Origin of the sequence: Kitasatospora sp. NPDC051164 (assembly GCF_044455625.1) — a bacterium.
In the GTDB taxonomy this organism is placed as follows: Bacteria; Actinomycetota; Actinomycetes; order Streptomycetales; family Streptomycetaceae; genus Kitasatospora.
Map to the genome: position 1 here is coordinate 143107 of NZ_JBITFB010000019.1, position 54870 is coordinate 197976.

Annotated in this window: 54 protein-coding genes and 2 pseudogenes (1 of these 56 only partly in view); 23 read left to right on the forward strand and 33 right to left on the reverse strand. The window is 73.1% G+C overall.

Features of this window, described 5'->3' with window-relative positions; all coding sequences use genetic code 11:
- The first annotated feature begins 210 nt into the window (after positions 1–210).
- A complete protein-coding gene (locus tag ACIBEC_RS27460) occupies positions 211–435 on the forward strand; it encodes a hypothetical protein (protein ID WP_360500259.1) in 225 nt (74 codons plus the stop codon).
- Between the two features lie 95 nt (positions 436–530).
- Positions 531–1190, forward strand: a complete 660-nt coding sequence (locus tag ACIBEC_RS27465) for a zinc ribbon domain-containing protein (RefSeq protein ID WP_360500261.1) — start codon at positions 531–533, stop codon at positions 1188–1190.
- Positions 1191–1290: 100 nt separating this feature from the next.
- Here the strand turns inward: ACIBEC_RS27465 and ACIBEC_RS27470 are convergent, their stop codons facing one another.
- Positions 1291–2934 (reverse strand): LCP family protein, encoded by a 1644-nt coding sequence (locus ACIBEC_RS27470; RefSeq protein WP_360500264.1) that lies wholly within the window; start codon positions 2932–2934, stop codon positions 1291–1293.
- Between the two features lie 222 nt (positions 2935–3156).
- Between ACIBEC_RS27470 and ACIBEC_RS27475 the strand changes: the two genes are divergently transcribed.
- On the forward strand, positions 3157–3537 hold the full coding sequence (locus ACIBEC_RS27475; protein WP_360500267.1) for a hypothetical protein: 381 nt from the start codon (positions 3157–3159) through the stop codon (positions 3535–3537).
- A 109-nt stretch (positions 3538–3646) separates the two neighbouring features.
- Here the strand turns inward: ACIBEC_RS27475 and ACIBEC_RS27480 are convergent, their stop codons facing one another.
- The 12 genes from ACIBEC_RS27480 to ACIBEC_RS27535 form a co-directional block, all read right to left on the reverse strand.
- On the reverse strand, positions 3647–3832 hold the full coding sequence (locus ACIBEC_RS27480; RefSeq protein ID WP_360500270.1) for a CsbD family protein: 186 nt from the start codon (positions 3830–3832) through the stop codon (positions 3647–3649).
- A gap of 152 nt (positions 3833–3984) precedes the next feature.
- Complete coding sequence (locus ACIBEC_RS27485) at positions 3985–4287, reverse strand: gas vesicle protein K (RefSeq protein WP_360500273.1); 303 nt, start codon at positions 4285–4287, stop codon at positions 3985–3987.
- A complete protein-coding gene (locus ACIBEC_RS27490) occupies positions 4284–4514 on the reverse strand; it encodes a gas vesicle protein (protein ID WP_360500275.1) in 231 nt (76 codons plus the stop codon). Before ACIBEC_RS27490 ends, ACIBEC_RS27485 begins: the two co-directional genes overlap by 4 nt.
- Positions 4511–5317 carry a GvpL/GvpF family gas vesicle protein gene (locus ACIBEC_RS27495; RefSeq protein ID WP_360500278.1) on the reverse strand — a complete coding sequence of 269 codons (807 nt, stop codon included), beginning with the start codon at positions 5315–5317 and terminating at the stop codon, positions 4511–4513. The genes ACIBEC_RS27490 and ACIBEC_RS27495 overlap by 4 nt, the downstream gene beginning before the upstream one ends.
- Positions 5314–5781 (reverse strand): gas vesicle protein, encoded by a 468-nt coding sequence (locus ACIBEC_RS27500; protein WP_396289084.1) that lies wholly within the window; start codon positions 5779–5781, stop codon positions 5314–5316. The genes ACIBEC_RS27495 and ACIBEC_RS27500 overlap by 4 nt, the downstream gene beginning before the upstream one ends.
- Positions 5778–6017, reverse strand: coding sequence for a gas vesicle protein GvpO (gene gvpO / locus ACIBEC_RS27505; RefSeq protein WP_396289086.1), 240 nt, complete (start codon positions 6015–6017; stop codon positions 5778–5780). The genes ACIBEC_RS27500 and gvpO overlap by 4 nt, the downstream gene beginning before the upstream one ends.
- Before the next feature lie 405 nt (positions 6018–6422).
- Positions 6423–6674 carry a gas vesicle protein GvpG gene (locus tag ACIBEC_RS27510; protein WP_360500283.1) on the reverse strand — a complete coding sequence of 84 codons (252 nt, stop codon included), beginning with the start codon at positions 6672–6674 and terminating at the stop codon, positions 6423–6425.
- Between the two features lie 2 nt (positions 6675–6676).
- On the reverse strand, positions 6677–7474 hold the full coding sequence (locus ACIBEC_RS27515) for a GvpL/GvpF family gas vesicle protein (protein WP_360500286.1): 798 nt from the start codon (positions 7472–7474) through the stop codon (positions 6677–6679).
- Complete coding sequence (gene gvpJ, locus ACIBEC_RS27520) at positions 7474–7899, reverse strand: gas vesicle protein GvpJ (RefSeq protein WP_360500288.1); 426 nt, start codon at positions 7897–7899, stop codon at positions 7474–7476. Before gvpJ ends, ACIBEC_RS27515 begins: the two co-directional genes overlap by 1 nt.
- A gap of 6 nt (positions 7900–7905) precedes the next feature.
- On the reverse strand, positions 7906–9207 hold the full coding sequence (locus ACIBEC_RS27525) for an SRPBCC family protein (protein ID WP_360500291.1): 1302 nt from the start codon (positions 9205–9207) through the stop codon (positions 7906–7908).
- Positions 9208–9212: 5 nt separating this feature from the next.
- Positions 9213–10121 carry a hypothetical protein gene (locus ACIBEC_RS27530; protein ID WP_360500294.1) on the reverse strand — a complete coding sequence of 303 codons (909 nt, stop codon included), beginning with the start codon at positions 10119–10121 and terminating at the stop codon, positions 9213–9215.
- Between the two features lie 303 nt (positions 10122–10424).
- Positions 10425–10718: a helix-turn-helix domain-containing protein gene (locus ACIBEC_RS27535; protein WP_360500297.1), complete on the reverse strand. Its 294-nt coding sequence runs from the start codon at positions 10716–10718 to the stop codon at positions 10425–10427.
- A gap of 217 nt (positions 10719–10935) precedes the next feature.
- Here ACIBEC_RS27535 and ACIBEC_RS27540 point away from each other — a divergent pair, with 217 nt between their 5' ends.
- Positions 10936–11313, forward strand: coding sequence for an STAS domain-containing protein (locus ACIBEC_RS27540; RefSeq protein WP_360500299.1), 378 nt, complete (start codon positions 10936–10938; stop codon positions 11311–11313).
- 111 nt (positions 11314–11424) lie between these two features.
- Here the strand turns inward: ACIBEC_RS27540 and ACIBEC_RS27545 are convergent, their stop codons facing one another.
- Positions 11425–12639 carry an MFS transporter gene (locus tag ACIBEC_RS27545; protein ID WP_360500302.1) on the reverse strand — a complete coding sequence of 405 codons (1215 nt, stop codon included), beginning with the start codon at positions 12637–12639 and terminating at the stop codon, positions 11425–11427.
- 61 nt (positions 12640–12700) lie between these two features.
- Here ACIBEC_RS27545 and ACIBEC_RS27550 point away from each other — a divergent pair, with 61 nt between their 5' ends.
- Positions 12701–13750 carry a winged helix-turn-helix domain-containing protein gene (locus ACIBEC_RS27550; RefSeq protein WP_360500304.1) on the forward strand — a complete coding sequence of 350 codons (1050 nt, stop codon included), beginning with the start codon at positions 12701–12703 and terminating at the stop codon, positions 13748–13750.
- A 99-nt stretch (positions 13751–13849) separates the two neighbouring features.
- On the opposite strand, the gene ACIBEC_RS27555 is transcribed toward ACIBEC_RS27550, so the two are convergent.
- On the reverse strand, positions 13850–15391 hold the full coding sequence (locus ACIBEC_RS27555; protein WP_360500306.1) for a hypothetical protein: 1542 nt from the start codon (positions 15389–15391) through the stop codon (positions 13850–13852).
- Positions 15392–15692: 301 nt separating this feature from the next.
- Here ACIBEC_RS27555 and ACIBEC_RS27560 point away from each other — a divergent pair, with 301 nt between their 5' ends.
- On the forward strand, positions 15693–16316 hold the full coding sequence (locus ACIBEC_RS27560) for a TetR/AcrR family transcriptional regulator C-terminal domain-containing protein (RefSeq protein WP_360500308.1): 624 nt from the start codon (positions 15693–15695) through the stop codon (positions 16314–16316).
- Positions 16317–16451: 135 nt separating this feature from the next.
- Here the strand turns inward: ACIBEC_RS27560 and ACIBEC_RS27565 are convergent, their stop codons facing one another.
- Positions 16452–18230: a SpoIIE family protein phosphatase gene (locus ACIBEC_RS27565; protein WP_360500311.1), complete on the reverse strand. Its 1779-nt coding sequence runs from the start codon at positions 18228–18230 to the stop codon at positions 16452–16454.
- Positions 18231–18660: 430 nt separating this feature from the next.
- On the opposite strand from ACIBEC_RS27565, the gene ACIBEC_RS27570 reads away from it, so the two are divergent.
- Positions 18661–19884 carry an ROK family transcriptional regulator gene (locus tag ACIBEC_RS27570; protein ID WP_360500438.1) on the forward strand — a complete coding sequence of 408 codons (1224 nt, stop codon included), beginning with the start codon at positions 18661–18663 and terminating at the stop codon, positions 19882–19884.
- Positions 19885–20069: 185 nt separating this feature from the next.
- Here ACIBEC_RS27570 and ACIBEC_RS27575 read toward each other — a convergent pair whose 3' ends face one another.
- Together ACIBEC_RS27575 and ACIBEC_RS27580 are read right to left on the reverse strand one after the other, a co-directional pair.
- Positions 20070–20765: an alpha/beta hydrolase gene (locus ACIBEC_RS27575; protein WP_360500314.1), complete on the reverse strand. Its 696-nt coding sequence runs from the start codon at positions 20763–20765 to the stop codon at positions 20070–20072.
- 305 nt (positions 20766–21070) lie between these two features.
- Positions 21071–21847 carry an alpha/beta hydrolase gene (locus tag ACIBEC_RS27580; RefSeq protein WP_360500317.1) on the reverse strand — a complete coding sequence of 259 codons (777 nt, stop codon included), beginning with the start codon at positions 21845–21847 and terminating at the stop codon, positions 21071–21073.
- 61 nt (positions 21848–21908) lie between these two features.
- On the opposite strand from ACIBEC_RS27580, the gene ACIBEC_RS27585 reads away from it, so the two are divergent.
- On the forward strand, positions 21909–22328 hold the full coding sequence (locus ACIBEC_RS27585) for a MarR family winged helix-turn-helix transcriptional regulator (RefSeq protein WP_360500319.1): 420 nt from the start codon (positions 21909–21911) through the stop codon (positions 22326–22328).
- A 598-nt stretch (positions 22329–22926) separates the two neighbouring features.
- Here ACIBEC_RS27585 and ACIBEC_RS27590 read toward each other — a convergent pair.
- Both ACIBEC_RS27590 and ACIBEC_RS27595 read right to left on the reverse strand, forming a co-directional pair.
- Positions 22927–23463 carry a hypothetical protein gene (locus tag ACIBEC_RS27590; protein ID WP_360500322.1) on the reverse strand — a complete coding sequence of 179 codons (537 nt, stop codon included), beginning with the start codon at positions 23461–23463 and terminating at the stop codon, positions 22927–22929.
- A 639-nt stretch (positions 23464–24102) separates the two neighbouring features.
- A complete protein-coding gene (locus ACIBEC_RS27595; protein WP_360500325.1) occupies positions 24103–25035 on the reverse strand; it encodes a LysR family transcriptional regulator in 933 nt (310 codons plus the stop codon).
- A gap of 108 nt (positions 25036–25143) precedes the next feature.
- Between ACIBEC_RS27595 and ACIBEC_RS27600 the strand changes: the two genes are divergently transcribed.
- Entirely contained in the window at positions 25144–25722 is a 579-nt protein-coding gene (locus ACIBEC_RS27600) for an alpha/beta fold hydrolase (protein WP_360500328.1), read from the forward strand.
- A 282-nt stretch (positions 25723–26004) separates the two neighbouring features.
- Positions 26005–26217, forward strand: coding sequence for a hypothetical protein (locus ACIBEC_RS27605; RefSeq protein WP_360500330.1), 213 nt, complete (start codon positions 26005–26007; stop codon positions 26215–26217).
- Positions 26218–26482: 265 nt separating this feature from the next.
- Here ACIBEC_RS27605 and ACIBEC_RS27610 read toward each other — a convergent pair whose 3' ends face one another.
- The 7 genes and pseudogenes from ACIBEC_RS27610 to ACIBEC_RS27640 all read right to left on the reverse strand — a co-directional run bounded on the left by ACIBEC_RS27610 (position 26483) and on the right by ACIBEC_RS27640 (position 31819).
- A complete protein-coding gene (locus ACIBEC_RS27610; protein WP_360500333.1) occupies positions 26483–26881 on the reverse strand; it encodes a hypothetical protein in 399 nt (132 codons plus the stop codon).
- 107 nt (positions 26882–26988) lie between these two features.
- Positions 26989–27579: a DUF6817 domain-containing protein gene (locus ACIBEC_RS27615; protein ID WP_396289109.1), complete on the reverse strand. Its 591-nt coding sequence runs from the start codon at positions 27577–27579 to the stop codon at positions 26989–26991.
- A gap of 81 nt (positions 27580–27660) precedes the next feature.
- Positions 27661–28557 (reverse strand): annotated as a pseudogene (locus tag ACIBEC_RS27620) (ketopantoate reductase family protein); the annotation flags it as partial.
- Between the two features lie 37 nt (positions 28558–28594).
- Positions 28595–29374 (reverse strand): hypothetical protein, encoded by a 780-nt coding sequence (locus ACIBEC_RS27625; RefSeq protein ID WP_360500338.1) that lies wholly within the window; start codon positions 29372–29374, stop codon positions 28595–28597.
- The gene (locus ACIBEC_RS27630; protein WP_360500340.1) at positions 29371–29886 is read right to left on the reverse strand and encodes a hypothetical protein; all 516 of its coding nucleotides are present in this window, start codon (positions 29884–29886) and stop codon (positions 29371–29373) included. Before ACIBEC_RS27630 ends, ACIBEC_RS27625 begins: the two co-directional genes overlap by 4 nt.
- Before the next feature lie 25 nt (positions 29887–29911).
- Positions 29912–30460, reverse strand: coding sequence for a CbrC family protein (locus ACIBEC_RS27635; RefSeq protein ID WP_360500342.1), 549 nt, complete (start codon positions 30458–30460; stop codon positions 29912–29914).
- A 177-nt stretch (positions 30461–30637) separates the two neighbouring features.
- Positions 30638–31819, reverse strand: coding sequence for a hypothetical protein (locus tag ACIBEC_RS27640; RefSeq protein WP_360500345.1), 1182 nt, complete (start codon positions 31817–31819; stop codon positions 30638–30640).
- 563 nt (positions 31820–32382) lie between these two features.
- On the opposite strand from ACIBEC_RS27640, the gene ACIBEC_RS27645 reads away from it, so the two are divergent.
- From ACIBEC_RS27645 to ACIBEC_RS27655, 3 genes are all read left to right on the forward strand, one after another.
- A complete protein-coding gene (locus ACIBEC_RS27645) occupies positions 32383–33147 on the forward strand; it encodes an ABC transporter ATP-binding protein (protein ID WP_360500348.1) in 765 nt (254 codons plus the stop codon).
- A 5-nt stretch (positions 33148–33152) separates the two neighbouring features.
- A complete protein-coding gene (locus ACIBEC_RS27650; RefSeq protein ID WP_360500351.1) occupies positions 33153–34544 on the forward strand; it encodes an FtsX-like permease family protein in 1392 nt (463 codons plus the stop codon).
- Positions 34545–34797: 253 nt separating this feature from the next.
- The gene (locus ACIBEC_RS27655) at positions 34798–36033 is read left to right on the forward strand and encodes a sensor domain-containing protein (protein WP_360500354.1); all 1236 of its coding nucleotides are present in this window, start codon (positions 34798–34800) and stop codon (positions 36031–36033) included.
- 228 nt (positions 36034–36261) lie between these two features.
- Here the strand turns inward: ACIBEC_RS27655 and ACIBEC_RS27660 are convergent, their stop codons facing one another.
- Entirely contained in the window at positions 36262–36930 is a 669-nt protein-coding gene (locus ACIBEC_RS27660) for a response regulator transcription factor (protein ID WP_360500357.1), read from the reverse strand.
- Positions 36931–37137: 207 nt separating this feature from the next.
- Here ACIBEC_RS27660 and ACIBEC_RS27665 point away from each other — a divergent pair, with 207 nt between their 5' ends.
- Complete coding sequence (locus ACIBEC_RS27665) at positions 37138–37548, forward strand: MarR family transcriptional regulator (RefSeq protein WP_360500441.1); 411 nt, start codon at positions 37138–37140, stop codon at positions 37546–37548.
- On the forward strand, positions 37545–39047 hold the full coding sequence (locus ACIBEC_RS27670) for an MFS transporter (protein ID WP_360500359.1): 1503 nt from the start codon (positions 37545–37547) through the stop codon (positions 39045–39047). Before ACIBEC_RS27665 ends, ACIBEC_RS27670 begins: the two co-directional genes overlap by 4 nt.
- A gap of 13 nt (positions 39048–39060) precedes the next feature.
- Here the strand turns inward: ACIBEC_RS27670 and ACIBEC_RS27675 are convergent, their stop codons facing one another.
- On the reverse strand, positions 39061–39591 hold the full coding sequence (locus ACIBEC_RS27675; protein WP_360500362.1) for a DUF5959 family protein: 531 nt from the start codon (positions 39589–39591) through the stop codon (positions 39061–39063).
- A 303-nt stretch (positions 39592–39894) separates the two neighbouring features.
- A complete protein-coding gene (locus ACIBEC_RS27680) occupies positions 39895–40893 on the reverse strand; it encodes a ScbA/BarX family gamma-butyrolactone biosynthesis protein (RefSeq protein WP_360500365.1) in 999 nt (332 codons plus the stop codon).
- Positions 40894–41352: 459 nt separating this feature from the next.
- Here ACIBEC_RS27680 and ACIBEC_RS27685 point away from each other — a divergent pair, with 459 nt between their 5' ends.
- Together ACIBEC_RS27685 and ACIBEC_RS27690 are read left to right on the forward strand one after the other, a co-directional pair.
- A complete protein-coding gene (locus tag ACIBEC_RS27685; RefSeq protein WP_360500367.1) occupies positions 41353–42072 on the forward strand; it encodes a ScbR family autoregulator-binding transcription factor in 720 nt (239 codons plus the stop codon).
- Positions 42073–42421: 349 nt separating this feature from the next.
- Positions 42422–43276, forward strand: coding sequence for an AfsR/SARP family transcriptional regulator (locus ACIBEC_RS27690; protein WP_360500444.1), 855 nt, complete (start codon positions 42422–42424; stop codon positions 43274–43276).
- 113 nt (positions 43277–43389) lie between these two features.
- Here the strand turns inward: ACIBEC_RS27690 and ACIBEC_RS27695 are convergent, their stop codons facing one another.
- On the reverse strand, positions 43390–43869 hold the full coding sequence (locus tag ACIBEC_RS27695; protein ID WP_360500369.1) for an SgcJ/EcaC family oxidoreductase: 480 nt from the start codon (positions 43867–43869) through the stop codon (positions 43390–43392).
- Between the two features lie 5 nt (positions 43870–43874).
- Positions 43875–44654 (reverse strand): TioE family transcriptional regulator, encoded by a 780-nt coding sequence (locus tag ACIBEC_RS27700; RefSeq protein ID WP_360500371.1) that lies wholly within the window; start codon positions 44652–44654, stop codon positions 43875–43877.
- Positions 44655–44765: 111 nt separating this feature from the next.
- Here ACIBEC_RS27700 and ACIBEC_RS27705 point away from each other — a divergent pair, with 111 nt between their 5' ends.
- Positions 44766–46019, forward strand: a complete 1254-nt coding sequence (locus ACIBEC_RS27705; RefSeq protein ID WP_360500373.1) for an erythromycin esterase family protein — start codon at positions 44766–44768, stop codon at positions 46017–46019.
- Between the two features lie 32 nt (positions 46020–46051).
- Here ACIBEC_RS27705 and ACIBEC_RS27710 read toward each other — a convergent pair.
- Positions 46052–47071: pseudogene (locus tag ACIBEC_RS27710) on the reverse strand (LysR family transcriptional regulator); the annotation flags it as partial.
- Between the two features lie 71 nt (positions 47072–47142).
- On the opposite strand from ACIBEC_RS27710, the gene ACIBEC_RS27715 reads away from it, so the two are divergent.
- From ACIBEC_RS27715 to ACIBEC_RS27735, 5 genes are all read left to right on the forward strand, one after another.
- Positions 47143–47805, forward strand: coding sequence for a maleylpyruvate isomerase family mycothiol-dependent enzyme (locus ACIBEC_RS27715; RefSeq protein ID WP_360500375.1), 663 nt, complete (start codon positions 47143–47145; stop codon positions 47803–47805).
- A 123-nt stretch (positions 47806–47928) separates the two neighbouring features.
- A complete protein-coding gene (locus ACIBEC_RS27720; protein ID WP_360500378.1) occupies positions 47929–49059 on the forward strand; it encodes a PP2C family protein-serine/threonine phosphatase in 1131 nt (376 codons plus the stop codon).
- Positions 49060–49525: 466 nt separating this feature from the next.
- Positions 49526–50899, forward strand: coding sequence for an MFS transporter (locus ACIBEC_RS27725; protein ID WP_360500381.1), 1374 nt, complete (start codon positions 49526–49528; stop codon positions 50897–50899).
- 49 nt (positions 50900–50948) lie between these two features.
- On the forward strand, positions 50949–52256 hold the full coding sequence (locus ACIBEC_RS27730; protein WP_360500383.1) for a non-ribosomal peptide synthetase: 1308 nt from the start codon (positions 50949–50951) through the stop codon (positions 52254–52256).
- A gap of 352 nt (positions 52257–52608) precedes the next feature.
- Positions 52609–54870: the 5' portion of an amino acid adenylation domain-containing protein gene (locus ACIBEC_RS27735; RefSeq protein ID WP_360500386.1), read on the forward strand. Its footprint extends 873 nt past the window's final position; only the first 2262 of its 3135 coding nucleotides appear in the window; it begins with the start codon at positions 52609–52611; its stop codon lies off the right edge, out of view.

The window sequence follows — 54870 nt, forward strand, 5'->3', positions numbered from 1 at the left end:
GGGTTTGGGGTCCCCGGGCTCCCACCCCCCCCCCCCGCTTTACTAACCCCGCTTTTTGGGGCGGGGGGTGGGGTGGCCTCCCCCCCGGCCCGCGCGCCCCCCCCCCCCGGGGCGCCCCCCGCGCCCGAGGCCGGGTCGGGAGGCGGAGCCGTGATGGAGAGTCAGTGCGGTCCCCGGGGAGCCGAAGAGCCGGCAGACCGGGAGAATCGGGTGGACCGGGTCGACCCGGCGGACCGCGACGTCCAGTGGGTCTACCAGCCGGTCGAGGTGGACCTCGGCGACGGCGTCTGGGCGCTCGGCCGGATCAGCGGCTGGTGGCAGGACACGGCCGGCGGGCGCTGGTGCCGGCTGCGGGTCGGTCGCAGCGGTCGGCCCGCGCGCTGGGAGAGGTTCGACCCGGCGCGGGTGCTGTTGTTACCGGTCGCGGGGCTCTGAACAGCCCGGCCGCAACTCCTTGGCGGAACCGTCGGGCGGCCCCTGTCGTCCCTGGGAGCGACCGCCGACATGCCACTTCAGCGACCGGGGACGACGTGACTTCGGAGATCTACTTCAGCAGCAACTACCGCGACCTGTGCGAGCAGCACGGCACCGGCGCGGGCTTCCAGTTCGAGTTCTCCTGCTACCGCTGCTCGGACACCTGGCGTTCGCCGTTCGAGGCGTTCCGGACCGGCCAGATGGCCGGGTGGATCGGCAAGGGCGTCAGCGCGGCCTGGAACCTCATCGGCGGCAACGCCAACACCATCAGCAACGCCGCCGACGGCCTGGCAGGTCAGACCTGGGGCGGCTCGCGGGACGCCGCCTTCCAACGGGCGATAGCCAACGCCCAGACGCACTTCAACCGGTGCGCCCGGTGCACCCACTACGTCTGCGGCCGCTGCTTCAACCCCGCCCAGGGCCTCTGCTTCAGCTGCGCCCCGGACACCGCGGCCGAGGCGATGGCGGCGCAACACCGCGGCCTCAACGACGCGGTCAGCGACCGCGCGTACAAGGCGGGGCAGCAGTCGGGCGCCGCGTTCGACGTCGACGCGCCGCGCCAGCTGGTCTGCCCGCAGTGCCACACCGAGACGCACGGCACGCCGTTCTGCCCAGGGTGCGGCTTCCGGCTGGCGCAGGCCGTCCAGTGCGCGAGCTGCCACCAGGACGTTCCGGACGGTGCCGCCTTCTGCCCGTCCTGCGGGACGAGACGCTGACACGGCGTCGGCGCGGAGGGCGAGACGGCGGGGCGACCCCGGGACGGCGGTCCGGGGCCGCCCCGCCGCCGTGTGCGGGGGAGCGGCCGCGGGCCGCCGCTCAGCCGTACGAGACGTTGGCGCAGGGGTCGTCGTCCGCCGAGCGGGCGGTGCCGCTGACGCTGGTGGGCAGCGGGGCCGGGGTGGTGGCGCCGGGGGCCGAGGTGGCGGCGGTCGCCGGGTTGGCGGCCGCGAAGTCGTGGCCGAGGACGACGTTGACGCCCCGGCCGCCAGGCTGGACGGTCGCGCCCGGGAACAGCTTGGCGACCGCCTCGGCGGAGCCGCGCTCGCCCGCGCCGTACTCGACGACCGTGGTGCTGCGGGCCTTCCCGGTCGCGTTGCCGACGGTGGTGACGGTGTATCCGGCGCCCTTGACGGCCTCCGCGGCCTTGCCGCCGAGCCCGGCCTGGCCGGTGCTGTTGAGCACGGAGACCTTGACGTCGGCGGCCTTGGCGGCATCCGCGGTCGGGGTCTCGGACGGGGTGGGTGTCGCCTCGGCGGCGGATCCGGAGCCGGCGGGCGCGCTCGCGTCCTGGCCGTCGATGGTGCGGTCGGCCTTGAGGGCGGCCCAGAGCTGGTCGACGTCCGGGTGGACCAGGGCGACCCGCGGTCCCTCGTAACGCCAGGGCGTGGTCAGGAACTTGACGTCGTGCAGGTCCACGTTCTTGAGGGACATGGCGAAGTCGAGCAGTTTGGCGGCCGAGCCGAGGTCGGGGTCGACGGTCAGCGACTTGGTGGCCGCGTCGGCGAGCGGCAGCAGGGTGGTCGGGTCCATGCCGCGGGACTTGATCTCCTTGATGAGGGAGGAGAGGAAGGCCTGCTGGCGCTTGGTGCGGCCGATGTCGGAGCCGTCGCCGATGCCGTGGCGGACCCGGACGTAGTCGAGCGCGGTCTGGCCTTCGACCTTCTGCTTGCCCTTGGCGAAGATCAGCTTGCCCTTGCGGCCCAGATTGGGGTTGAGGTCCCCCTCGTGGATGTCGTTCGGGAGGCAGACCTCGACGCCGCCGACCGCCTTGGTCATCGAGGCGAAGCCGTTGAAGTCCACGACGATGGTGTGGTCGACGCGCAGGTTGGTCAGCTTCTCGACGGCGTTCTGGGTGCAGGCCGGGTTGCCCTGCTCGGTGTTGCCCACGGAGAAGGCGCTGTTGAACATCACATTGGTCTGCTCCTTGGTCCACTTGCCGCCGGGCAGCTTGCACGGCGGGAGGTTGACCAGGGAGTCGCGCGGGATGGAGATGCCGACGGCGTGCTTGTGGTCGGCGTAGACGTGCAGCAGGATCGCGGTGTCCGAGCGGGCGCCGCCGTCCCCGCCGCCGCCCAGGTCGCTGTTGCCGTTGCCACGGCTGTCCGAGCCGATCAGCAGGACGTTCACCGGGGTGCGGCCCTGGGCGTCCGGGGCCGCGGCCTCCGGGCGGTCCTTGCTGACGGCGTCGCGGTCGAAGGTGGAGATGTTGCTGTCCAGGCGGTAGTAGAGGGCGCCACCGGCGAGGAGCACGAGCGCGGTGCAGCCGGCGGTCGTCCAGAGCACCTTCTCCTTGGTGCTGCGCTTGGGCTTCTTCTTCGCCCGGCTCGCCGGACGGCCGTCCGCGGTGTCCGCTGTGTCCTTTTCGCCCCGATCCGGAGTGGCCTTTCGGCTCGCCGCCCGGCGTCCGCCCGCCCGGTTCGGCGAAATCTCGGCGTCGGGGGAACCCTTGCGGCCAGACACGTCGTCATCCTCCACAGTTGCCACGGAGCCCCCGTCGGAGCGGTGGGCTTGCGTGGCCCGGGGCCGGAGCCGATCCGGGCGAGGGCCCGTCGCCAAACTTTTACACCGCTGTAGAACTTCAGTGGAGCATACTAGGCGCAGATGAGAAAACCAGCTGGTCAGACCATGAGAATTGGCTGGCCGGGCTCATCCACACCACCCCGAACCCGCACGAGGAGCACGATGACTCACCGGATCGCACGTTCGATAGCCGGCGCCCTGGTGGCACTGCTGGCCGCCGCAGGCCTCACCGCCGCGGCGTCGAGCGCGACGGCCGTGGCCGCACCCCGAACCGTCGCCGCTGCCGCGTCCGGCCCGAGCGCACCGGCCTACGCGGGCCGGGCCGCCGCCGCACCGGCCGCCTCGTCGATCGCCTCGTCCGTCGCCCCGTCGAGCAGCGATGCCTCGCACCTCGCGGCCAAGGACACCAAGAAGAAGAAGGGCTTCCTCGCCAAGCTGGGCAAGTTCTTCCTGGTCGTGATCATCCTGATCATCCTCTTCTTCGTGCTGCTGATCGTCGGGATCATCTACGCTGCGAAGCGGATCTTCAGCCGCCGCAAGTAGGCATAGTTCGCCGACACTCTCGTCCGGGCCGGCTCGACACCGGCTCACCGACGTTGATGCGGAGCCGCCCCCGAGGGCGGCTCCGCGCACGACCTGCCCAGCCGTACAGCTAGTGTCCGGTCACGTCCTTCATGGCGTCCTTGGCCTTGCGGCCGGCCTGGGCGATGTCGCCCTTGACCTGGTCGCCTTTTCCTTTGGCGATGAGTCGTTCATTGCCGACCGTCTTGCCGGTGGCTTCCTCGACCTTGCCCTTGGCCGTGGTCGCGGTGTGCTTGGCCTTCTTGCCGACACTCATGGTGTCCTCATTCCTCGAGGAGACGGGATCCATTGACGCGTATGCCCCGGGTCGGCGATTTCAGACCCGTGGCCTGCGGAAATGTGAAGCCCGAGCCGGTCCGCGAGCCGGCGGCGCCGCAGCCGGTCGGGGTCGGTCGCGGCCGGTCGGGGTCAGTCGGGGGCGAGAAGGGGGCCGAGCGGGCCGAGGTCGATGTTGAGGTCGTCCGGGGTGAGACCGAAGTGCTCGCGCAGCTCGTCGACGCGTTGTTCCAGGGCCATCAGTGTCAGGCCCAGGGACTCGACCTGGTCGTCGTCGAGGTCTCCCTGGTCGATGCGACGCAGGGCCTGGCGCTCCATGAGTTGGTGGACCAGCTCGACCAAGGCCAGGACCAGGCAGGTGAGGTCGCGGGCGACGGTCTCGGGTTCCAGCGGGACGCGGCGGGCGGCCTGGGGTTGTGTGTCGGGCGCGCTCACGTCGGCTCCTGGTCGGTGGCTTGGGTCGCGGCGCGGACGGAGGCGATCATGGCGCGCAGGCTGATCCGCACGAGGTCCACATCGGCGATGGACAGGGTGATCTCGCCCGCGATGACGACCCCGCCGGCGAGCAGACGGTCCAGCAGGTCGACCAGGGCCACGTTCCGCTCGGGCACGGTGGGCGGCAGCCCGGGCCGGGCGGTGGGGGGTCGGGAGCCGGTGGTCATCGCTGCTCATCGCCGGGTTGGACGGCCGCGGTGAAGGAGTAGGGCGGCCAGGGGCCGGTCGTCTCCAGGCGCAGGCCGGGAAAGCGGGCGGACAGCGCGTCGACGGCCGCGTGGAAGGCGGCCGTGCGGGCCTGCTCGACGAGGTAGGCGCCGTTGAGGACCATGGGCTCGGTACGGCCGACCGTTTCGGGCCGCTGCAGGGGGTGGCGGGTTGCCTCGGCGGCGGCCTGCGCGAGCACGGTGTGGACGTCCTGGGCGTCGTCCGCGGCCTGCTGCTGGTCCTGCTCCCGGCGGTGGTGCTGGGCCTGGCGGCGCAGGAGGTAGGCCGTGCCGGGGCGCGCCGCCGGATCCTGCCGGGTATCGCCGCTCTCGGCGGCGGCGTCGGGCGTCGGGCCGGCGAGCCCGGCGTAGGCCTTGACACCCCACTCGACGCGCCCGGTGACGTGCCCGAGTGAGGCGAGCAGTTCGTCGTGGTGCCGCTCGAGCATGGCGGCCGCCCGCCGGTCGTCCCGGTAGAGGGTGGCGAAGCGCAGGGGCAGCATCGGGGCCGTACGGGCGAGGGTGTCGACCACGCGGTGGTGCGCGCGGACGGCGTGCTCCAGCCAGGCGGCGTCCGCGAGGTGCGCGCGGAGCGGCTCCTCGTCGAAGTCTCCCCGGGGCACACTGCCGGCCAGCGCGGTCAGGTCCGGCGCGGCGATGGCGCGCAGCGTTTCGCCGGCCACACCGGTGAGACCGGGCGGGGGTGTGCATCCGGCGTCGGCGATGGCGTAGAGCCAGGTGTTGGTCGGCGGCTGGGTGCTCATGAGGGGTCGATCCGGGGCGTGCGCCGGGTGCGGGTGGTCTTGCGGGTGGGGCGGGGGGCGGCCACCTGCTCGGTAGCGGCGTCGGTGGCACTGGAGTCGTCGGTGGCATTGGAGGCGTCGGTGGCGGCGGACAGGCTGTGGGAGGCCTCGAGTTGGCCGAGGCGCTCGCGGAGGAGCCGGTTCTCGGTGGCGAGGTCGCGCCGGCCGGAGGAGAGACTCGGGTCGTGCTCCCACCAGTCGATGCCCATCTCGCGGGCCCGGTCGACCGAGGCGATGAGCAGGCGGATCTTGATCGTGAGGAGCTCGATGTCCAGCAGGTTGATCCGGATGTCCCCGGCGATGACGATGCCCTTGTCGAGCACCCGCTCGAGCAGGTCGGCCAGATTCGCGGACTGCGGAGCCGCGGAGGTCCTCGGCAGGTGCGACAGCGGGCCGGCGCCGCCGTAGCCGCTCAACTCACTCATGACAGCTCCTCGTTCGCCCGGCCCCGGTGATAGCGGCGTTCCCTGCGGTAGGAGACGAGCTCGCCCTCGGGATCCAGCACGACCTGGTAGACGGCCAGGATGTCCGTCGAATCGGGAATGCGGTGTGCCTCCAGCACCTCCACCCCCACCTGCCAACCGTCCTGGGTGCGGTCGAGCGAGGCGACGCCCTCCGGGCTGCGCCCGGTGAGGTCCTGGACGCAGATGGCCGCACGCACGGCGGCGCCTCGCGCGTCGAGCCGGTCGGCGGAAGGGGCACGGCGCCGGGGTGGTGCGGCGGGGTGCTCGGTCTCCTCCTGCGGCTCGGGGGAGCGGCGGCGGGGTGCGTGCCGCGTCGGATCGGACGTGGCGCGGCGCCGAGGGGCCGGGGCCTCGTCCTTCCGATCGGGCGCGGACGTGGGGCGGCGCGGAGGGGCAGGCGGTTCGTCCTCCCGATCGGGCTTGGACGTGGGGCGGCGCCGAGGGGCCGGTGGTTCGTCCTCCCGATCGGGCGCGGACGCGGCCCGCCGCCGTGGCCGGGTGGGCTCGGAGTCCGCGGCGGGGCGGCGGCGCCGTGGAGGCTCCTCCGTGTCCCGGGGCGGGGCGGAAGGGCGACGGGGGCGTGGCTCGCGTTCGGGCATGGTCTATACCTCCAGGCCTCCGGCGGCGCCTTTGGCCTGCCACAGGCGCTGTACGAGTTCCTCCTCCTGCGCGGCGGCGTCCTCCTCACCGATCGTGCCGTTGGCGCGGGCTTCCTCCAGTTCGGCGAGCTGGGCGCGGATGGCCGTGGGGTCGGTCAGCTCCCGGCGGGCTTGCTCGTAGAGCTGTTCCGCCACCCAGACGACGCCGCGGACAGGGGCCAGGGGAAGGGTGAGCAGTCCGGTGATCAGACCCATGGCTAGGGCGCCTCCTCCGCGGGTGCGGCCTCGGCCACGGCGTCGGTGGCGAAGTCGTAGGGGGCGAGCGGGCCGAGCAGGCGTGTGGTGATGTACCCCGCCCAGTCGCGGGCGAGGTCTTCCGCGGCTGCTTCGAACGCGTCCCAGTCGGTCTTGGCGACGAGGAAGGACGCGCTGACCGCCTGGTCGCCGGACCCGTCGGCGGCGGGCGAGGCGTTGACGGCCGCCGCGAGCGGCGCGAGGCGTTCCAGTGCGATCGCGGTGTCGGCCTCCCGGTGGGCGGCGATCTCGTTCGCGATCATCTCGCCGAGACGCACCCGGTCGTAGTAGGCGGCCTCCTCCGGGAGGGCGGTGACCTCCTCCCGTAGCCGGGCGATGTCCTCTCGGTCGGTGAGTACCGTTCGCAGGATGCGGTCCTGCTGGTAGATCGCGCGCAGGGTGAACTGGGCGGTGTCGCGCAGGCCTTCCAGTGCGCGCAGGAATTCCTCCTCGTGGGGGGCGAGCAGGTCGTCGGCCACGGCCGACACGTCGCGGACCACCGCACCGAAGCGCAGCGGTAGCACCGCCGCGTGGGCGGCCACGGTGTCCAGGACGCGCGCGTGGCCCCGCAGGTCGGCCGCGGTGCCCAGCGGTCGGTCGGTCACCACATCGCTGACCAGCGCCGCGATGCCCCGGTGTCGCACCAGGGTGACCGGCACGGGCGGGTCACCGATCCCCTCCAGTCCTGAGGGGTCGGCGCCCGCCGGCACGATGCCGTAGACGTAACAGGCCCGTTCGTCGGCGGGTGCACGGCCGTTCATCACTCGCGCTCCCTACGCTGGGTGCGCGAGCGGGTCCGGGGCCGTTCCTTGGGCTCGGGCTCCTCCTCGTCGTTCCCCGTGACCCGGTCGATCACTTCGCCGACCGTTTCCTTGACGCCTTCGAGCGCGCCTTTCGTCTTGCTCCGGGCCCCGCCCTGGCGCATGTTCTGCATCAGTTCGGGCAGCCCCTCGCTCTTGTCCTCCTTCAGGTCGAGGCGGTTGACCGCCTCGGCGAACCGCAGGTACGTGTCGACGCTGGCGACGACGATGCGCGCGTCGATGGTCAGCAGCTCGATCCCGACCAGGGAGACACGGATGTAGATGTCGATGACCAGTCCCTTGTCGAGGATCAGGTCGATGACGTCGACCAGACCGCTGGACGAGGGCCGGTCCAGGTAGTGGCTGGGACGGGGGGCGACGGTCATGACGGCTCACCTCACCCGTGCCGGCGCGCGCCTGCGGGCCCGTGGGGCCGGTCGTTCGTCGGTGTCCGCCTGCGGGGGCTCCTCGTCCTCGTCCTCGGCGTCTTCGTCGTACTCGTCCTCGGCGTACTCCTCCGCCGGTTCCTCCTCGTCGTCGTACTGCTCGTCTTCGCTCTCGCGCTCCTGCTCCTCGTCCTCGCCATCCGGTTCGTCTTCCCATTCCTCCTCTGCGGCGTAGTCGTCCTCGGGCTCTTCCTGATCCTCGTCCTCCTGGTCCTCCGCGTCGTACTCCCCGGGCTCCTCGTCGTACTCGTCCTCGCCTTCCTCGGCCGGTTCCTCCTCCTCGTCGTACTCGCCGGATCGCGGCTCCCGCTCGTCCTCGGAGTCGTCCTCGGCGTCGTATTCGGCCTCGTCCTCGTCCTCGGGTTCGTCCGCGGTTTCGTCGAAGCCGCCCTCGGCCTCTTCCTCTTCGAGGGCGTCCTCGTGGGAGCGCACGACCTCGCTGTCGCGGATCTCCCCGCGCCAGCCCTCGACCCCGTCCGGGTCGAGAATGGTGCGGGTCATCACGTGCCGGCGGAAGTGCTTGAGTTCGAGGCGTGTCCGCCGACCCTGGGCCCGCCACAGGTTGCCCGTGCGCTCGAACAGGCCCTTCGGGTGGTACTCGAGGACCAGGAGGATCTTGGTGAGGTTCGGCGTCAGCTCGTGGAAGGTGACGGTGCCGTCGGTGGAACCCTTCTCGCCCTGCGACCGCCAGACGATCAGCTCGTCCGGCACCTGCTCGATGATCGTCGACTCCCAGGTGCGGTGGGAGAGGAAGATCCCGGCCTTCCACTTGAGCTTCTCGTCGGACTCCTGAGACACGCTCTCCAGCCGTTTGGTGAAGCGGGGAAAGTCCTGGAACTGGGTCCACTGGTTGTAGGCGACCCGCACGGGGACACCGACCTCGATCTCCTCGACGATGTTGGTGACCTTGAGCTTGGCGCCCTTGCCTCCGCCTCCTCCCCCGCCGGTGAGCTTGTTGCCGACCATCTGCTTCACGCCGGCGGCTCCCGCACTCAGCAGAACCCGCATCGCGGACGTCCCGCCGCCCCCGCCCTGTTCACCGTGATCGTCGGAGGGACGACCACCGCGCTCCACGTAGTCGGCGAGCCGGCCGGTGGTCTCCGCCACCTTGTCGCTCGCCACCGCGACGGCCCGTTCCCCCGCCGCGGTCGCCAACTCGCGCGCCTGTTGCAGCAGCCGGTCGGTGGGCAGTGCCTCCAGCACCTCGCCCAGCCCGCCCAGGCCTCGGTCCTTGGTCTGCTCGGCCATCACCTTCACCCCCGCTTGCGCGCCGACGAGGCGCGCGTGCTCGTGGTCTTGCGCGCGGCGGTGGCGCTGCTCTTCTTCGCCGGCGCAGCCGCGCTCTTACGGCCGGTGGAGGAGGAGGCCGCGCTCTTACGGCCGGTGGCCGAGGAGGCGGCGGTCTTACGGGTCGAAGCCGACGCCGTCTTCTTCGCGGCCGCGGCCTTGCGTGGGGCGGCCGCCTTCTTCGCCGGAGCCTTTCTCTCCGGGGCCTTCGAGGCCGGAGCCTTCGACTCGCTCGACTTGCTCGCCGGTCGACCGGACGATGCCGCACTCTTGCGTGTCGTGCCGCTGCTACCGGTCGTACGGGAGCGCGAAGAGGCCGCCTTCGTCGCGGAGGCGGAAGCCCGCTTCGACGCGGCCGGCGACGCGCGGCGCGGGGCTGACGACGTCGAGCGAGAGGTGGCAGCCCGGGAACGCGGCGCCCGTTGCTTCTTCGCGGTGCCGCTGTCGTGGGCCTGGTCCTCCTCGGGCTCTTCGTCCGGCTCTTCGTCCGGCTCCTCCCGCTCCTCGTCGGGCTCTTCGTCCGGCTCCTCCCGCTCCTCGTCCGGCTCCTCGTCCGGCTCCTCGTCGCGTCCGGCGGTGCCCTCCCGCAGGTCCTCGGTGCGCCGCTGCAACTGGTCGGTCAGGGCGCTGACCCGGTTGGTGGCCGCCGCGATGGCCGCTTTCTTCCCCGCCTGGGCCAGTTCGCCGCGCACGTCGCCGGCCAGCTGACGAAGCTGGGGCGACGATTCCAGCACCTCCCCGAGCAGTACCCCGGGGTTGGCACTCAGACGTTTTCCGGCCGCCATTCCGGCGAGGGCCAGCGCCCATCGGGCCTTGTGGAAGCGCCCGAGGAGGTAGCCCGCGCCCAGCGCGACGGCAAGCTTGGCGTTATTCATGATCGATGTCCCTGGAAGAGTCCCTGGAGCGGCCCCGGCCCTCTCCAGTGGGAAAGCCGCTCCACGGCCCGCCCGTTTACCCGGGCCCGGCCCCGACAAACAACCTCGGGTCACTGTGTCCGGCGCACCCGACTCGGCTGAGTGCCGAATCGGTCGACCGAATCGTTCGGGGCCGCGCCACTTGACTGGGTTTCAGATGTGCCTCTCAGTGCCGGATGTCTCTCAGCGCACCACGCGGTGACAGCACGTGACCTCCGCTCTGCCCCCGCTACCCCCTGCTCGATGACCGCGGCCAGGGGCGGGTCAGCGCAGCAGGGTGGAGAGGAGTTCGGCGATGGTGGGGCCGGCGTCGGCGGGGTGCCGCAGCTGTTTGCTGTCGATGACGCTGTAGTGGTTGGTGCGGCCGCGGCGCTCGTGGGTGAGGTACCCGGCCTGTTCGAGGTCGACGATGATGCGTTGGACGGCGCGTTCGGTGAGCAGGCAGCGGGTCGCGATGTCGCGCACGCGCATGCCAGGATCGCGGGCGATCTGGACCAGGACGCGGGCGTGGTTGGTCAGGAAGGTCCAGTGCCGCTCGGTCCTGGTGCCGTTCTCCATGTCTCCACCATAAGACTTCCGCTTCACGACTGCCGAAACACGACAGCAGATTCGTGCAATGGTTGACATGCCCGGAGAACGGGCGAAGAGTGGGTGAACCGCACTTCGCGTCGCGTCCGCAGTGGATTCGCACGGCGGCCTGTCGTTTGGAGATGGTTTGTGTGAACCCGATCAACAGGAAGGCACCGGAAGAGCTCAGGGTGAAGGGCGCGGAGAAGTGCTTGCTTGCCTGAAGTCGGAGACCGTCCGGGTCGGCGATGCCCTCGTGTGCTCCTTTACCGGGGACATGATCATGGACAGTGGGCCCATCGCCGCCCAGGCCCTGGACGCCGCGCTCGACCGGCGCCCGGCTCTGCTCGCAGTCGATCTGGCCGGCGTCACGCTGTTCACCTCCACTGGCCTCAACCTGCTTCTCCGCACCCGCCGACGCGCGCTGGAGGCCGGCATCCCGCTCGTGCTGATCGCCCCGTCGCCGCGGACCCTGCGGGTCCTGGACATCACCGAGACCGCCACGCTGTTCCCCGTCCACGCCACCGCCGAAGACGCCGTCCGGAGGAGTCGGCCGCGTGGCCCGGGCCCGGTACCTCTCAACTGACCCGGTGCGAGGGACCGGCGCTGGGGGTGCGGGTTCGCTGTCGCGGGACCGGGACCGGGACCGGGACCTACCGGGATGGGGACCGGGACCGGGATCTACCGGGACACTGACCTATTGCCGTGCGGGGAGGGTCTCCTCCTCCGGGGCCGCCGCCGCCCCGCCCGCCGCAGGGCCTGCGCGCAGCCCGGGCGCGAGCAGCAGGGTGGTGGCCAGTGAGACCGCCGCCGTGACCGCCATGCCGGTGGCCGGCGACGTCAGCTCGGCCACCGAACCGGCCACGGCCGCGCCGACCCCCTGCATGGTCAGCATTCCGGAGCTGTGCAAGCCCAGCGCGTGCCCGCTCAGTTCGTCCGGTGTCAACGCCATCAACCGCTCCTGCAGCAGCAGCCCCGCCGAGTACCCGAAGGCGGCGACCGTGACCAGCACCAGGGCTGTCGGCCTCCCCGGGTGGACCGCGAAGACCAGGTACGGGGCGGCGAGCAGGACGCAGAGCGGGACGGCCAACCGGTCCCGCCGGCGGGCGGGCAGGAAACGGCCCGCGACGGTGTCCCCGACCAGCATGCCCATCGCCCCGAGGGCGAACATCAGGCCGGCGTCGGCGGGCGAGTACGGGACGTAGAGCGACTCCACGCCGACGATCAGGCCGTTCGGTACCCACAGCGCGAGACAGACGTACCGTCGCGGCACCGAGGACCAGAGGCGCGCATTGGTGCGCCAGGTCTCGGCGACCGACGTCCGCCCCGCGCCCCGGGCCGGACGGCTGCTCAGCCCGCACCGTGCCACCACGGCGGCCGGCAGGTACAGGCCGGCGGACAGCAGCAGCGTGCCGCGCGCCGAGAGGACCGTCACCAGCGCGCCGCCGACCGCGAAGCCGCAGATCTGGATGACGCCGACCGACATGTTGAGGACGGACCGCCCCAGCAGGTACCCGTCCCGGGTCAGGACCTCGTTGAGCAGCCCGTACCGCACCCCGCCGCCGACGGAGCCGACGACGCCGAGCCCCAGCAGCACCGCGAACACGGCCCAGACCGGCAGCCCGGGGATCGCCTGCAGGGCCGTGCCCACGCCGAGGAGCAGGCTGAGGCCGGTCATCGCCGCGCGGGGCGGCAGCCGGTCCGCGCCGGACAGGACGGTGGCCGCACCGACCAGCTGGGCCAGCGCGGGGCCGAACATGGCCAGGGAGGAGAGCAGTGCCGAGCCCGTCCGCTGGAACACCAGAATGCCCAGGGCCAGCCCGCCCACCGTCTGGGCCGCGGTCTGCCCGGCCGAGGCGAGGAGGAGCGGGGTGAACTCCCTGGTACCGAAGAGCTCCCGATACGTACGCATGTGGGGAGTCTCTCCGGCATGATCGACGCGTCGGCAGACTTTCGCGGGGAGGCGAAACCACATGGGCTGGTGGCGGGTCGACGCGGACACCCTCGCCGGGGGCCGGTTCGTGACGTCACCGCTGGCGGAGGCGCTGGCCGGCCTGAAGACCCTGCACCGCGGCAGCGCGAGTCACGTCGGCGAGCACCGATGGCTCGCCGCCCACCTCGCCGACTACCGGGACCGCCTGGCCGGCGACCCGGTCACGGCGGCCCTGGTCGGGGCCGCGTTGGGGCGCCGGTGGAACGCCACCTTCCTCACCCCCACCCCCCTCGGCGACGGCGAACCCACCTTCGCCGAGGAGCTGGAGCAGGTACGCGGCACCCCGGCCGCCGTCGTCCGCGCCGACCTGGCGGAGTCACTCGACCGCTCGCTGCCGGACCTGCTGCGGCGCGACGACCTGGCCCCACGAGCCGCTGACCTGCTGGAATGGGTGTGGACGGAGACAGTCCAGGACACCTGGCCGCGCCGCCGGCGGATCATCGAGGCCGACATCCTCGCCCGCACCGCCCGGCTCGGCCTGCACGGCTGGGCCACCACCCTCGACGACATGCGCCCCGGGATGCGCTGGCTCGGGGAGGACCGCCTGCAGATCACCGGCTTCGACAGCCCGCCGCTGGAACTCTCCGGCGTCCAGCTGATGTTCGTCCCGGTCACTCTGAACCAGAGCTGGGTCTGCTGGGACGCCCCGCCCGTCGACGCCCGGAGCATGCTCCCCGCCCGGCGCATGCTCGCCGCCCGGCGCATGCTCGCCGCCCGGCGTTTCGCGGTCGTCTACCCGTGCTCGGGAGTCCTGGTCGACGACGACCGCCGCCCGGTGCCGAAGGCCCTGGCCGCCCTGCTCGGCCCCGCCCGCGCCGAAATCCTCGCCCTGCTCGACACCCCGAAGACCACCACCCAGCTGGTGGCCCTCACCGGCCTCCCGCTGGGCTCGGTGGGCCGGCACCTGCGGATCCTGCGCGAGGCCCGGCTGACCCAACGCCGGCGAGCGGGCCGCTCCGTCCTCTACTGCCGGACCACGACGGGCCGGACCCTGGTGGACGCACAGCTGTCCGAACCCGGAGCGCACTGACAACGGCGCGGCACGACGGTCTCCGGGGATTCGAGCCGGGTCCGGCCCCGTCGGGATCCGGCGGGCTCGCCGGATCCCGACGGGGCAGTCGGCCCGGTGTCAGCTCTTCGGCGCGGCGGCTTCGCCCGCGGCCGGGCTCGCGGCCGGGCCGGCGTTGCTGTACGCGCCCGTCACGATCGGCCACTCGTGCTGGTAGATCTTGAAGGGCAGGTCCTTCTCGAACAACGGGGTACCGAAGACGGCGATGCGGCCGAGCACGGCGCCGTCGATCTCGACCCCGCCGGAGAGGGCGGCCTTGCCCTGGACGACCGGCTTGCCGGCGCTGCTGTCGATGGTGACCGCGCCGTCCACCGCGGCCTTGAGGTACGGCTCGACGGTGGCCTTCACGCCCACGGAGTCGTACAGGGCGACCGAGCCGTCCGCGACCAGCCCGCTGCGCACGTTGGCCTTGCCGTCGAGCGAGGCCTTCACCGGGGAGATGGTGGTCTTGATCGGCTCGCTGGTGCCGGTCCAGCCGCCGGCCTTGGTGTAGTCGGCGTGGACGGCCCAGTCGCCGTCGGCGGCCTGGGCGACGTCGACGGTGACCGTGCCGTCGGCGGAGACCTCGGCGTAGACGGTGACGTTGACCGTGATCACGACCGGCACCTCGCCGACCATCACCGTGTAGGGGGAGGTGAGCGTGGCGATCGGTATCTTGACCTGGCTGATCGACTTGCTCAGGCCCGCGGTGACGCGCCAGTTCGCGTGCGCGCCGAGGTCGAAGCCGACCTTCGCCTGGTCGAGGCTGAGGAGGCCGCCGCCCTGGTAGGAGAAGGTGACGCTCGGGTCGAGTTCGATCGAGCCGGTGAGCTGGGCCTTCGCCCCGCCGGGCAGGTCGATGGTGTCGTCGGCGTCCAGCTTCAGCGCGGCGGAGGCGGAGCCGGCGGCGCCGTCGGCGCGGGGGACGTAGGAGACCTTGACGTCCTTGAGCTGCGGGGTGACCTTGATCTTGTGCGGGTCGAGCGCGGTCTTGACGTTCGCCCAGGCCTGGCCGAGCAGTTCGGAGATGGTGGCCGGGCGGGTGCTGACCTCGACCTTTCCGGCGGCGGCCGGCTTGACGGCGGTGACCGCGAGCAGGGCACCGTTCGGCGCGGCGGCCGAGGGCGGGCTGTCGATCACCTGGCCCGGCTTGACGGCGGCGGCGACCGCGGCCGTGGCGGCCGGACTCGGGGTGCCCTTGCCGCTGTCGACGACGGCGAGCACGGCCTTGCCGGACTTCTGGTCGTAGGCGGCGAGCTTGAGGTCGGGCGTGCCGGTCACGACGGCGGGCGTGCCGGACGGGGCGGGGGCGGGTGCGGCGGCAGCCGCCTTGGACGGGGAGGACGGCGAGGACGAGGCCGGGGCGGGCGCGGGCACTGGTGCGGCGGCCGGTGCGGCGGCCGGGGTGCGGTCGGCGACGGGGGACAGCAGGGTCACCTTCGCGTCGCCGGCCGGAGCCGGGCCCTGGGCCTGGGCGGTGGACACGGAGCCGGGGGCGCCGGCGACCGTGTCCGGGGCGGCGGCATCGGTGGACTGGACGGCCGGCGTCGTCGGGTCGCAGGCGCTGAGCGTGAGCACAACGGACACGGCGAGCGCGGGCAGCACGAGGGTGCGCATGTTCATGCGGAGGGTCACCTTCAGTGAATGTGGGACAGGAGAGGAGCAGCGCACCGGCCGCCATCCACCACGAGAGTGTCAGGGGCATGCCAGGCGTCGCGTCGGCAAGGTCCACCGCGGGAGGAACGACAGGATTCCGGGGCGAAAAGCGCCTCGGATCGAAGCCCGGGGTGCAGGTGCGGCACCGGGCGCGATCCACCGGCGCCCTAAAACTAGAGCCAGTAGTTTTACCTGGTCGAGAACGTACACTAGTCCGTGATCACAGCACGCATCGGGGGTGGCGCAGCCGAAGGAAAGAGGAGAGACGATGGGCAGACCGCCGCGGTCGCTGCTGACCAGAGAGGGGATCATGCGTGCGGCCCTGGAGCTGGTCGACGAGGAAGGCGCCGACGCGCTGTCGACCACGCGCGTCGCGGCCCGGCTGGGCGTCAAGGGCCCGTCCCTCTACAACTACGTGGCGGGGCGCGACGAGATCATCCAGGGAATGTTCGAACTCATCGTCGCCGAGATGGACCTCGACCCGGCAGTCCGGCCGTGGACGACCGCGCTGGCCACCTGGGCGCGCGCCTACCGCGCCACGTTCACCGCCCACCCCAACGCCATGCCGCTGCTGGCTGCCCGTCCGGCCCAGTCGGTGGCGGCACTCCAGGTCTATGCCAACGCCTTCGCGATGCTGCGTGAGGCCGGCTTCCCGGAGGATCGCCTGCTGACCGTGACCATGGCCCTCAAGCAGTTCGTCATGGGCTCGACCCTCGCCCTCGAAGGACACCCACTGGGCACCGCACCGGCGGATGACCTTCCGCCGGGACTCGAACCGTTCCTGAACCCCGCGCCCGACTTTCGCGAACAGGTCTTCGAAACCGGGCTGGCCCTTCTGATCCGGGGATTCCGGGACGAACTGGACGACCTCCGGGCCCAGCAGCCGAGCTGACGCGCCCGAAGTGCCGCGCCGGAGCCCTGACGACCCGCCGCCGCACCGGGCGTCGCGGCCCGTCGCCCGGCGCGGGCGCGTTCGACCTGCTCCGGGACGACGTCCACCTCGGTGACCGCCGCGAAGCGGAACCCGTCAGCGCGGCCTGGCCCGGGCGGCGAGGAGGGCGATGTCGTCCTCGGCGGCGGGCGACGGGGGCGGGACGAGGGAGTGGAGGACGGCGTCGAGGAGGTCGTCGAGGTCGCCGGTGGCGGGCAGACGCAGCGCGGCGAGGCGCTCCAGGGAGGCGTCGATGTCCTCGCCGCGCCGTTCGACCAGTCCGTCCGTGTAGAGCAGCAGGGTCCGGCCGGGGTCGAGGGGGTGGGAGGTCTGCTCGTAGCCGCCGAGGCCGGTGCCGAGGGGCGGGCCGGTGGGGACGGGAAGCAGTTCGGTGGGCTGGTCGGGGGTGATCAGGGCGGGCGGCAGGTGGCCCGCGCTGGAGAGGGTCCAGCGGCCGCGGCCCGGGTCGGCGAGGGCGAGTAGGCAGGTCGCGGGGCGGGCGGAGTCGTCGGCCGAGATGACCGTGTCGAGCTGGCGCAGGATCCGGTGCGGAGGCAGGTCCATCCCGGCGATGTCGCGCAGGGCGGAACGGTAGTGGCTCATGTCGACGGCGGCCTCGACGCCGTGCCCCATGACGTCGCCCATCGCGAGCAGGGTGCGGCCGAACGGCAGCCGGACCGTCTCGTACCAGTCGCCGCCGACCACCGAGCTGGTGCCGGACGGCAGGTAGCGGGAGGCGAGGGCGAGGTTCTGGTGCGGGTTGCCGGGTTCGCTGAGCAGGGCCCGCTGAAGCTCGAGGGCGATGCCCTGGGAACGGGCGTAGCGACGGGCGTTGTCGATACCGGTGGCGGCCCGGGCGGCGAGGTCGCCGAGCAGGACGGCCTCGTCGGCGGTGAAGGGCGGGGTGGCGGCGGTACGGCCGAGGGTGAGCAGCCCGACGAGGCGGCCGCGGGCGGCGAGCGGCAGGACGAGCAGGGAGGCGGTCCCGGCGGGGCAGGCGTCCTCCGGGCCGGGCTCGGCGAGCACGGCGATGGCGCCGGCGAGGCTGCGAGCGGCGGCCGATCCCTCCCGGTGCCGGATCGATTCGCCCGGGCGGGTCAGGTCGGCGAGCGCGTCGGTCAGGGCCGGGACGGCCCGCACGGCGGCGCGGTGCAGCCGCTGGGATGCGCCGCGGCCGGCCCGGGCGGGTTCGGCCTCGGCCGGCAGGACGTCGACGACGGCGAGGTCGGCGAGGCCGGGCACCGCGAATGCGGCGAGTTCGGCACAGGTGGTGCCGATGTCGAGGGTGGTGCCGATCCGCTCGGCGGCGGCGTCGAGCAGCGCGAGACGGGCGCGGGCCTGTTCGAGCTCGCGGAGCTGCTCGCGGGCCGGGTCGGGGTCGTCCAGGACGACGACGATCACGCCGGTGGTCCGTCCGGCGTGTCGCAGCGGCCGGTAGCGCACTCGCAGGCCCGGCGGGACGGGGTGGCCCGCGCCCGCGCCGCCGGTGGCCTGTTCGCGATCGAGGCCGTCGGCGAGGACGCGGCGCAGCACGGCGGCGGCACCGGCGAAGGCGGTGGCCTCAGTGGTGCGGCCGAGCAGGTCGGCCCGGCGCAGGCCGGTGGCGGTGGTGAAGGCGGGGTTGAGGTACTGCCAGCGCAACCGCTCGTCGAGCACGGCGACGCCGACCGGGGCGGCGTCGAGGACCGCGCGGAGCAGGTCGGGATCGTCGCCGCCGGGGTCGTTGCCGTGGCTGCTGCCCGGGGCACCGCCGTGGTCACCACCGGTGATCGCGCCGATCCTCGCGGCGAGGGCCGCCGCCGTCGCCGCCAGCGACCGGGTGCCCGGTGTCGCGGGCGGGGAGCCCTCTGCTTGGTTGTCGCGCCGGAAGTGCATACGCCCATGATCACGCGCCGGAGCGCGGCACGCCCACGACTGGACGAAACCTTGACCGGCCGGGGACGGTGTTGTAGCCGCAGCGGTGCCGCAGGAGCGAGGAACCGGGAGGGAGGAGCCGCACGACCTGGAGCGGCGCCCGGGTGGCGTGCCGGAGAGCGGCCTGCGTCCGGCGGGCGAACGCCGGATGATCACCGGTCATACTGGGGCGTCGGCGCCCGACACCGGACGCCGCAGACCGTGCCAGACCACCCGCAGACCAGCGTCAGACCCGTGCGAGACCCGTGCGAAACCGTGCGCGACCGTTCGAAACCGTGCGCGACCCGTGCCAGACCGCGTGACACTCATGCGCGACACTCATGCGCGACGCGTGCCGGACCGCGCGAGGCCCGTGCCGGAGACGTCCGTGAGCACCAGACCGGAGGAACCGATGAGCCCCCACCAGCCGACCAGTCGCCCGGCGGCCGGGGCCCCCGCGGTGCCCTGGAACCGGCGGCGGCTGCGCAGCAACAACGAGTGGCTGCTGCTGGAGCTGCTGCGCACCGGCGGTGGCTCCTCGCGTGCCCAACTGGCCCGGGACACCGGCCTGTCCAAGCCGACCGTCTCGGCCGCGCTGGCCGCCCTGGAACCGGCCGGGCTGGTCCGCGAGGCCGGGCGACTGGCCCCCGAACGCGGCCGCACCGCCGTGCTGTACGAGGTCGACCCGACGGCCGGGCACGTACTCGGCGTCGACATCGGCCGGGCCCGGCTGCGGGTGGCCGTCGCTGACCTCGCCGGGACGGTCGTCGCCCGCCGGGACGTGGCCAACCGCGGCCGTTCGGCGAACGCCGTCGCGGACGCCGTGGTCGCCGCCGCGCACGAGGCGATCGCCGAAGCGGGCCTGGCCGCCGACGACATCGTGCACGCCGTGATCGGCACCCCGGGCGTGTGGGACGAGGAGCGGCGCGGGGTGCGCTACGCCTCCAGCCTGCCCGGCTGGGGCCGGCCCGGGCTGTTCGACCGGATCGGGGAGGGGCTGGGGACGGCCGTGTCGGTGGCCAACGACGCCAACCTGGCCGCGCTCGGCGAGTACACCCTGGGCGCCGGGCGCGGCAGCCGGATGTTCGCCTACCTGCTGGTCGGCACCGGCCTCGGGCTGGGCGTGGTCAAGGACGGCGAGCTGCTGCTCGGCGCGCACGGCGCGCTGGGCGAGATCGGACTGGTGCCGCTGCCCGCCCGCCCCGACGAGCCGGTGGCGACCATCGAGCAGGAGGCCGCCGCGGACGCTGTGGTGCGCACCGCCCGGGACTTCGGGCTGGGCGGGGACGGCGCCGCGCGGCAGCCGACAGCGAAGCAGGTCTTCGAACGGGCCCGGGCCGGGGAGGCCGCGGCGCTCCGGGCCGTGGAGCGGGAGGCCGAGCAACTCGCCTACGCCGTCGCCGTGTTGTCCGCCGTACTGGACCCGGACCTGGTGGTGCTCGGCGGCGGGATCGGCAGCAGTGCCGACCTGCTCCTGGAACCGCTGGAGCAGGCCCTGCACCGGCTCGCCCCGATGCGTCCGACACTCGCGCCGAGCCTCCTGGGGGAGGAGGCGGTGCTCCTCGGCGCGGTCTCCACGGCGCTGGAGTCCGCCCGCCCCGAGGTGTTCGAGCGCCGGACGGCGGGGCTGCGCTGACGGCAGGACGGTGCTGACGGCAGGACGGTGCTGACGGTGGGTGCTGCGCTGACGGCAGGACGGCGCTGAGGGTGGGACGGCGCTGAGGGTGGGTGCTGCGCCGACGACGGGGCTGCGCGGGCGGATGCGGTAGGGGTGTCAGCCGGTGGCCGGGGTACTCCGGCCGGGCTCGCCCGCGGCTGCCGTCACAGGCTCAGCAGCAGGTCCCGGACCGCTGCGGGCCGGGACAGGAACGGGTGGTGGCCGGTGTCGAGCTCGACGACGCGGCCGGCCCGGCGGGCAAACTCGCGCTGCAGCCGCGGCGGGGTGCCCCGGTCCTGGGCGCAGACGAGGTACGTCGAGGGCACCTGCTGCCAGGCGGCCGCCCCGACCGGCTGCCCGGTCACCCGCACGCTCTGCCGGGCGAGGTGGTCGGCGGCCTGCGCCTGGACCTCTGGGTCGCAGTCCTGGAGGAACGTCTCCACGAGCAGCTCGGGGCGGACGCCGAAGGTGCCGGCGGCCGCGTCGACGTCGATGAACGGGGCGGGGCCGCCGTCCCCGAACTCCGACAGGCTCTGCCCGACCTCGGGCAGGTAGCTGGTGACCAGCAGCAGGTGCCGCACCGCCCCGATGCCCGCGGCGGCTTCCGCGGTGACGATGCCGCCGTAGCTGTGGGCGACCACGACGGTCGGCTCCTCACCGGCCTGCAGCACCTGCCGTACCGCGGCGACGTCCTCGGGCAGCCCCGGACCGTCGGCGCCGCCGGGCGGGCCCGTCTCACCGCAGCTCGGCAGCGCCGGGGCCACGCTCGCCACCCCCCGCTCGCGCAGTAGCTCGGCGGTGCGGTGCCACCACCACGACCCGTCCCGCACGCACGCCCCGTGCACGAACACGACCCTCATCGCCACCTCCGCGTCGGCCACTCCCGGGAAGAACAGGCCTGCGATCACAGGTTCCCACGGGCGTCGATTCCCCTGCGGGCGGCGGAGGTCGGGCGTGGCGCGGCGCGGCGGTGCCGGTCGGAGTTCGGTGTGGTTCCAGTCGCCGGTGCAGCTGACCTGGCCGGCGACGCCGATCAGCAGCAGCGCTCCGAGAGCGTCCGCCGGCGGCGGCTGCCCGCCGGGCGCCTGTGCGGCGGGCGACGCGCGAGCCCGTCACCCGTCCGACAGTCGCCCGGCGGACAGCGGCTCTCGGCCCCGCTCGTGGGTCACCCGGCGGTCACGGGACGGGTGGTGGTCCGGTGCAGGTGGGCTTCGATCAGCGCGGACGTGGCCTCCGGCTGTTCGAGCTGCGGGAGGTGTCCTGCCCGGGGGACGAGTTCGAGGCGGGCGTCGCCGAAGGCGGCGGCGTAGGCCGCGCCGTAGGCGGGGGTGACGATGCGGTCGCTCTCGCCCCAGAGCAGGAGGGTCGGGACCCGGACGCGGCCGAGCCGGCGCAACAGCTTGGGGTCGTGCATGTAGGGGTCGCCTGCGAGCGTTCGCATGGTGGCCAGGTTGGCCTGCCTGCGGGCGAGTTCGCCGGGTGGCACGTCGGCGGGCTCGACGTGGTAGCGGTCCGGGTCGTGCCAGGAGAGCTCGGCGAGCCCGCGGGCGTCGAGGGCGAAGACGTCGGTGATCGGCTCCGCCTCGACGTCGACGCCGACGGCGTCGATCAGGACGAGGCCGGTGATGACTCCCGCGCTGTCGCGGACGGCCATCTCGGCGGCGATCCAGCCGCCGAGCGAGGAGCCGACGACGAGGACGTCCTCGAGGTGGTGGTCGTGGAGGTGATGCAGGTAGGCGAGGGCGAGGTCGTCGATGCCGGTGAGCCAGGCGGGGCGCTGTGTGCCGTCCCAGCCGGGGTGGACGGGGGTGATGGTGTGCGCGCTCCTGGAGAGGTGCTCGGCGAGGCCGGCGACCGTGGCGGGGCCTCCGCCGCCGTGGAGAAGGAGGACGGGCCGGCCGGCGCCCGTCTCGGACAGGGTGAGGGACAGGTCGGGGTGCATGGCTCCACAGTAACTAAATATCTTTATATAAGCTAGCTTGGTTGTGTCGTAGGATCACTCCATGCATGGTGAGCTGCAGGAACTCGGCAGGGCGGTCAAGCAGACCCAGTACCGACAGCATCGGGCGCTCGACAGTGCCCTCGCGGCCGTCGGCACGACGCTGGCGCAGTGGGACGCCCTGCGCGCGATCAGCCGTTCACCCGGGGCCTCGGCACGTGCGCTGGCCGTCGCGACCTTCCAGAGCGAACAGGCCTTCGGGGCGCTCGTCGGCCGCCTGGCCGCCCAGGGCCTCGTGGAGCGCCGCCCCGGGCACGGCCGCCGCATCGAGCACCACCTCACGCCCGCCGGTGAGCAGGTTCTGACGGCCGGCCATGCGGTCGCCGACGAGGTGCTCGCCGACTGCTTCGCCCCCCTGACCGAGGCGGACCGAGCCGCCCTGCTCGACCTGCTGAGGCGGCTCGCCGCCGGAGCGGGCGGATAAAAGCGGGTGGTGACGTTTGGTAGTTGGCGGATCTCGGCCTGCCAACGAGTGGGGAAACGGTGCGCAGGCCGCGTGGGAGGCGTGCTGGAATCGTACGACCGCCGACTCGGAGATCCTGACGCGGAGGGGGCTGACGGGGACGGCAAGCCGGGGGATCGGCAGGGCGGCACGTGTGCGTCGAAGCCGGGTCGGCTCGAGCCGACCCCGGTCCAGCGCGGCGTACATCGCGCCGTGCCCGCGCCGGTGCTCGGCCGCGACAGGTCCACAAGCGTCTTGACCGGCCCCTCCGTGCACAACAGCGCGTCGGTGAGCTCGAAGAGCACATCCGCTCGCTTGTACAGACTCTCGGAGAACTCGACCCGAAAGCGGCACAGAATGCCCAACGCGTCCCCTACGGGCGCGTCGGCGGGAAGACTCATGGGCAGCGGCCGTTCTCTCGCACTTCGTGACTCGACATCTCGAAGCGTGGAGAACGGCCGCCTCCGCTGTCCCGGAAGGAACCGCAGATCAGCAGGTCGGGTGACCAGCGAGGTTCAACGACAAGCTCAGCTCAGACGCCTCGCGTAACCGACGCATCCTCGGAGCTCTGGTTCCGACTTCAGGGGCCGACCCGGTCGTAGCGCAGCGACGTGCGACCGGCGGCGTCGGAGTAGATCTGGGCAACGGACGCTGTCCCGACTGTGTCGCTTCGGATGCCCTGCAGCCGGATCGTGGTCGGCCTGTTCACGTGGATCAGCTCGCTGATCGGTGCGGTCGCGTTACCGCCGGCCTGGGCGTTGCCGGGGTTCAGGTCGATGACCTGGTAGACGAGCCGCTCGCTGTCCGCGACGGCGGTGTTCGATGTGGCATCCCACAGCCGAGCGGTGATGTACGTGTTGACCGGGGGAACGCCTGCGAGACGGCCACGGACGTTCGCGTCGAGCTCGTAGGTCCCGGCCCGGGGCAGGGTGACCTCCAGCGGGGCGTCGGTCCACACACCGGGCGGCAGGTTGACCACCGTGTTGAGGTGGGCGATTCCTCGGACCGCCGTGGGCGCCGCGGGGGCCGCGGTGACGGTGGTCTGGGTTGCGACGGTCGTGGCGCCCACGAGCACGGCGACGGTTACGGCGGTAAGTCCGGTGCGCAGCGATGACATGATGCCTCCGAGACGGATGCCAGCGGAATGTGCCATCGCCAATGTAGGGACGCTCGCAAGGCGGGTGTATCACCCGGCAGGGTGATGCCCGCTTGCAAGTCGACGGTCGCGAGCGGGCGTGCGCCGGGAGCTCCCGGAGCGCTCGGCCATCGCCGTCTCGCGAGGCATCGGGCCCGGTCGAGGTCGCGGGCCCGCGGTCGGCGACGACCTCGGCGGTGGCGCGGGTGGTCAGCTTCCACAGCCGGCGGGCGGGCGCGCCGGGCCGTCCCGCCCGTTCGACGCCGGCGTTGCCGACGGCGGGCCGGTCCAGGACCACGGTGACCGGACAGGTGTCGGCGGTCGCGGTGCGCACCCCCTCGGTATGCCCCACGACGACAGCACCCAACTCCTGGCACTGCTGGACGCGGTCGCACCGATCCGGGGACTTCGCGGACGCCCTCGGTGCAAGCCCCGACGCCTGGATGCCCCGTCAGGTCTGCGCTCGGCCTCTTCGGTGACTGCGGCGAGCGGTGACAGGTACCGGGCCTGCGGGTCGACGCAACGTTCTGAGACTCGCTCGGGTACGCCGTGCGCCTCCCGCCGAAGCAGACCCGTGCCGGAAGGCCGGACACGCCCACGCGAAGGGATGACCGGCCCGAATCAAGTGTGGTGCCGGAGCAGGCCGTTGAGCGCGGCACCGACGTCGGGGCAGTTCTTCCGGATGATGTCGAGGAAGGCGCGCAGCACCGGGGAGTGATCGCGGCCCGCGAAGGACAGGACGAGATCGGGCAGGGGCGTGCGCGGGGTCACTTCACAGAACCGCACTCCCGGACGCGGGACCGCCCTCATACGGGACGGCCCCAGGCCGACGCCCACGCCCGAGGCGGCGAGGCCGATGATCGTGTGCACGTCCCTCGCGACGGTCGCGCCGGCGAGAGCCGATGAGTCCGTGCCCAGCAGGGTGCGCAGTCCGGCGACTACGGCGGGCTCGTCCTCGCCGGCCGACACGATCAGTGGCTGTCGCCGCAACTGGTCGGCCGTTACCGATTGTTGACCCGCATACGGGTGCACCGTACTTACCACAGCGATCACGTGGTCGCGTCCGATCGGGACGGACACGAGATGCTCGGCTCCGGCGCCCCGTGGCGGGCCGAGGGTGAGGGCCACGTCCAGCTCCCCGGCGACGAGACCCGAGCTGCTGCGGCTGGTCGCCATCTCGTGCAGTTCCAGTCTCACGTCGGGCCGTTCACGGCCGAACCGGCTCAGGACGCCCGGCAGCGGGTCGAGCAGTGCCGAGGCGATGAAGCCGAGGCGCAGACGTCCCGTCTCGCCGCGCGCGGCCCGGCCCGCATCGACCGTGGCCGCCGCGATCTCGTCGAGCGCCCGGCGTGCCCGCGCGAGGAACGCCTCACCGGCGGCGGTCGGGAACACCCCCTGACGTGTGCGGTCGAACAGCCGGGCCCCGACCTCGCGCTCCAGGTCGGCGATCTGCTTGGACAGCGGCGGCTGCGCGATGCCCAGCTCGCCGGCCGCCCGGCCGAAGTGTTCGTGCTCGGCGAGAGCAACCGCGTACCGCAGGTGTCGCGCTTCCATGGCTCGCCCTCCATCCCATCGGCTGCCGACAAGACCTCAAAGATATTGCCATGCCACTTACCAGATCTATGACTGGATGCCGCGGTGGTTCCTGTCTGGAATGGAGCCATGAAGAACGTATCTCTGACCGGCACCGTTTTCGTTTTCGTGCACGGCGCCTGGCACAGCTCCGGACAGTGGGCAGCGACGCAGCGCGCGCTGGCCGGACTGGGCGCTGCGAGCGTGGCTGTCGACCTGCCGGGGCACGGCTTCGACGCACCCCTGCCCACCGGTTACCTGCTGCCCGGCCAGCCGGGCCTGCTGACCGAGAAGTCACGGCTCGCCCCCCTGACGATGGACGACTGCGCCGAGGCAGTACTGACCGTCCTGCGCCAGGTGCGTCACCATCGCACTGTCGTGCTCGTCGCGCACAGCGCGGGCGGCGGTCCCGCGTCCCTGGCCGCGGAGTGGGCACCCGAGCTGGTGGACCGGGATCGTCTACCTGTCCGCGTTCGTCCCGGGCGGGCGGCCGCGGTTCTTCGACTACCTGGGCTCACCCGAGAACGCCACCGCGCTGGGCCGGAACCTGAGCCTCGGCGACCCCGAGGCCCTGGGCGCCGTACGGATCAATCCGCTCTCACAGGATCCCGCCTACCTCGACGAACTGCGGGAAACCCACTACCCCGACACCCCGCTGGACCGCTTTGACCGGTGGCGGTCCGCGCTGAGCCCTGATCTGCCCCTGGCGATCCCGACGGCTCCGGTCACCCTGACCGCGGCACGGTGGGGACGAATTCCACGAACTTTCCTGCGCTGCGCCGAGGACCGGGCGCTGGCACCGGCCGCGCAGGACCTGATGATCGCGGAAGCCGACCGGGCCTTCCCCGGTAACCCGTTCACTGTGCATACCCTGCCCGGCAGCCACAGCCCGTTCGCAGCCCGGCCGGGCGAGCTCGCCACGGTCCTCGCCTCGTGAGCCGGCATCCGCCCGTGAAGGGTTCCCCGTTCCTGAGCGCGGGACGGCTCGCGGCCGGTGGCGGCGGGCGGCTCGTACTGCCGGTCGTGCTGTGCGCGACATTCGTGCAGTTGCTCAACGTCACCATCGCCCGGATCGCCGCCCCGGCGATCCGGGCCGACCCGGGTGCCGGCTCAGGTGCCGTGCAGCTGATGCTGGCCGGGTACACCCTGACCTACGCCTGCTGATCGGAACCGACCAGCCGGCCACTGGCAGATGCGGCTATCTCGCCGCACGACATCCCCTGGGCGGCGGCGAAAAGAGCCTGGTAGGCAGTGTGCAGGAACATGCGGGTCAGGGCGGCGCCGAGGCAGAAGTGCGGGCTGGTGGCGTCCGGTGGCGGTGGGTGCTCCGTGGTGCTCCCGGCCCGGTCGGTGCCCGGGCCGGGAGCGGCGGATCCTGGTTGCGAGCCGCGGTGTGGCGGCGGGCGGCGGGCGGTGTGGCGGGGGCTGGTCAGGCTGTGGCGCAGGCCTTGGTCACGTCACCGGCGGCGCTGGTGATCGCGCCGAAGTCGGGCTGCTGGTTGTGGGAGACCTTGTCGAGGGCATCGTCGACAGCCTTGGAGAGCTTGTCGGTGGCGGTGTCGAGCTTGCCCCCACCGTCCTGATGGATCTTCTTGGTATCGTCGACGATCTTCTTCAAAGCGTTGGTGGTGTGCTTGCGGCGCTCCTCGTCGGTGATCTGGCCGACGTTGACCGCTGAGTCCGCGAGGTCCTGGACATCGCCGGTGAGGCTGATCGCACGCTTCCCACAGTCGATGGCCTGGTCGGCGTTCTTGCACGCGGTGAACAACGGGGCCGCGACGAGCACCGCGAGTGCGGTGGCGGCCAGGCGGTACGGCTTTCTTGTCATGTCAGAATCCCTCCCGCCTGCACAACGCCGTTTTGCCGTAAGGCGGTTCCGGCAGTGTGGATGAAGGGTTGGCAAAGCCTTTGCCCGTCACAGAATGTGACAATCAGTCAGTTTACCTGGTCCGGACCGGGCGTTCCCGGTCCGAGGAGGTCGGTGCAGGCCTGCCAGGCGGCGGGCGGCAGGAGGTCGCGGGTGCGGGCGAAGAGCCCGTACAGGGCTGGTCCGTAGCGGGCGGCCAGGTCCGCGTTGTGAGCCAGGACGTCGAGTTCGTTGGCGACCGTGATGGCGAGGAAGGCCCGCAGGTCCTCCTCCGGCGGGGTGTGGTCGGCCCCGGTGAACCGGTCGCGGAACACCACCGGTTCGTCGACCCCCAGGCGCGGGTAGACGGCCGCCCGGTCGCAGCTGGCGTAGAGGTGGACGAGTGCTTCGCCGCGGTGGCCGATGAGGTCGACCAGGGTGTCCCGTCGGTCGAGCCCCAGCAGGGCCTGGTCGAATCCGTCGGTCCCGTACGCGGCGTGGCAGAGCCCGGCGGCCCGGACGGCATGGTCGCAGCCCCAGTCCGCCAACAGACCTTCCACCCGGAGGAGATGGGACAGCAGCGTGCCGCCCGGGTGGGGGATCCGGTCGGTGCCGTGGGCGCGGAGGAAGGTCTCGACGCGGTCCCACGCGGGAGCGCTTCGGTGGTCGGAAGGCGTCACCCCGCGAGTCCTACTCGTTTCCGCCAGATTCTGATCGCTGGGGCCCTGCGCGGGTCCGCGCCCCGGCGGCCGTCCCCGCTCGGCGGCCTCCGACAGCTCGCCGACCAGTCGGGCGAGGGTCGGGACGGCCACCCCGTGCGCGCCGGCGGCCCGCAGGACGGCGCTGCCGATGGCGCCGAGCTCGGTCGGGCGGCCGGCCTCCACGTCGCGCTGCATCGAGGACTTCATCGTCCCGGGGACCCGGTCGACCGCCGCGAGCAGGGCCTGCGCGTCGGCGGGCGCGCCGACCGCCCGGGCGACGGCGGTGATCTCGTCCAGCGCGGCGAGGAGTTCGGGCCGGTGCTCGGTGCGCACGGTGCCGACGTCGCTCGCATGGCGGGTGGTGAGCAGCGCCAACGGGGCGAGGAAGGAGAACTTGCTCCACAGCATCGCCGCCTCGTCCTCGCACAGCGTCACGGCCAGGCCGGAGTGCCGCAGCCGATCGGCGAACTCCCCGACGGGGGAGTTGGGTTCGCTGGGAGCGGCGAGTTCGACGGTGGCGAACGGGCTGGTGTGCTCGATCCGACCGGGCGCGGTGCGGGTGGCCTCGACCCGGATCGTGCCGGCCACGACCCGGGCGGCCGGGTAGCGCCGGCGCAGGACCGCCATGTGGTCCAGGCCGTTGAGCAGCGGCACCACGATCCCGGTGCCGAGCACCTCGGGCGGCAGCCGGTCGAGGGCGGCCGCCAGGGCCGTCTCCTTGACGGTCACGAAGACGGCGTCGACCGGTTCGCGCAGCTCGGTGGCGGCCTCGACCGCGGCGGTGAAGTCGCCGAACTGCCCGCTGTGGACGTGCAGTCCGTCCCGGCCGAGGACGGCGGCGGTCTCCTCGCCCGCCAGGCAGACGACGCGGTGCCCGTCGCGGGCGAGCAGTCCGCCGATCAGTCCGCCGACGCCGCCCGGTCCGAGGATCGCGACGGTCAGGGGAGTGGTGGTCATGCTGACTCCTGTGGGTGAGAAGCGGGTTGGGGGGCGGTTACGGGATGTCCCAGAAGAAGCGGCCCTCCAGACCGTCCGGGCTGAGGAAGCCGAAGCCGTCGCCGTAACCGAAGTCGAGGAAGTACGGATCGCCCTCGTCCGGGGCGTCCGAGAGGGCGAAGAAGTACCGCCAGGGCGCGGGGACCTCGGCCTGGCCGCTCGGAAAGGACGGGAGACCGCCGACGTGGTCGTGCACGTGACCGCCGTCCGGGAACCGGACCTCGGGGCCCTCGCCGCGCAAGTACCGCTGGAAGACGGCTCGTTCGTCCATCGACCGGTCGAGGTCCTCAGGCAGCGGCCGCAGATCGAGGTGGAACTCGACCGGTGTCTCGTCGCCGTCCGGGTCGCGGCGCCACAGCGTACGGCCGCGGGTGTCGGGCGGGCCGATGACGGCGAAGGGCGGGATCCGCCCGCCCGGCTGGACGAACAGCAGGGCGTCGCCCGCCTCCGGGTCGATGCCACCCGTGATCTCCCCCTCCTCCAGGAAGAGGTAGGCGAGTCGCAGCTCCTCGCCGGGGACGGCGAACTGGCCGATGAACAACAGTGGTTCACCGGTCGTCGGCGAGAGCGGCCAGGCGGGTTCGGCCAGCCAGCAGGGCTCGCCGCCGAGCTTGGGGACGGGAGCGGTGATCGGCTGCTCGGGCTCCCGCAGGACGAACTGCAGGCGGGGGAGGAAAGCGGCGTCGTGCGGACCGGTGGCGGTGCCGGTGGGCTGCGGGGTCGGCGATGGCGACGAGGATGCCGGGGTCGGCGAGGGCGACGAGATTCGCGGGGTCATGGGGTGGCCTCGGCGGCTTCGTAGAAGGAGACGACGTCGAAGCTGAACGGCCCTTCGTGGCGCGGCTTCCGCCCCGGTGCGGACGGCCGACCTGGTGCGTGGTGGCGGTAGAGGTGGAGCGGGTCGTGGTGGAGGGTGCCGCGGGTGGGATCGGGCACCGGCAACCCCTCGGCGCGCAGCGCCTCGACCAGTTCGTGGGCCGGCCAGCCGAGCAGGTCGATCCCCCGGTAGCCGACCGGGCAGGCGGGCCGGTCGTCGCTCGGGTTCCGGCCGACGGTCACGCTGCAGAGGCGGTCGCGGTCGTCCGAGCAGAGGGTGACGCCCACCCCGGGCAGCTGGAAGGCCAGCGCCCAACGGCAGCCGCAGACGAAGGTGTTCCGCACGCTGTCGGGCAGCAGCTCGCCGTGCGGGGCCAGCAACGTGCGCACCGCCGCCTCGGTGAGGCCGAAGCGCACCTCGGGCAGCGGCGCGGGCAGGCGGACGCCGTGGCCGGGCAGCAGGTCGATGGTCACCCGATCTTCAACCTCTCGCCCGGGCCTACGTGGCGTCCGCGTATGCAAGGTGGGTGCCGCAGACCCGGCAACGGAAGAGGTAAGCGGTTGGCTGGCCGTTCCTGGTCAAGGCCCTGAGGTACTGCTCGGCCTGCGCCGAGGACCAAGGCCCGTGGCTGAGTTCCTGCCGAAGCGAGGCCCATGCTTCGGGGTGGTCCACGAGCTCGGTGGCCCCGGCGCTCCCGAGGAAGGCAGCACCATCGCCGCAATGGATCAGCCAGCGTTCCTGCTGCCACCCGCTGAATCCTGGCGTGCGTTGTGTGATCGCGAAGAGCCGGTCCAGCGGCACGTCGTCGACGACGTCTGTGAACTGGGCCTCGAAGCGTTCGGCTGCGCTGCCGTCCGCGATGCACCACGGACACAACCGACCCCGAAGGTTCTCGGCTGCGTAGACCGGGCCGGCGTAGATGTAGCCACGGGCCCGACGGCAGCAGATGCACTCTGCGCCGGACTGGACGATGGCGCCGGTGGCCATCGGGTCGGGGTGATACGGGAATTCTGGAAGCGGCTCTGTCACGGCGAGCGACCGTATCACCGCAGCGACGGCTGCTCAGCTGGACGACGCCGCGTACACCCACCAGCTCTCCGAGGTGGCGAGCGTGTTCGGTTCGGCGGGTTTCTCCCAAGGGCGGCGGAGGTCGGTGGCCAGGGGCCGGTCGAGACGGACGGGGGCCCGCCCCCTGGGACCCCCGCTGCGGCGTCGCCCACCCGTCTACACCCTGCCGCAGGGCACCGGCTCGTTGTACGGGCCTGCCGCCGTCGTACGGTTGCCGCACACGGTGACCGTTGACGAGTAGTTCTGCACGACAGCTTCCGCGCCGATGAACGTGTTGTGGATCACCTCGCCGCGCGGCACGCCGACCAGTTCGACCCCGGCGGCGAAACCGCAGCCGCCGGCTTGGATGGTGGTGGTGTTCCCGGAGACATCGGCCCGGGAGACGTTTCCGAGCGCGATCGTGGTGCCGAACGATCTCAGGGAGTTCCCCGTGACCTGTGCCGGGCCGTATTCGTTGCTCGGTGGAGCGATGTAGACCGGGGGATAACAGGTGACGGGGTCACTGGTCTGGACATTGTCGCGGAGGATGAACGGACCGGGTTTCACCCCGTAGTCGCTCGCCGCAGCCAGCAGCCCGAGGTAGACATCGCGGTAGGTGTTCCGGACGAGCGTCACGTCCCCGGTCCACACCGCGCCCTCGATCTCCACGTCGGTCATCCAGTAGCCGACGTTGCTCACGTCGTTGTGCTCGATCACGTAGTTGTGGCAGTTGTCGCACGAGAACGCGTGCCGGCCGGTCGTGTGGACTGTTGAGTCGCGGACGGTGACATCGCGCGGCGCCACGGCTCCGTTGCCCTGGCCGTCCCACGTTCCACCGGAGAAGAGCTCCACGGCGTCGCCCCAGGTGTTCTCGATGTGCAGCCGTTCGAGCAGGACACCGTCGGCACCCCCGATGTTGACTCCGGCGTCGTGCTCCCGCGCCGAGTTGTAGCAGGAGGGCTGGCCGACCACCGCGCAGTGCTCGGAGAAATTCGTACCCTGCAGAGTCAGATCCCGGACGACGAAGCCGCCCCCGCGGTCGAACCAGAGCCGCGCGCGGTTGGTGCTCACGGGCGCGTCGACGGTGGCCTTGATGGTCGCGCCGCCGCCCTCGATGGTGATGTTCCTCCGCTGGGTGAAGGTGATCGAGCCGTTGGTCAGGTAACAGCCGTTGCGGGCCAGGCGGATGGTCGCCCCGTCGGGAACCCCGCCCAGCCAGGTGTTGAACGCATCGGTGACGTCCTGCGAGCAGTCGGAGGCCACGGGTGGCGTGACCGGCGCTGCCCGGGCCGTGCCCGTCGCCTCGACACTGGCCAGCAGAGCGAGCAGGAAGGCCATAGCGGTGAAACGGCTCTTCACTTTCATCTCCCAGGATGATCGACAATTCGTAAGAGCATCATCACGCTACGCAACTACTCGGGCGCGTCGAGGACGCCCGTTCGCACCGCCCGAACTTCCGGCGTTCCTCTCCTGCTCGCATCGCCGAGAGGGGACACCCCGGATCCCGGCAGTCCCTTGTCAGGCCAGGCTCACAAGCAGGCACCAACCGGGTGTGACGGGAGACGTTCTCGGTAGCGGTGACCCTCGCGGGACGTTCGCCGCGGAACACGGCCGAGTAGTGGTCGCGACCTTCCTGGCGTGTGAGCTCTCGGCTGCCATGACGGGGACGCTAACAGGCGGGGTGGGGGCGCGGGGTTTTCGGGTGGCCGGGCGACGGCACGCGGCCGCAGTAGCAGCAGCAGCCGCCGTGCGCGTCGCGGGTGACGACCGGTGGAACGTCGGGTCGCGGCGGTGGCCGTTCGAGTCGACTGGTCGAAGGAGTCGGCACCACCTGCGGGGTTCGGTTTTCCGAACCCCGGATTCGGGGGCCAGCACAATCGATCTCCCGGCCCCGGACGCCCACGATGGAGGGCATGAACGGGATGACGACAGCCGCAGCCCCGGCGGCGCATGACGGGGTGACGGGCGCGGCCCTGAGCGGGGACGGGCTGCACCGGGAGTACGGGCGCGGCACGGCGGCGGTCCGGGCGCTGCGCGGGGTGTCCGTGGCCTTCACACCAGGGACCTTCACGGCGGTGATGGGGCCCTCGGGCTCGGGCAAGACGACCCTGCTGCACTGCCTGGCCGGGATGGACCGGCCGACCCGCGGCACCGTCCGGTGGGGCGATACGGAGGTGTCCGGGCTGCCCGAGCGGCGGCTGGCGGAGCTGCGCCGCACCCGGATCGGGTTCGTGTTCCAGGCCTTCAACCTGATGCCGGCGATGACCGTCGCCCAGAACGTCGAGCTGCCCGGGCGGCTGGCCGGGCAGCCGCCGGAGCGGGCCCGGGTACGGGAGGCACTGGCCCGGGTCGGGCTCGCCGGGCGCGAACGACACCGGCCCGGCCAGTTGTCGGGCGGCCAGCAGCAGCGGGTGGCGATCGCCCGGGCGCTGGTCGCCCGGCCGGAGGTGCTGTTCGCCGACGAGCCGACGGGCGCGCTCGACCGGGCGACCGGGCACGACATCCTCGACCTGCTGCGCACGGGCGTCGACACCGACGGTCAGACCTGTGTGATGGTCACCCATGACCCGGTGGCCGCCGGTTACGCGGACCGGGTGCTGCTGCTCGCGGACGGGCTGCTGGTGGACGAACTGGTCAAGCCGACCGCCGCGCAGGTCGGCGAGCGGCTGAGCCGGTTGGGCGGGTGAGCGCGATGAGCAGTCCCGTCCTGGCCCTGTCCGTCGGGCAGATCCGGCGGCGGCCCGCGGCCTTCGCCGGGCTGGGGGCGGCGCTGTTCCTGGCGATGGCGGCGGTGACGCTGTTCGGCTCGCTGGTCGCCGCGCAGGTGACGGCCCCGACGAGGGTGGCACGGGCACCGGTGGCCGGGCCGGGAGTGATGGTGATCGCCGCGGCGTTCGGCGAGATCGCCGTCCTGGTCGCGCTGTTCGTCGTGGCCAACGCGCTCGGTTTCACCCTCCGTCAGCAGCACCGTGACCTGGCCCTGCTGCGCACCGTCGCGGCGACACCCCGCCAGGTGCGGCGGGTGATCCGTGCCCAGGTCCTGGGCACGGTCCTGCTGGCGGCTGTCCCGGGCTGCGCGGTGGGCCTCCTCGCCGCCCGCGCCTTCCTCACCGCCCTGCAGCGGCGCGGGATGGCCGCGCCCGGTCTGCACGTACCCGGGTCACCGGTGCCGATGCTGGTCGCGCTCGGCGTGGCGCTGCTGGTCGGGATGGCGGCCACCGCCGTCGCGGCCCGGCGGATCACCCGGCCCGCGCCGGCCGTCGCCCTGACGGAGGGGACGGGCGGCCCGCGGGGGACGGGCGTGCTGCGGCTGCTCGCCGGGGCAGCCGTGCTGGCGGGCGGCGTGCTGCTGCTGAGGCTGGCCGCGACCAGGCCGCCCGGGGAGCTGGACAAGGCGGGGCAGGCCTCGCTGCTCGGTTCGCTGGTGCTGTTGGTCGCGGTCGCCCTGCTGGGGCCGTTGGCGGCGCGGGCGCTGGCCGCCGTGCTCGGCGTCCCGGTCCGGGCGCTCGTCCCGCGGGCCGGCTGGCTGGCCGATGCCAACCTGCGCGGCTACGCGGCCCGGCTCTCCTCGGCCGTGGTCCCGGTCGCTCTGCTGGTCGGGCTCTCCGGCACGATGCTGATCATGACCAGCACCGCCGAACGCGTGGCCCGGGCCACCGGCGCCGCGACCAGCGTCACCAAAGCGAGCGACGTCTGGCTGCGCCAGGCGGAACTCGGCCTGCTGGTCTGCTTCGCGGCGGTCTCCACGGTCAACACCCTGGTCGCGCTGACCGCCGACCGGCGCCGCGAGTTCGCGCTGCTGCGCCTGGTGGGGGCGACGCGACGGCAACTCCTGCGGATGCTCTCCGTGGAGGCGCTGCTGACCACGGCGGTCGGCGTGCTGCTGGGCGCGGCGGTCGCGGCCGCGGCCTCGGGGGCGTTCAGCTGGGCGGTGCGGGGATCGGTGGCGCCGGTGGTGCCGGGCGCGGGGTGCGCCTGGGTGGTGCTGGGCGCGGCGGTCCTGACGGTGCCCGGGATCGTGGGCACGGGGCTGTGGGCGATCGGGGGATCGGCGGTGGAGTCGGCGAGCGGGGACCGGGGGTGAGGTGACGGGTGCGGGCGTGGCGGTGGGTGTGGGGGTGGGGTGGGCGTGGGGGTGGGGTGGGCGTGGAGGTGGAAGTGGGGGTGCGGGCGTGGGCGGCGAGGCGAGCGGGTCGGCGGCCGTGCTGGGCGGTGGAGCTGGGGGAAGACAGGGTGATGCGGTGGTTCCTGCGGTACCTGGTGAATGCTGGGGGCCGATCGGCGGGTGAGTGGTGAGGTGGACGGCGGTGCGACGGAAGGCGATGCGGTGGACAGCGGTGACGCGGACGGTGGCTGAGCGGCGGCGATTCCTGGCAGTGCGCGGTGACGAGGTGGCGTTCGCCGTCCTCGGACTGCCGCTCGGGGTGCTCGGCGGCGTCTACGCGGTCGCCGTCCTCTACGCCGGGGCACTGCTCTCGCTCACCGTGCTGGGCCTGCCCTTCGTGGTGGCCGCCCTGCTCGGGGCACGGCGGATCGGCCGGCTGCACCGGTGGCTGGTCCGGTGGCTGCTCGACGAAGCGGTGCCCGAGCCGCCGCCGCTGCCCCGCCCGTCCGGGGTGTTCGCCCGGGGCCGGGCGGTGCTGACCGACCCGGTCGCCTGGTGGGTGCTGCTCTACCTCTTCCTACGGCTGCCGGTGGGCGTGCTCGGCTTCCTGGCCGCGATCGGGCTGCCGCTCGGAAGCGTCTGGCTGATGGGCTTCCCGCTCTGGGTACGGCTGCTGGAGCCGGGCCCCAGGCCGGTCGGCTGGTTGGACGTGGGTGCGATACCGGCCGGCCTCGCGCTGCTGGCCGCCGTACCCGCCGTCCTGCGGGTGTTGAGCCGGGCCAACCGGGCGCTCGCCCGCACGCTGCTCGGGCCGGTCCGTTCGCAGCAGCGGGTGCGCGAGCTGGAGAGCGCCCGGGCCACCCTGCTGGCCGAGAACAGCGGCCGACTCCGGCGCCTCGAACGCGACCTGCACGACGGCACTCAGGCGCAACTGGTCGCGCTCGCCATCACGCTCTCACTGGCCGACGACGCCCTCGCCGACCCGGCCGAGCCCGACCTCGGGCGGCTGCGCACCCTGGTCGACCGGGCCCGCGGGCAGACCGACGACACCATCACCGGCCTGCGTCGACTGACCAGGGGCATCCACCCGGTGGCACTGGACGGTGGGCTCGCCGAGGCACTGCCCGGGCTCACCGCCGCCTCGCCGGTGCCGGTCACGGTCCGGCTGGACCTGCGGGAACGGCCGGAGGAGGTGATAGAACGGGCCGTCTACTTCTGCGCGGCCGAACTGCTGACGAACATCGCCAAGCACAGCGGCGCGCGGTCGGCGGAGCTGACCGCGAGCGCGGCCGACGGGACGGTCCGGCTGACCGTACGCGACGACGGGCGCGGCGGCGCCGCGATCGGCACGGGCACCGGACTGGCGGGCCTGGCCGAGCGACTCGCGGCGGTGGACGGGGTGCTGCGGGTGGACAGCCCGCCGGGCGGACCGACGGTGGTCAGCGCCGAGCTGCCCGGCAGGCTCTGACGGGGGCAGGGGCGGCCATGAGAGTGGCTCATGGCCGGGGCATGAGCACCGTTCATGAGTGCTTCGATGAGTGACGCTCATGCGCCTGGCCCATGAGTGACGCTCATGACCGCGCCTATGAGTAACGCTCATGAGGCAGTCCATGAGCATCGCTCATGACCGCGCGATGAGCGACGCTCATGAGACTGCCCCATGAGTAACGCTCATGAGCGGCCCGATAGGCCCGGCTCAGGATGTGCCGCTCTCCGCGAGGTAGGCGAGCACGGCCTTGACCCGCCGGTTGTCGGCGTCGGTCGCCGGCAGCTCGAACTTGGTGAACACTGCGGCCACGTGCTTCTCCACCGCCCGATCCGACACCACGAGCTGCGTGGCGATCGAGCGGTTGGAGTGGCCCTGCGCCATCAGTTCCAGCACCTCCCGCTCGCGCGGGGTGAGCGCGTCCACCCGGCTGCGCCGTCGGCCGCGGATCAGCTCGTTGACGATCTCCGGGTCGAGCGCGGTGCCGCCTGCGGCGACCCGGTGCAAGGCGTCCACGAACTGGGAGGTGCGGGCCACCCGTTCCTTGAGCAGGTAGCCGATGCCGGCGGCGCCGTCGGCCAGCAGCCGGGCCGCCCAGGTGGTTTCGACGTGCTGGGAGAAGACCAGGATCCCGACCTCGGGCATCGCGGCCCGGATCTCGACGGCCGCCCGGATCCCTTCGTCGGTGTGGGTCGGCGGCATCCGGATGTCCACCACGGCCACGTCGGGCCGGTGCTCGGTGACGGCGGCGACCAGTTCGGACGCCGTACCGGCGGTGGCGACCACCGCGCAGCCGCGCGCGGTGAGGAGTTCGACCATCCCGTCCCGGAGGATCACCGAGTCCTCGGCGAGGACGATGCGGAGCTGCTTGTCGATCATGCCGCCATTATCCCGGGCATACGAGGGAGGTCGTCCCGCACCCGCAGAAATCGTCAGCCAAGACTGGACAGTCCAGACTGATGAAATTACCGTGGAGCCGTGACCGAGAAGCGAACCGTCCGTACTGCCGCCGCCCTCGCCGACTCCGCCGCCCTCGCCGACTCCGCTTCCCCTGCCGACTTCGCTTCCCCCGTCGACTCCGCGGCTCTGGCCGCCCGCGAGTTGCGCGCCGTTTTCAGTCGGCTGCGCCGCACGCTCCGGGAGGCCAGCGGGACCAGCGACCTCACCCCCTCCCAGTCCGCCGTGCTCAGCCGGCTGATCAACGACGGCCTGACCTCCGCGAGTGAGCTGGCCGTCGCCGAGCGGGTCCGGCCGCAGTCCATGGCCGCCACCCTTGCCGGGCTCGAACAACACGGCCTGATCGGGCGTCGGCCCGACCCCGTGGACGGTCGCCGCCAGCTGATCAGCCTCACCGAGACCGGTCTGGGCCGGATCGCGGACAGCCGTCAGGCACGCGAGGAGTGGCTGGCCAGGGCAATGGAGGAGCAGTACACCGAGGCCGAACGCGCCACCGTGCTGGCCGCCTTGACCCTGCTCGACCGGCTGAACCGTCGATGACCGGCCCGGCCGCCCGGTTGGCCCGCCTCCGGGCCAACCGTCGACAGTCCGCTCCGGACGGCGGGTTCGATCGACGGCTGCTCGTACCGATGGTGCTCGGCTCGGTGCTCAACCCGATCAACTCCTCGATGATCGCGGTGGCCCTGGTGCCGGTGGGGGCTGCCTTTGGCGCGCCGCCCGCCGAGACGGCCTGGCTGGTCACCGGGCTCTACCTTGCCACCGCCGTCGGCCAGCCGGTGATCGGACGGCTGGTGGACACCTACGGCCCGCGCCGCCTCTATCTCGCCGGGACGGCACTGGTCGGCACGGCCGGCCTGCTCGGCGCGCTCGCCCCGTCGCTCGGGCTGCTGATCGTCGCGCGGGTGTTGCTCGGGCTGGGCACCTCGGCGGCGTACCCCGCCGCGATGCACCTCACCCGCAGTGAGGCCGAGCGGACCGGGCAGTCCAGCCCCACCGGGGTGCTGACCGTGCTCGCCGTCGCCAACCAGACCGTCGCCGTGGTCGGCCCGACCCTCGGTGGCCTGCTGATCGGCGTGGGCGGCTGGCGGACGGTCTTCGTCGTGAACGTGCCGCTCTCGCTTGCCTGTCTGGTCCTGGGTGCGGCCCGCCTGCCCGTTGCCGCCGCGCGCCGCGACCGGCAGTACCGACCTGACCGAATCGGCCGAACCGACCGGGTCGACCGAATCTGTCAAGCCGACCGAATCGGCCGAACGGACCAGCCCGGCCCACCCGACCGCCTCGACCACGCCGGAATCGCGCTCTTCGCCGTCCTGCTCCTCTCGCTGATGCTGTTCCTGATGAAGCCGAGCCCGGTGCTCTGGTACCTGCCGGTGCTGGCCCTCCTGGCCGCCGCCGGCTTCGCCGTCCGCGAGACGCGGGCCCGCACCCCCTTCATCGACTTGCGGGCGCTCGCCCGCAACCGGCCGCTGGTCGCCACGTATGTGCGCCAACTCCTCGGCTGCACCGCCATCTACGCCTTCCTCTACGGCTACACCCAGTGGCTGGAGGAGGGGCGCGGCCTGTCCGCCGCCGGCGCGGGGCTGATCCTGTTGCCGCTCTCGCTCACCGCCCTCGCGGTCTCCGGCCTCACCGGTCGCAGTTCGGCCGTCCGCGGCAAGCTCCTGATCGGCTCCGCGTGCCAGATCGCCGCCGGGGCGGCCCTGCTGTGGGTGCGCGCGGACAGTCCGGCCGTTCTGCTGATCGCGGTCGGTGTGGTGGCGGGCATCCCGCAGGGCCTGATCGGGATCGGCACCCAGACCGCTCTCTACCACCAGGCCGATCCGGCCGCCATCGCCTCCGCGGCCGGGCTGCTGCGCACCTTCATGTACGTCGGCGCGATGGCCGCCTCCGCCGCGAACGCCGCCTTCTTCCGTCGCGGTGCCACTACGGACGGGCTGCACGGCCTCGCGCTGTTCATGCTCGGCGGCGCGGCCCTGCTCTTCCTCCTGACCCTGCCCGACCGTTCCCTCGGACGGATCGCGAGCCGGATCCAGAAGTGACATTGACGATCCATCAGTTCTCGGTGCGCGGCGTTCCGCGCCAGGCGTGGACGCCGGGGGAGACCTCGACCACCTCGGGCGGATAGGCGGCCCGGACGAGTTCGAGCAGTGCGCGCTGCTCGTCCAGCCAGTCGGGGGCGGGGGAGAGGACGACCCGGAGTGTGACGCCCGAGTTCTCGGTGTCCGAGACGGTCAGCCAGAGCCCGCCGGGCCGCCCGGGTTCGATCCGCAGCTCCGGGCCGTGCTCCTCGTCCAGCCAGCGGACCGCGAACCCCTGGCCGAGCCGCTCCAAGGCCCTTTCCCATTCCTGCAGATGGCGATCGGTCACCAGGGTGACGAAGTGTCCGCGCACCGAGTCCGCGGTGACGGTGATCTCGCAGTCCAGCCAGTCGTGCCCGAGCAGGGAGCCCGGCGCGTGCCGCCCGAGCACCCGTACCCGGACGTTCCGGCCGCCGGTCCGCCCGTTGCATCCGGGGGCTTCGTCGGTGCCGGGACGGCCCGTCAGTCTGATCAACTCGTACTGGTGCGAAGCGACTTCACTCACTGCGTGCTCCCGGTGGCAGCGGATTCAAGGGCTGACATCCTCGCGCAGGTGTTCGTTCCGGTGCCAGACCGAAGGGGTGGTGCGTTCCCGCCAGGTTCAGCCTTCGCAGCATTCAGCCTTCGCAGCATTCAGTCCTGGCAACGTTCAGCCCTTGCAACGTTCAGCCGTCGCACCATTCGTCCCTCGGTGGCGGTCCGCTCCCCTCGGAGAGGCCGACGGCCCGCCTGACCGCGAGGTCGGGCGGGCCGTTCGGGTGGTGCCGCCGTGCCGGGCTGCCCGGTCCGTACGGCGGTGGGCGTCGGGTCAGCGGTGGTCCGGGTGACCGGTGAGGACGGTGGTGAAGATCGGCTCGCCGTGCTGGTGGCCGGTGACGGTGGTGGTGAGGGCGTCCGGGTCCTCGCCGGGGGTGTGCCGGGCGGTGATGGTGGTGGGCGCGTCGTGCTCGGCGTACCGGTGGAAGGTGGTGGCGGCGGCGGTCGGGGTGACGGCGACCGGGCTGGTCAGCGCATTGGTCGCCTGGCGAGCCGCCTCGATCAGCACCATGCCGGGGATGTGGTCGTTGGCGTGGTCGAAGAGGATCGGGTGCCAGAAGTCGGGGGTGAGGTGCCAGGTGCCCGGTGCGTCGGCCGGGGTGAGGACGACATCGCACGGGCGGAGCCGGCCGACCCGAGCCGGCGGCAGCGGCTCTGCGGTCACGCCGGGCGCCGGCAGCGCGTCGACGTCGTGGCGTCCTCGGCGGAGCCGCTGGTAGGTCGAGTTCGAGACGGTGGTAAAGCGGGAGTGCCCGGTGGCGGCCAGGTGCGGACCGCGCCGGACGACCGTGCTGAGCGTGAAGTCGACGGTGTTGCGGGTGCGGCGCGGCTGGGCGACGAGCTTCGCCTCGATGGTGAGGTCGGTGGGCTTGGGGCCGATCAGCAGCCGGCGCGGCCGGGTGGTGTAGTCGAGGTTCCACATCATGAACTTGTGGTCGAGCGGGACATCGAACCGGGTGTGCGCGAGATAGAGCCCGACTTGGCGGATCGTTTCAGCAGCTTGGATCGGGTCGTGCCGGGTACCGTCCGGGGTGCTGAAGAAGGTGTGCGCCCGGGGCCATTGCGCGGAGACCGCGAAGGTGGTCTCGTTCAGCTGCTCGCTGCCGGTGAGGAACACCTCGGCGTGGCAGGCCCGGTGGACGTACTCCTTGGCGACGGTACTGGTCAGGCGGGATGCCGGGCCGGTTGCCGGGCCCGGGCCGGGGAGGGCCCCGGTGGCCTCGGCGGTGGTGAGGGCGTCGGCAGGCGTGCGGAAGGCAAGCAGAGTCATGGGGAGCGCTCCGAAAGGCCGTAACGGGCGGGGTGGGCTGCTCAGGGCTCGTAAGATACGTACCTACCGGTTTGCTTTTCAAGGAGCCAGAACGAAGGTTCGTCGGCGGCCGAGCGGGGCGTTCGGATACGCCCCAACGGGGTCTGAGCCTTTCCACAGGCTGTGCCGGATTAGTGAAGGTCGGTTGACCTGCGGTGATTTCATGACTCAGACTTGACGAGTTCATTATCACGAGGGGGGTTTCCGTGAGGGTGACGGCCACAAGTAGGAGCTGCTGCTCCGGTTCTAGGGGCTCCAGCGAAGGCTCGGGCACTTGGTCGACTCATACCGTCCGCGCGGGTTCCAGCGCCAAGAGGCGGGCCCCTATGTGACCTGGGACGCAGGGATCGCCGCAGGATTCGCGGGTAAGATACGGGGTGTTTGGTTTTATTTGCCGAGCGTTTCGGGTGGGTGGTTGCGGTGGTGCGGCAGGAACGGGCGGTCCGAACGCGTCGGCTGATCCTGGAGGCGGCGGCGTCGGTCTTCGACGAGTGCGGGTACGAGGGGGCGACGATCGGTGAGGTCGTCGCCCGCGCGGGAGTGACCCGCGGCGCGGTGTACTTCCACTTCGCGTCCAAGCGGGAGCTCGCCCAGGGGGTCGTGGAGGAGCAGTTCGGCCGGGACGAACTTCCCGAACGGCAGTGCAAGCTCCAGGAGTTCGTGGACCTCGGGATGGTCGTCGCCCATCTCATGCCCCGTGACCCGCTGTTGAGCGCGGGCGCGCGGCTCTCCCTCGGCCAGGATGTGTTCGGCGACTTCAGCGGCGGCGCCGCCCCCGGGTGGATCCAGCGGGCCGAGAGCGTGCTGATGATGGCCGGCGAGCGCGGCGAGCTGCTGCCGCAGGTGGTGCCCGCCGAGACGGCGTGGCTGGTGACCGGGGCCTGGACGGGGGTGCAGATCCAGTCCCAGAAGATGTCCGGCCGGGCCGACCTGGAACGCCGGATCGCCGTCCTGTACCAGCACTTGATGCCGAGCATCGCCGTGCCCGGGGTGCTCGCCACGCTCGACCTCGGGGCGGACCGGGGTGGTCGGGTGGTGGCCGAACTTGAGGCGGCCCGGGCGGCCGCGGAGGCCGGCGAAGGCGGGGCCGGCGAGGCTGAGGTCGCCGAGGCGGGCGTGGGCGGGATCGGCTCGGTCTGACGCCGGCGGCCGCGCTTCCTCGCCGGTCGGCCAGCCGATGGGTGGCGATCAGTCGGGCGATCGATCGGGCCGGTCCGACGCCGGCCGGTGTCGTCTGCCCTCCTCATTTCGGGCGGCCGGTCCTGACGCCGGCTGGTCCGCTGTCCTGCTCCCCAGGGGCGATTGCTCCGCCTAAAAACAAACAGCGCGTTCGGTTTTGTATTGACAAACCGTCCGTCCTGTTTTTGGATAGGTGTCGGGTGCTCAGCCGATCCCTCCGCGCAACCTCGCGGGGGCCTCGAGCAGCGGAGCGCCCGCCCGGCCGGTGGCCGTCGGGGTCGCCGACCCGTCTGGATTTGGGGTGGACGTCGTGGAAATCCGGGTGCTGGGGTCCTTGGGGGTCCAACTGTGCGGGGTGTCGGTGGTGCCGACCGCCCCGAAGCCGCGGCAGGTACTCGCCCTGCTCGCCTTACGGGCCGACCAGGTCGTTCCGGCCGGCCTCCTCGCCGACGAACTGTGGTGCGGCCGTCCGCCGCGCAGTGCGCGGACCACCGTGCAGACCTACGTCCTCCAACTGCGCGACCTGATCGACCGCGCGCTAGCCCAGGGCGACGGTGGTCCGGGGGCGTCCTGCGCCAAGGACGTCCTGGTCACCTCGGCCGGCGGCTACATGCTGAACACGGGAGGCGGCCTCGTCGACCTCCAGGAGTTCGACCGCCTCGCCGGGCACGGCTACCGTGCCATGGATGCCGGTGACTTCCCGCTCGCCGCCCGCCAGTTGGGCGAGGCGCTCGCGCTGTGGCGCGGACCGGCCCTCGCCGACGTCCCGGTCGGCGGTCAACTCGCTGTCGAGGCCAAGCGGTTGGAGGAGACCAGGCTCTGTGCGTTGGACCAGCGGATCGAGGCGGACCTGCGGCTGGGCCGGCACCGCGTCCTGCTCGCCGAACTCACCGTCCTGATCGACCGCTACCGCACTCACGAGAGCCTGCACGGCCAGTACATGATCGCCCTGCACCGTTCCGGGCGCCGCGGCGAGGCCCTCGAGGCCTACCAGCGCCTGCGGAACACCCTGGTACGGGAGTTGGGCATGGAGCCGTCCGCCGTGCTGCGCCGCCTCCAGCGCTCCATCCTGCTCGCCGGCCCCGAGCGGCCCGACCAGGACCAGGCGGCTGCGCCCGCCGACGGAGCCGCCGCCCGCCCCGCCCGCCTCAGCCGGGTCGGCTGACCCGGGCGGCCTGAGTCGCAGGTTCGCGGCAGGGCGAACAGCGGCAGGGCGAACAGCGGCGAGGCGAACGGCGGCGGGGCGAACGGCGGCGCGATGGTTGGCCGTTGACCGAACTAGGCGGCCTTCACCTCGGTGTTCTGGCCGACCTGCAGCAGCCACCGTCCGTCGTCCTGCTTGGTCATGACGTAGAGCGGGGAGCCTTCGGAGCCACCGTCCGCCCGGCCGTCCGCCCCGCCCGCCGCCGGCTGGTAGACCTGTCGCACCTTGACGGCCGCCACGTCGGGGCGAAGGAAGCGGATGTGCGCCACCTCGTAGGTGACGTCGCCGCTCCAGTTCGCGGCGGGCAGGACGGCGCGGGTGAACTCGGCGATCGCGTCGAGGCCGAGGAGGACCTTGCCGTGGGCGGTGGTCCAGAGGGCCTCGGGGTGGAACAGTGCGAGGAAGCCCTCTGCGTCCTTGGCGCGCTGGGTGCGTTCGACGGTGGCGACGATCCGCTCGATGGCCTCGACGTCCGCGGCGCGGGCGTCGGTGCTGGTGTCGGTGTCGGGGCTGTGAGTGTCGCTGACTGGGCTGTCTGCTGCCTGGGTGTTCATGTGGATCACTCTTGTCCCTCAAGTCCACTTGAGGTCAAGCCGCTTGGTGGAGTGGAGCCCAGGGCGAGGTACTCGCCGAGGCGGGCGGCGGCGGTGAGCATGGCGAGGCCCCGGGCGGTGAGGTGTCGCTGCCAGCCGTCGAGGGCCGCGGCCAGTTCGTCGGTGCCGCCCGCCGTGCGGATCTGCCGGACCACGGTGGCGATGTGGTCCAGCCGGTACCCGCCCCGCCGCAGCAGGTGGGCGAGTTCGGCGTCGCGAACGTCGGCCGGGCCGTAGACGCGGTGGCCGGTGGCGCGGTCGCGGGCCGGGGTGAGGATGTCGGCGGCCTCCCAGGCACGCACGGTCGCGGGAGTGACGCCGAGCCGGTGCGCGACGTCGCCGACGCTGAGGGGGCCGGACGGCATCGGACGCTCGGGCGCAGTCGACTGCGCCGTCGACTGCGCAGTCGACTGTGTGGCGGGTGCGGCCGTGAGGTGGCCGACGGCGTCCCGGACGGCGGCGAGGGTCTCCCGGTCGCGCAGCAGTCGGGCGTGGCCGCGGTCGAGGGCGGTCAGGGCCTCGTCGAGGCGGTCGGCGTGGAGGGTGGTCATGACCAGGCCGGCGGTCGCGTGCCCGTACGCCGGGACGAGGGCGAGGAAGGCGCGCAGGGCGGCCGCGTGCAGCTCGGTGTAGATCCGGTAGCCGGTGGGGGTGCGGGCGGCGGGAGGGAGGCAGCCGTCGCGTTCGTAGTTGCGGACCGCCTGGGTCGAGATGCCGTGCTCGCGGGCGAGGTCGGAGGGGCGCATGGTCGTCTTCCGTTCGAGCCCGTTTGAGGCTTCGCGTCCAATTCTTGCGGCAGTCGGCGGGCTGGCTGGGGCAAAGTCTCAACCGTTCTTTCAAGGATACGCTTGAGGTTCATGAGCCAGGACATTCACGACTTCGTCACCCCGTCGTGCGAGCTGCTGGGGCTCGGCGAGCCGACGCACCAGGAGCCGGCCTTCGGCTGGGTCCGCAACGAACTGTTCGCCCGGCTGGTCGACCGGGGCTTCCGGTCGATCGCCCTCGAAACCGACCGGGTGGCCGCGCTCGCCGTGGACGACTACGTCCGGGAGGGCGTGGGCACGCTGGACACGGTGCTGAGCGAGGGCTTCTCGCACGGCTTCGGGGAGCACGACGCCAACCGCCGACTCGTCGCCTGGATGCGCGAGTTCAACCGGAACCGACCGCCGGGGGAGCAGCTGTCCTTCCACGGCTTCGACGCCCCGACCGAGACGTACAGCGCCCCCAGTCCGCGCCGCTACCTCGAGCACGCCCGCGACTACCTGCGACTCGACCTCGATATCGCCGGTCCGGCCGGGGAGGACGAGCGCTGGAGCCGAGCCGAGGCGGTGCTGGACCCGGCGCAGTCGCCCGGTGCCACCGCCGAGGCCGGGCGGCTGCGATGCCTTGCCGACGACCTGCTGCTCCGACTCCACGCGCGGGCGCCGGAGTTGATCGGCGCGACCTCCCGGGCCGAATGGCTCAGGGCCAGGACGCGGCTGACCGCGGGCATCGGACTGCTGCGCTACCACGCGCAGTCGGCGGTCCGGGGCCTGACCCCGAGCGAGCGGTTGAGCGGTCTGCTCGGGGTGCGGGACGCGCTCATGGCGCAGAACCTCCTCGACATCCGCGACCTCGAGGCGCAGCGCGGCCCGACCCTGGTCTTCTCGCACAACCAGCACCTGCAGCGGAACCCCAGCGCCTGGACACTGGGGGAGCTGGACTGCGGATGGAACAGCGCGGGTCGCATCGTCGGCGCGCTGCTGGGCGAGCGGTACGCCTTCGTCGCCGGGAGCCTGGGGCGCAGCGAAGCGATCCTGCTGGGCGAGCCGGCGCCGGACACGTACGAGGCGTTCCTGCAACGGCCGGATGCGCTCTGGCAGTTGACGGAGGCGGTGCTGCCCGCGGGCCGGACCCGCACCGACACCACACCGCGGCAAGGCTACTTCCCGCTCGATCGGGAGGTGCTCGACGGCGCGGCCGCGCTCCTGCACATCGGCGACGGCGCGGCGGCAGCCGCAGCATCGGCGGCGCGGGACACACGGGCACGGGCGGCGCCGGACGGACCGGCGGCGTCGGGCACGCCCGCGGCGTCGGACGCGTCGGTGGCACCGGCGTCGCCGGCGGGCTGAGGAACCGCCGGGCCCGGGTAGGCCGTCCGCAGGTGGGACAGCAGGGCGGCGGTCGGCGGCTCGGTCGGCCGTCCGCTCGGCCAGGCCAGCGCGATCCGTACCAGCGGGACGGGATCGGCCAGCGGGCGGACCCGCAGTCCGGGTGCCGGCCCCGGGTTCGGCAGGATGGCCACGCCCAGCCCGTGCGCGGCGAGTTCGGCCAACTGTGGTGGCGCGGCGGCCTCGACGCCGACGGTCGGGCGCGCCCCGGCCTCGGCCAGGGCGCGCTCCAGCGCGGTGCGCATGCCGGTGCCGCGCGGGGTGCTCACCAGGGCGTGCCCGGCCAGCGCGGCGACCGGGAGCGCGTCGTCCCGGCTGGTGCGGTTCCGAGCGGTGGCATCGCGGATGCTTTCGCAGATGGGTTCGTCCCGGGCGGTTCCCTGCGGGGCGCCACTGAGCGGGGAGGCGCCGCCCCTGACGGTGGCGAGCGGGTGGTGCTTGGGGCAGGCCGCGACCAGCGGGACCTCCAGCACGGTGTGCAGGTCGAGTCCGGCCAGTGTCGTCCAGCCGTCGTCGTCCTCGCGTCCGCTCGCGGCGGCTGGCAGGCCGATCACGGCGAGGTCCAGCCGCCCGTCGCGCAGCGCGGCGAGCATGCCCGCGGTGGTGTCCTCGGCCAGCGAGAAGTCGATGCAGGGGTGCTCCTGGCGGAACGCGGCGAGCGTGGTGGCGAGTCCGGGGAACGTGCCCAGCTCGGACGGCGGGGTGAACGCCGCTCCGGCGACCATGCCCAGCCGGACGTGGCCGCGCCGTTGGCCGCCGAACTCCTGCGCCGTCCGCCGGGCCGCCGCGGCGGAGGCGAGTGCCGCCCGCGCGTGCGGCAGTACGGCCTCGCCGACCGGCGTGAGGCGCACGGTGCGACCCGAGCGGTCGAGCAGCCGGTGCCCGAGCTCGCGCTCCAACTGCCGGATCTGGGAACTGACCCCGGGCTGGGTCAGGTGCAGCAGCTGCGCGGCGCGGGTGAAGCTTCCGTGCTGGGCGACGGTGACGAAGTACCGGAGCTGCCGCAGTTCCATAACTGCTGATCATAGGCGGCAGAACTCCCTGGTCTTGGACGGGTGAACGGTTCCGGCCGCAGGCTGGACGCATGGAAACCGTGTCGAAGGACCAGGGCGCCGGGCAGCTCGACTGGATCCGCGAGCAGATCGCGGCCGAACGCCGCGAACTCGCCGAGGTGTTCGCCGCCCTCACCCCGGAGCAGTGGAACGCGCCCTCGCTGTGCGGGGGGTGGCGGGTCCGCGAGGTCGCCGCGCACATGAGCACCGGCTTCCGGCACTCGACGGCGCGTACGGCCGTGGAACTCGCCCGCTCCGGCGGAAACGTCCACCGCATGGCCGACCGGATCGCCCGCCGCGACGCCGCCGCGATGACCGAGCGCGAACTCGCCGCCGCGATGGCCGACCACGCCGGCCACCCGTGGCGCCCACCGGTCGGCGGCCGGATCGCGGCGCTCGCGCACGACGCCGTCCACGGCCTCGACGTCACCCTGGCGCTCGGTCTGCCCGCCCGCCTGCCGGTGGCGCGCACCACGGCCCTGCTGGCCGGTGTCTCCCCGTGGACGCTGCGGTTCTTCGGGGCGCGGGTGGACGGCGTCCGCCTGGTGGCGACGGACGCCGACTGGTCGTACGGGCACGGTCCGCTCACCGTGGCGGGACGGGCGGAGCACCTGCTGGCGGTGGCGTACGGGCGCCGGGTGCCGGAAGGACTGCTCTCGGGGTCGGGCGCGGGGCGGTTCGGGTGGGGCGGGTAGGGCGAGGCCCGGGGCGGAGGTACTCCACCGGGGCCGGGCGGCCGTCATGCGAGTTCGGGGGGCCCGTGACTACGATCGGAAGAAGTCCTTCCGGATGGTGGTGAGACGGAAGCCAGGTCGCCGATGCCTCCGAGGTCCGTGCAGTGGCCGCCGTACGTGCGGGTCGCGCCGTGGTTGCTGATCGTCGGCGGGCTGGTGTGGAACTCGCTGGACCCGACCGACTACTGGGGCGATCCGCTGCTGGCGGCGGCCGCCGTGCTGGCGGGCTCGCTGCTGCGGCTGCGGGACACCGTCGCGGTCGGGATCGCCAATGTGCTCGGGATCCTGGTGCTGTCCACCCAGGACGCGTCGATCGGGACGGGGGACGGGTACCTGGAGCTGGCGAACACGGCCTTCGCCGCGCTGCTCGGGGTCGGGGTGAACCGCGTGGTGGCCCGGCACGGGCGGCGGCTGGAGCGGATGCGGTCGGTGGCGGAGGCGGCGCAGCGGGCGGTGCTGCCGGAGCCGCCGGCACGCGTGGGGGAGCTGTCGGTCGCGGCCAGTTACCACGCGGCCCAGGACGAGGCGCTGATCGGCGGGGACGCCTACGCGCTGCAGATCACCCCGTACGGTGTGCGCGCGCTGATCGCGGACGTGCGGGGCAAGGGGCTGCACGCGGTGGGGGCGGTCTCGGTGCTGCTCGGGGCCTTCCGGGAGGACTCGCACCGGGTGCCGGAACTGGCCGCGCTCGCGGACGCGCTGGAGGACTCGCTGCTCCGGGAGGCCGACCTGCTGAGCGAGGAGCTGCGGCTGGAGGGGTTCATCACGGCGCTGCTGGTCGAGTTCCCGCCGGGGGAGGGGACGGTGCGCACGCTCGACTGCGGGCACCCCGGCCCCTATCTGCTGGGCGCCGACGCGCACACGCAGAGCCCCGGCCCGTACCCGCGAGGCGGTGAGACGGCGGTGCGGCGGCTGGACGCGGCCGACCCGGGGCTGCCGCTGGGGATGGGCGGGCTGGGGGTCGCGCGGCCCACGCCGGAGAGCCGGCCGTTCCCGCCCGGGTGCACGCTGCTGCTGGTGACCGACGGGGTGACCGAGGCCCGGGACGCGGCGGGGGAGTTCTACGACCCGGTGCTCGGGCTGGCTCCGCTGGGTCCGTTCGCCGGGCCGGCCGAGGTGCTGGACGCTCTGGTGGCGGACGTCGAGCGGTGGACCGGCGGGCCGCGGGACGACGACATGGCGGTGCTGGCGATCGCCCGCCGGGCGGGCGGATGACAGGCGTGCGGGTGCCGGATGCCGGGTGGCGGGCCGGTGCGACGGCGCCCGGCCGAGTGTCGATACGAGGTACGAGGTGCGAGGAGCGGCGGTGACGCCCGTACGGCGGTCTCCTGGACCAGTTCGACGGTTGCCGACGGTCACGCCGGTATCACGATGAGGTGTCGGTACGGCAGCACTCCATGGAATCCGGCCAAGTTGAGCGGTGCCGTCCGGTGGCCGGAAAGACGGTGTCCGCATAGCGGACGATGAAATGGACGGATGGCCCCGGCGGCGCCCCGGGCGCCCTTCGGCCTGTGCCGCCTTGGCAGAGGGGCGGTCCGGACGTCGAGGCCGGTCCATAAGGGGGCGTAGGAAGCGCGCAAGAGGCGGTCGGGGGAGTGGCGGGATCGGGCCGCGCTGTGGTTCGTCCGGAAACGGACCTGGCGCTTGCCCCGTGTCGAAGGGGTGGCCGAGAGTCGAACCAATGAACGAGAAGCCTCGCCCTCGCCAGGCCCGTCTGCTCGACCACCGCGATTTCCGGCTCCTGTTGACCGGAGCCGCGGCGGCCCAGACGGGCAGTCAGGTCACCCTGGTCGCGCTGCCATTGGTGGCGGTGATCGTGCTGGACGCCACCCCGCTCGAGGTCGGTCTGCTGACCGCCGCCGAGACCGCCGCCTTCCTGCTGGTCGGCCTGCCGGCCGGCGCCTGGCTGGACCGGATGCGCAAGCTGCCGGTGCTGATCCGCGCCGACCTCGTGCGCTGTCTGGCGGTGGGGTCGATCCCGCCGGCGGCGGCGCTCGGGGTGCTGACCATGCCGCAGCTCTACCTGGTGGCCCTGGTCACCGGGGTGGCCACGGTGTTCTTCGACGTCGCCCACCAGTCCTTCCTGCCCGCCGTCCTGCCGCGCGAGCAACTGGTCGGGGGGAACGGGGCGCTGGAGACGGTCCGCTCCTCGGCGCAGATCGCCGGGCCGGGCCTCGGCGGGGGGCTGGTCCAGCTGCTCGGGGCGCCGCTCGCCATCGTGGCCGACGCCTGCGGCTACCTGGCCTCCGCGCTGCTGCTCGCCCGGATCCGGGTCGAGGAGCCGCCGCCGGAGCCGACGCCCGGGCGCTCGCTGCGCGCCGAGGTCGGGGAGGGCGTCCGCTTCGTGCTCGGACACCCGCTGCTGCGGGCGATCGCCACCGCCACCGCCGTGTCCAACCTGTTCGCGGCCGTCCTGATGGCCGTACAGACGGTCTTCTGGGTACGGGTGCTCGACCTGGCGCCGGGCGCCATCGGTGTGCTGCTGTCGACCTCCGCCGTCGGCGGGCTGGCGGGCGCGCTGTGTGCCGGCTACCTGGCGCGGCGGGTCGGACAGGCCCGGCTGATCTGGCTGTCCACGGTGGTGACGGCGCCGTTCGCGGTGCTGTGGCCGCTGTCCGGCGGCGGCGCGGGCGTGGTGCTGTTCGGCCTCGCCTCCGGGGTGGTGCTGTTCGGCGCGGTCGCCTACAACGTCGCCCAGGTCAGCTTCCGGCAGAGCGTCTGCCCGCCCGAGCTGCTCGGCCGGATGAACGCCACCATGCGCTTCCTGGTGTGGGGCACGTTGCCGATCGGCGCGCTGGGCGGCGGGATCGTCGCCGACGCGGCCGGGCCACGCGCCGCGCTCTGGCTCTGCGCGATCGGCTTCCTGCTCGTGCCGGTGCCGCTGCTGCTGTCGCCACTGCGGCGGATGCGCGACCTGCCGGGCGGGGACACACCGGGCGGCGGCACGCCGGACGCGGAGGAGGCCGCCACCGCCGAGCACACCGTCGGGAGAGCCACCACCGCCGAGCGGCCCACCACCGCCGAGGAGCCCGCCGCGAGCACCAGTACCCCCTGACCGACCCCCAGACCTGCCGAGCCGCGACCGGAAACCGGAGACCGTTCCCGTGCACGCCAGCATCACCTCCGCCTACCTCGCCCGGTACCGTTCCGCCGCCGCCGACTCCCCGGCGGAGCTGCTCCCGCTCACCGGAGCCCAGCGGCGGTTCCTGATCAGCCGCCGACTCGCGCCGCACAGCCGCTCCGACGTCGTCCCGCTGTTCTTCGCCTACCCGCGCGGCACCCTCGACCAGGACCGGCTGGCCCGCGCCGCCGCCGCGGTCGCCGCCCGGCACCCGGCCCTGTGCGGCGCCTTCGCGACCGTGCGCGGCACGCCCGTCCTGCGGGTCGGCGGCCCCTCGGCCGAGGCCGCCCGGATCGCCGTCGCCCCCGGCCGAACGGCCCGCGAGGCGCTGCGCGAAGCCCTGCTGGACTGGCCCGCCGACGGGCCCGCCCTACGCCTGCTGGTCGCCCAGGAGCCGGACGGTGACGAGGAGTTGCTCGCCCTCGCGCTGGACCACGCGGCCTGCGACGAGCAGTCGCTCGGGGTGCTCACCGCCGAGCTGAGCGAAGCGTACGAGAAGGACGAGGCACACGAGCGGGGCGAGGCACCGGCGGCCGGGCCCGCACCGCAGGCCCTGGCTGACTACCGGCAGGCCGTCGAACTCCAGCTGGCCGCCGAGGACGCCGCCGGCGGCCCCGCCGCGCAGGCCCACTGGGGCCGCCGGCTCGGCGCGCTGACCGGGGCGGGCGGCGGCGCGGCCACGTCCACCGGGATGCTCACCGAGCGGCTGCCGGCCGCCGAGGGCGCCGCCCGCAGCGCCGTCTTCCCGGCCCTGCTGGACGCTGTCGGGGCCGCCGCGCACCGACTGCACCGGACGGACGGGGGGCCGCTCGCGCTCGGCTACCCGTGGGGCGGCCGGCCGGCCGGCTCGCCCGCCGCGCTCGGCTGCTTCCTCAACACCCTGGTGCACCCGGCCGGTTCGAGCACCACGGACGACCTGGACACCCTCGCCGACGCCTGGTGGGACGACCTCGACCACGCCGGCACCCCGTTCGACGAAGTGGTGCGCGCCGCCCGTACCGCCGGGGCGCCGTGGACGGGGGCCCTGGACGCCATGCTCACCCTGGAGGACCTGCACCGCCGCCCGCCGCTGGTGCTCGGCGGCACGCCCGGCCGGGAGACCCACCTGGCCGGACGGCCGCTCGCCGCCCCGCTCGCGGTCTCCGCCTCGCACGGCGACGACCTGCTGGTCCGGCTCGCCTGGGACAGCGACCGCTTCCCCGAGGCCGACGCCCGCGCCGCCTTCGACGACCTGCTCGCCGTGCTGCGCCACCACCTGCACGCCCGGCCGCGCCCGGACTCCCACGCCTGACCCCGGGCCTGACCTTCCGCGCCTGACCTTCCGCGCCTGACCCTCGACGCCTGAACCCGGCTGCCCCGGAAGGGGTTTGCGACTCCCGAGCCCGCGCCCTGACCGACGGGCTGCCCGACCTCCCGCGCCCCATTCCGCGGGCCCGAACTCCCATGCCGGATCCGCCTCGCAGGATCCACCGCGCCTGGACGCGCGTGCCCGAACAGGCATGCCCGCGCAGGAGCCCGAAGCCCGGACCCCCGGGCCGCACCGTCATCCCGGTGCGGCCGGTCCAGCGGCCGGAGCGGGACCACCCCACGCCCGCCGCCGGCCACCGCAGTGCCGACAAGCCCACCACACAAGGGAACCGCCCATGTTCGCACTCTCTCCGTCGCAGGAGATCGTCTGGCTGCACGAACAGATGCTGCCGGGAAGCCGCGCCTACAACTTCACCGCCGTCCTCGACCTCTGGGGCACCCTCGACCGGGACGCGCTGCACGCCGGTCTGGCCGCCGTCCTGGACCACCACCCCGGCCTGCGGCTGGAGTTGGTGCCCCGAGCGGAGGGGCTGCCCGGCCAGCGGGTCGCCGAGGGGTGTCAACCGGAGCTGCGCCACAGCGACTTCGCCACCGAGGACGACCCGGAGGCCGCCTTCCGGCGGCTGCTCGCCGCCGAGGCCGAAGAACCGGTCGACACCGAGCGGGCACCGGTGCTGCGCTGGCACCTGGTGCGGATCGCCGAAGGCCACCACCGGCTGATCCACGTCGAGCACCACCTCGTCCACGACGGCCACTCCTTCGCGATCCTGCTGCGCGACCTGTTCACCGTCTACCGCGCCCGGGTCCTCGGCGAGCCGTACGACCTGCCCACCGCCCCCTCGTACGAGGAGCACGCGCGGGCCGCCGTCGACGTCCCCCGCGACCGCGCACTCGACTTCTGGACCCGGGAGTTGGCCGACGCTCCGCGCGAGGTCACCCTGCCCGGGCTGGCCAGGCCGGGCGCCGAGCGCCGCCACCGGGGCGGCCAGTTGCGCCAGGCGATCGGCGCCGACCTGGCCGAGCGGCTGCGCGAGCGCAGCAAGGCGGACGGCCACACCCCGTTCAGCACCCTGCTCGCCCTGTTCGCCGAACTGCTGCGCCGGCACAGCGGGCACCGCGAGGTCGTGGTCGGCACCGCCGTCGGCAACCGCCCGGAGGGCTTCGAGGGCACCGTCGGCATGTTCGTGAACACCGTGCCGCTGCGCCTGCGGCTCGACCCCGCCGCCCCCGGCACCGAGGCCGTGGACGAGGTGACCGACGTCCTGATGCGCGCCCTGCCGTACCAGGACCTGCCGGTGCAGGAGCTGACCCGCCGCCTGGGCCTGCACACCGGCGGTGCCGACAACCCGCTGTTCAACGTGATGTTCAGCGCGCACGACGCGGCGCTGCCGGACGTCCAGGCGCCCGGCCTGGAGGTCTCGCTGTACGAGGGCTTCAACACCGGCACCACCCGCTTCGACCTCGACCTGGTGCTGCTTCCGGACGACCGCCGGGTGGTCGGCGAGAAGCACGGCGCCGCCGGGATGACCCTGGTCTGGGACTACGACGCGGACCTGTTCCGTGAGTCCGAGGCCGTGCTGCTGTCCGAGCGGCTGCTGGAGCTGCTGCGCTGCTACCTCGACCGCCCGCAGGCGCCGATCGCCGAGCTGTCCCCCGCGCCCGAGGCCGCGCCGACCACCGTGACGCCGGTCGCCACACCTGCCGACACCCCCACCGCTACGCCCGCCGACGCACTGGCCGTGCTCGACCCGGCCGCCGCCCACGACCCGACCGCACTCGCCCTGCTGACCGGCACCGAGCGGATCAGCTACGGCGAACTCGGCCGTCGTGTCACCGAGTTGGCCGAGCGGCTGCGCGCCGCCGGGGTCGCACCCGGCCAGCCGGTGGCCGCCGTCCTGCCGCGCGGCGCGGACAGCGTGGTCGCCCTGCTCGCCTGCCTGCGCCACGGCGCCGTCTACGCGCCGCTGTCCACCGAGGACCCGGCCGCCCGGCTCGGCCTGTTGCTGGAGCGGCTCAGCCCGGCGCTCGTCCTGGCCACCCGGCAGAGCGCCCTCGCGCTGCCCGCCGAGGGCGTCACCCCGGCGCTGCTGGACGGCCCGGCCTTCCCGAAGGCCGAGCCCGCCGCCGTCCTGGACGGCGCCGCCTACCTGATCCACACCTCCGGCTCCACCGGCGTGCCCAAGCCCGTCCAGGTCGGCCGCGAGGCGCTCGCCGGCTACCTGGCCGCGATCGTCGACCGCTACGAACTCACCTCCGCCGACCGGGTGCTGCTGTTCGCCCGGCCGTCCTTCGACGTGGCGCTGGAGGAGGTGCTGCCCGCCCTCGCCGCCGGCGCCGCCCTGGTCGTGCCGCAGCGCGAGGTGCCCACCGGGCCCGAGCTGGTGGCCGTCCTGGCCGCCCGCGGCGTCACCGTCGCCAACCTGCCGACCAGCTACCTGCTCGCCGTCCGCTCGGACCTGTCCGAGGCGCTGCGCGACGGCCGCTGGACGCCACGGCTGCTCGTCCTCGGCGGCGAGCGCCTGCCCGCCCGGGCGCTCGCCGACCTGACCGAGGCCACCACCGTGCTGAACGCCTACGGCGTCACCGAGGCCACCGTC

What these genes read in the sequence shown, in the direction of transcription:
- ACIBEC_RS27600 (WP_360500328.1), top strand. Translation starts at nt 25,144, where the DNA reads ATGAAGAACGTATCTCTGACCGGCACCGTTTTCGTTTTCGTGCACGGC.
- ACIBEC_RS27715 (WP_360500375.1), top strand. Translation starts at nt 47,143, where the DNA reads ATGGAAACCGTGTCGAAGGACCAGGGCGCCGGGCAGCTCGACTGGATC.
- ACIBEC_RS27495 (WP_360500278.1), bottom strand. Translation starts at nt 5,317, where the DNA reads ATGAGCACCCAGCCGCCGACCAACACCTGGCTCTACGCCATCGCCGAC.
- ACIBEC_RS27695 (WP_360500369.1), bottom strand. Translation starts at nt 43,869, where the DNA reads ATGAACACCCAGGCAGCAGACAGCCCAGTCAGCGACACTCACAGCCCC.
- ACIBEC_RS27500 (WP_396289084.1), bottom strand. Translation starts at nt 5,781, where the DNA reads ATGAGTGAGTTGAGCGGCTACGGCGGCGCCGGCCCGCTGTCGCACCTG.
- ACIBEC_RS27650 (WP_360500351.1), top strand. Translation starts at nt 33,153, where the DNA reads ATGAGCAGTCCCGTCCTGGCCCTGTCCGTCGGGCAGATCCGGCGGCGG.
- ACIBEC_RS27560 (WP_360500308.1), top strand. Translation starts at nt 15,693, where the DNA reads ATGGGCAGACCGCCGCGGTCGCTGCTGACCAGAGAGGGGATCATGCGT.
- ACIBEC_RS27575 (WP_360500314.1), bottom strand. Translation starts at nt 20,765, where the DNA reads ATGAGGGTCGTGTTCGTGCACGGGGCGTGCGTGCGGGACGGGTCGTGG.
- ACIBEC_RS27610 (WP_360500333.1), bottom strand. Translation starts at nt 26,881, where the DNA reads ATGACAAGAAAGCCGTACCGCCTGGCCGCCACCGCACTCGCGGTGCTC.
- ACIBEC_RS27645 (WP_360500348.1), top strand. Translation starts at nt 32,383, where the DNA reads ATGACGACAGCCGCAGCCCCGGCGGCGCATGACGGGGTGACGGGCGCG.
- ACIBEC_RS27490 (WP_360500275.1), bottom strand. Translation starts at nt 4,514, where the DNA reads ATGACCACCGGCTCCCGACCCCCCACCGCCCGGCCCGGGCTGCCGCCC.
- ACIBEC_RS27580 (WP_360500317.1), bottom strand. Translation starts at nt 21,847, where the DNA reads ATGCACCCCGACCTGTCCCTCACCCTGTCCGAGACGGGCGCCGGCCGG.
- ACIBEC_RS27535 (WP_360500297.1), bottom strand. Translation starts at nt 10,718, where the DNA reads ATGGAGAACGGCACCAGGACCGAGCGGCACTGGACCTTCCTGACCAAC.
- ACIBEC_RS27700 (WP_360500371.1), bottom strand. Translation starts at nt 44,654, where the DNA reads ATGCGCCCCTCCGACCTCGCCCGCGAGCACGGCATCTCGACCCAGGCG.
- ACIBEC_RS27565 (WP_360500311.1), bottom strand. Translation starts at nt 18,230, where the DNA reads ATGCACTTCCGGCGCGACAACCAAGCAGAGGGCTCCCCGCCCGCGACA.
- ACIBEC_RS27510 (WP_360500283.1), bottom strand. Translation starts at nt 6,674, where the DNA reads ATGGGTCTGATCACCGGACTGCTCACCCTTCCCCTGGCCCCTGTCCGC.
- ACIBEC_RS27480 (WP_360500270.1), bottom strand. Translation starts at nt 3,832, where the DNA reads ATGAGTGTCGGCAAGAAGGCCAAGCACACCGCGACCACGGCCAAGGGC.
- ACIBEC_RS27725 (WP_360500381.1), top strand. Translation starts at nt 49,526, where the DNA reads ATGAACGAGAAGCCTCGCCCTCGCCAGGCCCGTCTGCTCGACCACCGC.
- ACIBEC_RS27555 (WP_360500306.1), bottom strand. Translation starts at nt 15,391, where the DNA reads ATGAACATGCGCACCCTCGTGCTGCCCGCGCTCGCCGTGTCCGTTGTG.
- ACIBEC_RS27595 (WP_360500325.1), bottom strand. Translation starts at nt 25,035, where the DNA reads ATGGAAGCGCGACACCTGCGGTACGCGGTTGCTCTCGCCGAGCACGAA.
- ACIBEC_RS27670 (WP_360500359.1), top strand. Translation starts at nt 37,545, where the DNA reads ATGACCGGCCCGGCCGCCCGGTTGGCCCGCCTCCGGGCCAACCGTCGA.
- ACIBEC_RS27625 (WP_360500338.1), bottom strand. Translation starts at nt 29,374, where the DNA reads ATGACCCCGCGAATCTCGTCGCCCTCGCCGACCCCGGCATCCTCGTCG.
- ACIBEC_RS27525 (WP_360500291.1), bottom strand. Translation starts at nt 9,207, where the DNA reads ATGGCCGAGCAGACCAAGGACCGAGGCCTGGGCGGGCTGGGCGAGGTG.
- ACIBEC_RS27530 (WP_360500294.1), bottom strand. Translation starts at nt 10,121, where the DNA reads ATGAATAACGCCAAGCTTGCCGTCGCGCTGGGCGCGGGCTACCTCCTC.
- ACIBEC_RS27545 (WP_360500302.1), bottom strand. Translation starts at nt 12,639, where the DNA reads ATGCGTACGTATCGGGAGCTCTTCGGTACCAGGGAGTTCACCCCGCTC.
- ACIBEC_RS27680 (WP_360500365.1), bottom strand. Translation starts at nt 40,893, where the DNA reads ATGACTCTGCTTGCCTTCCGCACGCCTGCCGACGCCCTCACCACCGCC.
- ACIBEC_RS27705 (WP_360500373.1), top strand. Translation starts at nt 44,766, where the DNA reads ATGAGCCAGGACATTCACGACTTCGTCACCCCGTCGTGCGAGCTGCTG.
- ACIBEC_RS27720 (WP_360500378.1), top strand. Translation starts at nt 47,929, where the DNA reads ATGCCTCCGAGGTCCGTGCAGTGGCCGCCGTACGTGCGGGTCGCGCCG.
- ACIBEC_RS27570 (WP_360500438.1), top strand. Translation starts at nt 18,661, where the DNA reads ATGAGCCCCCACCAGCCGACCAGTCGCCCGGCGGCCGGGGCCCCCGCG.
- gvpJ (WP_360500288.1), bottom strand. Translation starts at nt 7,899, where the DNA reads ATGACCGTCGCCCCCCGTCCCAGCCACTACCTGGACCGGCCCTCGTCC.
- ACIBEC_RS27515 (WP_360500286.1), bottom strand. Translation starts at nt 7,474, where the DNA reads ATGAACGGCCGTGCACCCGCCGACGAACGGGCCTGTTACGTCTACGGC.
- ACIBEC_RS27585 (WP_360500319.1), top strand. Translation starts at nt 21,909, where the DNA reads ATGCATGGTGAGCTGCAGGAACTCGGCAGGGCGGTCAAGCAGACCCAG.
- ACIBEC_RS27550 (WP_360500304.1), top strand. Translation starts at nt 12,701, where the DNA reads ATGGGCTGGTGGCGGGTCGACGCGGACACCCTCGCCGGGGGCCGGTTC.
- ACIBEC_RS27475 (WP_360500267.1), top strand. Translation starts at nt 3,157, where the DNA reads ATGACTCACCGGATCGCACGTTCGATAGCCGGCGCCCTGGTGGCACTG.
- ACIBEC_RS27660 (WP_360500357.1), bottom strand. Translation starts at nt 36,930, where the DNA reads ATGATCGACAAGCAGCTCCGCATCGTCCTCGCCGAGGACTCGGTGATC.
- ACIBEC_RS27590 (WP_360500322.1), bottom strand. Translation starts at nt 23,463, where the DNA reads ATGTCATCGCTGCGCACCGGACTTACCGCCGTAACCGTCGCCGTGCTC.